Source organism: Methylobacter sp. (genome assembly GCF_036845245.1).
Lineage (GTDB): Bacteria > Pseudomonadota > Gammaproteobacteria > Methylococcales > Methylomonadaceae > Methylobacter_A.
The window spans coordinates 1-57671 of record NZ_DAIUEH010000017.1; the positions used below are offsets into that span (position 1 = coordinate 1).

General features: G+C 50.2%; 57 protein-coding genes (1 of these 57 running past the window's edge). 28 read left to right on the forward strand and 29 right to left on the reverse strand.

The window, feature by feature from the left end:
- Positions 1-32 precede the first annotated feature (32 nt).
- The 17 genes from V7051_RS09110 to V7051_RS09190 all read right to left on the reverse strand — a co-directional run bounded on the left by V7051_RS09110 (position 33) and on the right by V7051_RS09190 (position 17687).
- A complete protein-coding gene (locus V7051_RS09110) occupies positions 33-554 on the reverse strand; it encodes a hypothetical protein (protein ID WP_333874721.1) in 522 nt (173 codons plus the stop codon).
- Between the two features lie 8 nt (positions 555-562).
- Entirely contained in the window at positions 563-1243 is a 681-nt protein-coding gene (locus tag V7051_RS09115) for an ABC transporter ATP-binding protein (RefSeq protein WP_333874720.1), read from the reverse strand.
- Complete coding sequence (locus V7051_RS09120) at positions 1240-2418, reverse strand: ABC transporter permease (protein ID WP_333874719.1); 1179 nt, start codon at positions 2416-2418, stop codon at positions 1240-1242. Before V7051_RS09120 ends, V7051_RS09115 begins: the two co-directional genes overlap by 4 nt.
- 30 nt (positions 2419-2448) lie before the next feature.
- Entirely contained in the window at positions 2449-6624 is a 4176-nt protein-coding gene (locus tag V7051_RS09125) for an AMP-binding protein (RefSeq protein ID WP_333874718.1), read from the reverse strand.
- Positions 6617-7432, reverse strand: coding sequence for a 2-oxo acid dehydrogenase subunit E2 (locus tag V7051_RS09130; RefSeq protein WP_333874717.1), 816 nt, complete (start codon positions 7430-7432; stop codon positions 6617-6619). The genes V7051_RS09125 and V7051_RS09130 overlap by 8 nt, the downstream gene beginning before the upstream one ends.
- An 81-nt stretch (positions 7433-7513) precedes the next feature.
- Positions 7514-7876 carry an aminotransferase class V-fold PLP-dependent enzyme gene (locus V7051_RS09135; protein ID WP_333874716.1) on the reverse strand — a complete coding sequence of 121 codons (363 nt, stop codon included), beginning with the start codon at positions 7874-7876 and terminating at the stop codon, positions 7514-7516.
- Entirely contained in the window at positions 7803-8654 is an 852-nt protein-coding gene (gene serC, locus V7051_RS09140; protein ID WP_333874715.1) for a 3-phosphoserine/phosphohydroxythreonine transaminase, read from the reverse strand. Before serC ends, V7051_RS09135 begins: the two co-directional genes overlap by 74 nt.
- A 367-nt stretch (positions 8655-9021) precedes the next feature.
- A complete protein-coding gene (locus tag V7051_RS09145; RefSeq protein ID WP_333874714.1) occupies positions 9022-10554 on the reverse strand; it encodes an HAL/PAL/TAL family ammonia-lyase in 1533 nt (510 codons plus the stop codon).
- The gene (locus tag V7051_RS09150) at positions 10544-11491 is read right to left on the reverse strand and encodes an LpxL/LpxP family acyltransferase (RefSeq protein WP_333874713.1); all 948 of its coding nucleotides are present in this window, start codon (positions 11489-11491) and stop codon (positions 10544-10546) included. The genes V7051_RS09145 and V7051_RS09150 overlap by 11 nt, the downstream gene beginning before the upstream one ends.
- Positions 11488-12222: a glycosyltransferase family 2 protein gene (locus V7051_RS09155; RefSeq protein WP_333874712.1), complete on the reverse strand. Its 735-nt coding sequence runs from the start codon at positions 12220-12222 to the stop codon at positions 11488-11490. The genes V7051_RS09150 and V7051_RS09155 overlap by 4 nt, the downstream gene beginning before the upstream one ends.
- Positions 12219-13928 (reverse strand): AMP-binding protein, encoded by a 1710-nt coding sequence (locus tag V7051_RS09160; RefSeq protein ID WP_333874711.1) that lies wholly within the window; start codon positions 13926-13928, stop codon positions 12219-12221. Before V7051_RS09160 ends, V7051_RS09155 begins: the two co-directional genes overlap by 4 nt.
- Positions 13918-14469, reverse strand: coding sequence for a hypothetical protein (locus V7051_RS09165; RefSeq protein ID WP_333874710.1), 552 nt, complete (start codon positions 14467-14469; stop codon positions 13918-13920). The genes V7051_RS09160 and V7051_RS09165 overlap by 11 nt, the downstream gene beginning before the upstream one ends.
- 282 nt (positions 14470-14751) lie before the next feature.
- Positions 14752-15000 (reverse strand): acyl carrier protein, encoded by a 249-nt coding sequence (locus tag V7051_RS09170; protein WP_333874723.1) that lies wholly within the window; start codon positions 14998-15000, stop codon positions 14752-14754.
- Between the two features lie 10 nt (positions 15001-15010).
- Complete coding sequence (locus V7051_RS09175; RefSeq protein ID WP_442919643.1) at positions 15011-15259, reverse strand: phosphopantetheine-binding protein; 249 nt, start codon at positions 15257-15259, stop codon at positions 15011-15013.
- A complete protein-coding gene (locus V7051_RS09180; RefSeq protein WP_333874709.1) occupies positions 15249-16043 on the reverse strand; it encodes a lysophospholipid acyltransferase family protein in 795 nt (264 codons plus the stop codon). The genes V7051_RS09175 and V7051_RS09180 overlap by 11 nt, the downstream gene beginning before the upstream one ends.
- Positions 16028-16759 (reverse strand): beta-ketoacyl synthase chain length factor, encoded by a 732-nt coding sequence (locus V7051_RS09185; protein WP_333874708.1) that lies wholly within the window; start codon positions 16757-16759, stop codon positions 16028-16030. The genes V7051_RS09180 and V7051_RS09185 overlap by 16 nt, the downstream gene beginning before the upstream one ends.
- A gap of 109 nt (positions 16760-16868) precedes the next feature.
- Positions 16869-17687 carry a TOBE domain-containing protein gene (locus V7051_RS09190; protein WP_333874707.1) on the reverse strand — a complete coding sequence of 273 codons (819 nt, stop codon included), beginning with the start codon at positions 17685-17687 and terminating at the stop codon, positions 16869-16871.
- Between the two features lie 259 nt (positions 17688-17946).
- Between V7051_RS09190 and V7051_RS09195 the strand changes: the two genes are divergently transcribed.
- From V7051_RS09195 to V7051_RS09255, 13 genes are all read left to right on the forward strand, one after another.
- A complete protein-coding gene (locus tag V7051_RS09195; RefSeq protein WP_333874706.1) occupies positions 17947-19944 on the forward strand; it encodes a TonB-dependent receptor plug domain-containing protein in 1998 nt (665 codons plus the stop codon).
- Between the two features lie 15 nt (positions 19945-19959).
- Entirely contained in the window at positions 19960-21399 is a 1440-nt protein-coding gene (locus tag V7051_RS09200; protein WP_333874705.1) for an ABC transporter substrate-binding protein, read from the forward strand.
- Positions 21396-22739, forward strand: a complete 1344-nt coding sequence (locus V7051_RS09205; protein ID WP_333874704.1) for a di-heme oxidoreductase family protein — start codon at positions 21396-21398, stop codon at positions 22737-22739. Before V7051_RS09200 ends, V7051_RS09205 begins: the two co-directional genes overlap by 4 nt.
- Before the next feature lie 802 nt (positions 22740-23541).
- On the forward strand, positions 23542-25029 hold the full coding sequence (locus V7051_RS09210; protein ID WP_334181136.1) for an alginate export family protein: 1488 nt from the start codon (positions 23542-23544) through the stop codon (positions 25027-25029).
- A 124-nt stretch (positions 25030-25153) separates the two neighbouring features.
- Complete coding sequence (gene modA / locus V7051_RS09215) at positions 25154-25918, forward strand: molybdate ABC transporter substrate-binding protein (RefSeq protein WP_333874702.1); 765 nt, start codon at positions 25154-25156, stop codon at positions 25916-25918.
- A gap of 9 nt (positions 25919-25927) precedes the next feature.
- Positions 25928-26614 carry a molybdate ABC transporter permease subunit gene (gene modB / locus V7051_RS09220; protein ID WP_333874701.1) on the forward strand — a complete coding sequence of 229 codons (687 nt, stop codon included), beginning with the start codon at positions 25928-25930 and terminating at the stop codon, positions 26612-26614.
- A gap of 5 nt (positions 26615-26619) precedes the next feature.
- Positions 26620-27747, forward strand: coding sequence for a molybdenum ABC transporter ATP-binding protein (modC, locus tag V7051_RS09225; protein ID WP_333874700.1), 1128 nt, complete (start codon positions 26620-26622; stop codon positions 27745-27747).
- Between the two features lie 20 nt (positions 27748-27767).
- Positions 27768-28196, forward strand: coding sequence for a TOBE domain-containing protein (locus tag V7051_RS09230; protein WP_333874699.1), 429 nt, complete (start codon positions 27768-27770; stop codon positions 28194-28196).
- Between the two features lie 260 nt (positions 28197-28456).
- Positions 28457-29620, forward strand: a complete 1164-nt coding sequence (locus tag V7051_RS09235) for a molybdenum ABC transporter ATP-binding protein (RefSeq protein WP_333874698.1) — start codon at positions 28457-28459, stop codon at positions 29618-29620.
- A 521-nt stretch (positions 29621-30141) separates the two neighbouring features.
- Positions 30142-31107: a LysR family transcriptional regulator gene (locus tag V7051_RS09240; RefSeq protein ID WP_333874697.1), complete on the forward strand. Its 966-nt coding sequence runs from the start codon at positions 30142-30144 to the stop codon at positions 31105-31107.
- Between the two features lie 244 nt (positions 31108-31351).
- The gene (gene msrA / locus V7051_RS09245) at positions 31352-32377 is read left to right on the forward strand and encodes a peptide-methionine (S)-S-oxide reductase MsrA (RefSeq protein ID WP_333874696.1); all 1026 of its coding nucleotides are present in this window, start codon (positions 31352-31354) and stop codon (positions 32375-32377) included.
- Between the two features lie 184 nt (positions 32378-32561).
- The gene (locus V7051_RS09250; protein ID WP_333874695.1) at positions 32562-33764 is read left to right on the forward strand and encodes an NAD-dependent formate dehydrogenase; all 1203 of its coding nucleotides are present in this window, start codon (positions 32562-32564) and stop codon (positions 33762-33764) included.
- Between the two features lie 86 nt (positions 33765-33850).
- The gene (locus tag V7051_RS09255) at positions 33851-34360 is read left to right on the forward strand and encodes an HPP family protein (RefSeq protein ID WP_333874694.1); all 510 of its coding nucleotides are present in this window, start codon (positions 33851-33853) and stop codon (positions 34358-34360) included.
- Here the strand turns inward: V7051_RS09255 and V7051_RS09260 are convergent.
- Together V7051_RS09260 and V7051_RS09265 are read right to left on the reverse strand one after the other, a co-directional pair.
- Positions 34350-34871 (reverse strand): class I SAM-dependent methyltransferase, encoded by a 522-nt coding sequence (locus tag V7051_RS09260; protein WP_333874693.1) that lies wholly within the window; start codon positions 34869-34871, stop codon positions 34350-34352. The genes V7051_RS09255 and V7051_RS09260 overlap by 11 nt on opposite strands.
- Before the next feature lie 289 nt (positions 34872-35160).
- The gene (locus V7051_RS09265; RefSeq protein ID WP_333874692.1) at positions 35161-35622 is read right to left on the reverse strand and encodes a hypothetical protein; all 462 of its coding nucleotides are present in this window, start codon (positions 35620-35622) and stop codon (positions 35161-35163) included.
- A 157-nt stretch (positions 35623-35779) separates the two neighbouring features.
- Here V7051_RS09265 and V7051_RS09270 point away from each other — a divergent pair, with 157 nt between their 5' ends.
- The 3 genes from V7051_RS09270 (at position 35780) to V7051_RS09280 (ending at position 38802) form a co-directional block, all read left to right on the forward strand.
- On the forward strand, positions 35780-36586 hold the full coding sequence (locus tag V7051_RS09270; RefSeq protein WP_333874691.1) for a helix-turn-helix domain-containing protein: 807 nt from the start codon (positions 35780-35782) through the stop codon (positions 36584-36586).
- A 230-nt stretch (positions 36587-36816) separates the two neighbouring features.
- The gene (locus tag V7051_RS09275) at positions 36817-37707 is read left to right on the forward strand and encodes a carbohydrate kinase family protein (protein ID WP_333874690.1); all 891 of its coding nucleotides are present in this window, start codon (positions 36817-36819) and stop codon (positions 37705-37707) included.
- A 54-nt stretch (positions 37708-37761) separates the two neighbouring features.
- Entirely contained in the window at positions 37762-38802 is a 1041-nt protein-coding gene (locus tag V7051_RS09280) for a phytanoyl-CoA dioxygenase family protein (RefSeq protein WP_333874689.1), read from the forward strand.
- 9 nt (positions 38803-38811) lie between these two features.
- On the opposite strand, the gene V7051_RS09285 is transcribed toward V7051_RS09280, so the two are convergent.
- From V7051_RS09285 to V7051_RS09295, 3 genes are all read right to left on the reverse strand, one after another.
- Entirely contained in the window at positions 38812-39705 is an 894-nt protein-coding gene (locus tag V7051_RS09285; protein WP_333874688.1) for a CPBP family intramembrane glutamic endopeptidase, read from the reverse strand.
- A 187-nt stretch (positions 39706-39892) separates the two neighbouring features.
- A complete protein-coding gene (locus tag V7051_RS09290; RefSeq protein ID WP_333874687.1) occupies positions 39893-41011 on the reverse strand; it encodes a hypothetical protein in 1119 nt (372 codons plus the stop codon).
- The gene (locus V7051_RS09295; RefSeq protein WP_333874686.1) at positions 41008-41517 is read right to left on the reverse strand and encodes a DUF4365 domain-containing protein; all 510 of its coding nucleotides are present in this window, start codon (positions 41515-41517) and stop codon (positions 41008-41010) included. Before V7051_RS09295 ends, V7051_RS09290 begins: the two co-directional genes overlap by 4 nt.
- 443 nt (positions 41518-41960) lie before the next feature.
- Between V7051_RS09295 and V7051_RS09300 the strand changes: the two genes are divergently transcribed.
- Positions 41961-42176, forward strand: a complete 216-nt coding sequence (locus V7051_RS09300; protein ID WP_333874685.1) for an addiction module protein — start codon at positions 41961-41963, stop codon at positions 42174-42176.
- A 4-nt stretch (positions 42177-42180) separates the two neighbouring features.
- Positions 42181-42477 carry a type II toxin-antitoxin system RelE/ParE family toxin gene (locus tag V7051_RS24645; protein ID WP_442919642.1) on the forward strand — a complete coding sequence of 99 codons (297 nt, stop codon included), beginning with the start codon at positions 42181-42183 and terminating at the stop codon, positions 42475-42477.
- Positions 42478-42577: 100 nt separating this feature from the next.
- Here V7051_RS24645 and V7051_RS09305 read toward each other — a convergent pair whose 3' ends face one another.
- Genes V7051_RS09305 through V7051_RS09315 form a run of 3 tightly spaced genes read right to left on the reverse strand, consistent with a single transcriptional unit; the run spans position 42578 to position 45106 of the window.
- Positions 42578-43798 carry a (Fe-S)-binding protein gene (locus V7051_RS09305; protein ID WP_333874684.1) on the reverse strand — a complete coding sequence of 407 codons (1221 nt, stop codon included), beginning with the start codon at positions 43796-43798 and terminating at the stop codon, positions 42578-42580.
- Positions 43799-43829: 31 nt separating this feature from the next.
- Positions 43830-44267 (reverse strand): hypothetical protein, encoded by a 438-nt coding sequence (locus tag V7051_RS09310; RefSeq protein ID WP_333874683.1) that lies wholly within the window; start codon positions 44265-44267, stop codon positions 43830-43832.
- A complete protein-coding gene (locus V7051_RS09315; RefSeq protein ID WP_333874682.1) occupies positions 44267-45106 on the reverse strand; it encodes an SIR2 family protein in 840 nt (279 codons plus the stop codon). Before V7051_RS09315 ends, V7051_RS09310 begins: the two co-directional genes overlap by 1 nt.
- 868 nt (positions 45107-45974) lie before the next feature.
- Between V7051_RS09315 and nifH the strand changes: the two genes are divergently transcribed.
- The 10 genes from nifH to V7051_RS09365 all read left to right on the forward strand — a co-directional run bounded on the left by nifH (position 45975) and on the right by V7051_RS09365 (position 53886).
- Positions 45975-46859 (forward strand): nitrogenase iron protein, encoded by an 885-nt coding sequence (gene nifH / locus V7051_RS09320; protein ID WP_333874681.1) that lies wholly within the window; start codon positions 45975-45977, stop codon positions 46857-46859.
- Between the two features lie 102 nt (positions 46860-46961).
- A complete protein-coding gene (gene nifD / locus V7051_RS09325) occupies positions 46962-48443 on the forward strand; it encodes a nitrogenase molybdenum-iron protein alpha chain (protein WP_333874680.1) in 1482 nt (493 codons plus the stop codon).
- Between the two features lie 85 nt (positions 48444-48528).
- On the forward strand, positions 48529-50100 hold the full coding sequence (nifK, locus tag V7051_RS09330) for a nitrogenase molybdenum-iron protein subunit beta (RefSeq protein WP_333874679.1): 1572 nt from the start codon (positions 48529-48531) through the stop codon (positions 50098-50100).
- 343 nt (positions 50101-50443) lie between these two features.
- On the forward strand, positions 50444-50659 hold the full coding sequence (nifT, locus tag V7051_RS09335; RefSeq protein ID WP_333874678.1) for a putative nitrogen fixation protein NifT: 216 nt from the start codon (positions 50444-50446) through the stop codon (positions 50657-50659).
- 10 nt (positions 50660-50669) lie between these two features.
- A complete protein-coding gene (locus tag V7051_RS09340; protein WP_333874677.1) occupies positions 50670-50870 on the forward strand; it encodes a 4Fe-4S binding protein in 201 nt (66 codons plus the stop codon).
- Between the two features lie 4 nt (positions 50871-50874).
- Positions 50875-51585 carry a nitrogen fixation protein NifX gene (gene nifX, locus V7051_RS09345; protein WP_333874676.1) on the forward strand — a complete coding sequence of 237 codons (711 nt, stop codon included), beginning with the start codon at positions 50875-50877 and terminating at the stop codon, positions 51583-51585.
- Positions 51582-51848 carry a DUF6129 family protein gene (locus V7051_RS09350; RefSeq protein WP_333874675.1) on the forward strand — a complete coding sequence of 89 codons (267 nt, stop codon included), beginning with the start codon at positions 51582-51584 and terminating at the stop codon, positions 51846-51848. The genes nifX and V7051_RS09350 overlap by 4 nt, the downstream gene beginning before the upstream one ends.
- A gap of 15 nt (positions 51849-51863) precedes the next feature.
- Positions 51864-52631 (forward strand): 4Fe4S-binding leucine-rich repeat protein, encoded by a 768-nt coding sequence (locus tag V7051_RS09355; protein WP_333874674.1) that lies wholly within the window; start codon positions 51864-51866, stop codon positions 52629-52631.
- Between the two features lie 9 nt (positions 52632-52640).
- A complete protein-coding gene (locus tag V7051_RS09360) occupies positions 52641-53603 on the forward strand; it encodes a hypothetical protein (RefSeq protein WP_333874673.1) in 963 nt (320 codons plus the stop codon).
- A gap of 64 nt (positions 53604-53667) precedes the next feature.
- Positions 53668-53886 (forward strand): Nif11-like leader peptide family natural product precursor, encoded by a 219-nt coding sequence (locus V7051_RS09365; protein WP_333874672.1) that lies wholly within the window; start codon positions 53668-53670, stop codon positions 53884-53886.
- Between the two features lie 141 nt (positions 53887-54027).
- Here the strand turns inward: V7051_RS09365 and V7051_RS09370 are convergent, their stop codons facing one another.
- The 4 genes from V7051_RS09370 to V7051_RS09385 all read right to left on the reverse strand — a co-directional run.
- Complete coding sequence (locus tag V7051_RS09370) at positions 54028-54660, reverse strand: uracil-DNA glycosylase family protein (RefSeq protein ID WP_333874671.1); 633 nt, start codon at positions 54658-54660, stop codon at positions 54028-54030.
- 14 nt (positions 54661-54674) lie between these two features.
- The gene (locus V7051_RS09375) at positions 54675-55439 is read right to left on the reverse strand and encodes an exodeoxyribonuclease III (protein ID WP_333874670.1); all 765 of its coding nucleotides are present in this window, start codon (positions 55437-55439) and stop codon (positions 54675-54677) included.
- A gap of 285 nt (positions 55440-55724) precedes the next feature.
- Positions 55725-56951, reverse strand: a complete 1227-nt coding sequence (locus V7051_RS09380; protein WP_333874669.1) for an EAL domain-containing response regulator — start codon at positions 56949-56951, stop codon at positions 55725-55727.
- 37 nt (positions 56952-56988) lie between these two features.
- On the reverse strand, positions 56989-57671 hold the final stretch of the coding sequence (locus V7051_RS09385; protein ID WP_333874668.1) for a response regulator. It continues 3241 nt past the right edge of the window; only the last 683 of its 3924 coding nucleotides appear in the window; the start codon falls outside the window, past its right edge — the gene reads right to left on this strand; its stop codon occupies positions 56989-56991.

The following is a 57671-nucleotide window of genomic DNA, read 5'->3' on the forward strand; positions in this document are numbered from 1 at the left end:
AGGTCGAATTCGGCTTGGATATTCATGCCTAATTACAGATTTAATCCACTACCCAATTCGGCTTCCGTCGCTTTGACATCGGCCTCGCTGCGCAACGCCTCGCTGACCGCCAAGTCCTTGTTGGCGATAGAAACAATGTTCTTTTCCACCAGCTTATTCATGCGCTGTTCCTGGAATTTGGCATAGTCGCTGGTAGCTTTTTTAGCGCTTCTGATCGATTCCTGGGCGTGGATACGGGCCGGATTAACCCCGGCCAGCAGTTGTTTAAGCTCGGCCCGCGCCAGATCAACAGCAGTCTGTTCCGCCGCCAGCATGGCCTGGTCTTCGCTGTTGACTTGCCGGGCCAGTAGCGCGCCTTTTTTAACCTCCTGGCCTATCGTCACCAGCGTTTCGCCGATAATGCCCGGATGTTTAAAGTTCAGCCGCAATACTTGCCCGACCGGCTCGACATAACCGACTCCTTGTATTGTCTCTTGTGCGCCCGGCGTCTGGGCACCGGCAATGCCGGTCAACGATAAGCCGATCAGCAGGCCCGGCAAATAGGTCTTTGTCAAAATTCGTCTCATATACTTTCAATAACCCGTCCGTTATCGACGGTAAAAACGCGGTCAAAACGCGGCACCAAGCGCTGGTCGTGGCAAACCACCACCAAGGCCGCGCCTACATCGCGGGTTTGTTCGATCAATAAATCGATCACCGCCTGGCCATGCCGCCAGTCCAATGCGGCGGTCGGCTCATCGGCCAGTACAATGGCGGGCTTATGGATCAGCGCGCGGCTGATTGCAACGCGTTGGCGCTGGCCGCCGCTAAGCAGGCCCGGCTTTTTGTGGGCCATTTTGTCGATGTCCAGCTGCCTGAACAGTTCCGCGCAACGTTGCTCCGCCGCTGTCGTGGAGAGCCCGGTATTTTCGGCGGTCAATATGACGTTTTGTTGCGCGGTCAAAAACGGCAATAATTGCGCCTGTTGAAACACGAAGCCCAAAGCGTGCCGCCGTATCCGCACGCACTCATCGTTGCGGCTGAAGTCCACCGGCTTGCCCATCAGTTCCAGCGTGCCGCTGCTCGGCGTCGACAAGCAGCCGATGATGCTGAGCAACGTGGTTTTGCCGGAACCGGAAGGCCCCAGCAAAATACAGGCTTCGCCGCCATTGACTTGCAAATCGACGCCGCGCAGCACAGTCTCGGCCAACTCCCCTTCCCCATAAGTTTTGCCGATTGCGCGGCAGGCAATTTTGCTGTTCATTGTTGACTGAAGATGACCACCGGGTCCAAACGAAAAACGCTACGCAGCGATATGCCTGCCGCCAGAATGCATACCACTAAAAATATGGCGATCAAGCCTATCAATACCGGCGGATAAAACTCTATCGGCAAAGGCGAACGGGCGGTTGCCCAGACCAACGGCACAAACCCGGCGCTACCGATCACAATGCCCGCCGTGCCGACCAGCAGGCTTTGCAGCAGCACAACCTGCGATAGCAGGCGGCGTTCGAAACCGATCGCCATCAAGGCGGCATAATTGCCCAAATTCTCCTGCGTCGTTGCAAACAAAGTCTGGCTGGCGATGATCGCGCCGACCAGCACGCCTAAAACGGCTGTCAGTATCACGCCGATTCCCGCGCCGGTTCCGAGCATCCAGTAACGGGCCGTGCGTCCGGCAAATTCATCGCTGGTCAGGACGTCGACATGTTTGATCAGCTGACGCATGTTGGCTTGCACAGCTTTTACATCGGCTCCTTGTCGGCAGCGAATCAACACATAGGTGATTTCATCGTCGCGGTGGCGCTGGTCGTACAGTAACGCGTGTTTAAGCGACATGAACACATGCGGCGTACCGGCAAAGGAGCGCACGCCTTCGGAAAAACCGCCGATGATGACGCGCTGGCTTCGCATTTGCACGCTTTCGCCGCGTGCGTGGATTTGCAGTAGATTTTGATACAGTTCGTCAACAATGGCGGTTTGCGGATTGTCGATGATGCGCAAATCGCCTTCCTGCATTTGCCAAGGGCCGCCCACTTTGTCCTTGTCCAGGCCGAGCAGTTGCACCGAAATGCTCGAACCGTCGGGGCGAACCCAGGAGTTCCACGAGACCAGCATCCCTTGCGCCCAGATCACTTCCGGCGTACTGCGCGCCCGGTAAATCGTTTGCCGGGGAATCGGGGTACCGAAATCCAGGGCACGGGTATTTTCCGACATCAGCCATAAATCCACTTCAGCATGTTTTATCAGCGCGCTGGTGGTATTGGTCCAGCCAACCAATAGGCCTAATTGCGCGGAAGCCAGAAAAAACGCGGTGCTGACGCCAATGATCGTAAATATCAGCCGTGGCCGGTTATGCGTCAGCATTCTCCAGGCCAATTGCCATACGCTTTTTATCCGCGAGCTTGGCCAAGCCGATAGTTCAGATTCAGCAATCATTATGGCTTGCTGCGAATCGTTGCCGGTGTATTATTCAAGCATCCGGTCCGTTATAAGATCGCAAACGGTTTGCAGCCTGGCGCTAAATTCATCCAGCAGTTGTTCGCCGCCGGCCTGGCCTTCATCCGCATCGAGACTCAAGCTCAGGCCGATGCCGTCGCGCACCAGCCAAACGAATAATACCGTCCGGTACCAGGGCGCTACATGCGACAGTTCGGTCGTCGATTGCGCTTCGATGTCCCGCCAGTTTGCGCTTTGTTCGGTGAAAGGGATGAAATTCAGGTTGGGCCCGAGGCTTCTTTTTTGTTGCATAAAATCCCTGCCCATCAACTCGCCGGTTAAATACTGCAACGGCAGGTAATGTTCCAATGCCGCGTTAAAAGCCGCTTGCGTCTGTTTAACGGCGTCCGCGAAATCACCGGCTTGCCTCTGCCTGGGCACCAGCAAGCCATCGACCATAAAACCGGCCAGCTGTCTTTCCGCATCGGTATTGCGATTATGAAACCGGGAAATAACGTAGCCGTCGCCGTCCCGGTCGCCGATCATGCACGAAAATACCGTCAGCAGCAGTGTGCCCAATGTGGTGTGATGAATCTTGGCGGCCTCCTGCAACGCTAGCTTGAAACCGAGCGGGAGATGACGGTTGACGACACGCTGTCTTTGGCCCGCTGCCCGGTCTGGATTCAGGCAAGCGGCTTTTGTTACAGGCTGGTTGCGCCACCACTCAAGACGCTGCCCAGCCTCAGGCGTGCGTAAAAACTCGGCTTCCCTGCGGCAAATATCGCTGTATTGCAGTACCGGTGCGGGACGCTCTATTTGCCGGTTGGCGCGTAACGCTTGATAGTTTTCCAGCAGCTCATTACGCACAATATCGTTTGACCAGCCGTCGGTAATCAGGTGATGCATCAGCCAGACCAACACACAGTCGCCGCTGTGTTCGCCCTGCATCAAGCCCAGCCGCCATAAGGGCGGGTTTTGCAGGTCGAAAAGCCGTTCATTCCAGCGCCCGATTTGGGCGTAGACTCCGGCCATAAAATCGTCGCCCGTTATTTGCACGTTCTCAATTTCTATCGCTATCGACTCTGCTTCGGCAATGCTCAGTACAAAGCCGTCTTTGCCGGGATGAAACGCGGTGCGCAGGTTTTCATGGCGGGCAACTACCTGGAAAATGGCCTGTTCCAACCCAGGACGGTCAACATCGCCTTCAAGCCGGGCGATTAAGTACAAATGGAATGGCTGGGCCGACTCCAAACCGTAAGCCATGAATTGTTGTTGCGCGGCAGCGGCCGGCACTTTAGCTTCGAGTTCTTTAGGGCTAAAAGCCGTTTGTTGCTGATTTGGCGCTGCCGCATCAAAACTGGCGAAATAGCCAACCACGGCATCAATGCTGGGATAGTTATAGACAATGCTGCTTAGAACGGGATAGCCCAACTGGTTTTCCAGCGCAGAGGAGAGGCTAAAATGGCCAAGGGAATCCAAGCCGAGTTGGTTAAAGTTGGCGTCGTCGGAAATAGCCAGAGCGTCCGCTTTTAATAACTGCGCCAAGATATGACGCAACCAGGCCCTGAATTGTTCCGGTTCAAACGGCGCGCGGGGGGCGGATGCCAAGTCTGTCGTTCTGGCTAGAAACACTGCGTAGGGCGCTACCGAACGGGTTCGCACAAACAGCCGGTGGCGAATCATCGGCAGAATGTCGCTGGCTACGGGCATCAACAACGGCTGGGTAAATTGCGGGAAACGCGCTTGGGTCAGCGCAATAATTTCGCCATATTCTTGCGCTAACGCATCGAGATTTTGTTGAAAAAACAGTTTAGACCAAAGATTGCGTTGCTCATCGCTGCTGTCGAGCGCCTGAATATAGGCAGTGTCGGTTAAAACATGCTGAGCTTCTTCACGGCGGTGGCAGGCGTGCGCCTGTTTCCAGGCGGGCTGTACTTCATCGCCCAATTCATTTAAGACTTCGTCTATCCACAGCGTGTATTCTTCAAAAAACAAAATGCTTAGCCATACCATGTAGTGGTACTCGGTAAGGCTTTGGTAGTGACTTGGATTTAACATCTGCGCCAGGAAATCTCGGCTTGCCAAACACCAGTCAATGTTTAACATCCGCTCCGCTTCAACGGGATTCACCTCGGCCAAACGCTCGCCGTAACGGCGGAACAATTCAATATGTTTGGCTTCCTCGGTCACCAATTGTTCCAGGCTGTGGGTTTCGGCTCCGGCTTCACGAATAATGGCGCCCCATTCCAGCACCACTTCCTCAAGGGCGATAAAGTGCCGACAAATTAACAGCGCCACTGCCCATTCATAGTAGGCGAAAGCTTCCGGCTCGGTTTTCAGCAGGGTCAGATTGACGCCTGTGTCAATCAGGAAAGAGTCGGGGAAATAGCGTCCGCTGTGATGAATTCTGTGCCAGTCTATGTCCCGTTCCAAATCAAAGCGGTAGTGCGTGTTGCGCCGCTCCAGTTTGGCGAAACTGTTATGCAAAGAGGGGTATACGGCGTGTTGGGCTGCAACACTGCCGCCTGTTTGGGCAAGCGCAGTAAACTCGCCTTGTTGCCACATCGCGGCACAGGTCGAACGGCGAATTTTGCCGCTGCTGGTTTTGGGGATTTCGCCTGAGCGCACCAGCACGACGGCATAAGGTTCAAGCTCGTGGTTTTCCACTATCGCCGTTTTAATGCGCTGGGCCAGGGCTTGCAAGTCTTGCGCATCGAGTTTGTTACTACGTATCCCCACGATGACGGCAAAACTTTCGATGCCGTCGGTTTGCACGGGAAAAGCCGCAATACTACCCGGCACAATCAAATCATCCACGGCTTCGACCGTCAATTCAATATCCTGCGGGTAGCTGTTTTGACCGCGAATAATGATTAAGTCTTTAACCCGGCCGCAAATATAAAGCTCGCCTGAATGCCAAAATCCTAAATCGCCGCTGCGCAAAAAACCGCTTTCGCCGTTCAGCGCGGCATTGAAAGGATTGTCCGTTTGCTCGTGCTGAAAATAGCCGGAAGCTACGCCCGGCCCTTTAATCCATAGCTCGCCGACTTGTCCGCCGGGCAGTTCCTGAGCAGAAGCCGGATCGACAATGCGCACTTGGGTGCTGTCAAAGGTTCGGCCGCAACTAACCAAGGCTTGCGCGTCTGTGCCGCCGCCCGGCTCGACGCGATGTTCAGCCAGTGCTGTGCGGTTGACCGCCAGAGTGGCCAGCCCTTTCCTTCCGGTAACAAACAAAGTCGTCTCCGCCATGCCGTAGCAAGGTAAAAAAGCTTTCTTATTGAAACCGGCAGGGAAGAAGGCGTCGGCAAACTGTTCCAACACGGCCGGGCGGATAGGCTCCGCGCCGCAATAAGCGACTTCCCAGCGGCTAAGATCGAGCTTGCTGCGCTCTTCTTCAGTGCTGCGCTGGACTGCCAGCGCGTAGGCAAAATTGGCCCCGCCGCTGCTGCTGGCCTGGAAATGGCTGATGGCCTGTAACCAGCGCGAAGGCTGGCGCAGAAAACTTTGCGGCGACATCAGCACCGACGTGACGCTGGAAAAAAGCGGGCACAACAAGCCGCCTACTAATCCCATATCATGATAGTGCGGCATCCAATTGACACTCAGCGCATCGAGCCCGTGACCAAAGCCTGCTTTGGCGATTGCCTCACAGTTGGCGATAAGGTTGGCGTGGCTGATCTTCACGCCGCGCGGCAGGCGGGTAGAGCCGGAGGTGTATTGCAAAAAAGCACTGTCCTCTGCGTTGACATTAGGATCGCGCCAGCTTTCAGCCAGCGTCAAAGCAATCAAATCGCTATTGATCCAGTGCAGCTGCGGCAATTCAGCGGCTTGTCGCATACCTTCGGTGTCGGTGAGGACAAAGCGCGCCTCGGCGTTATCGGCTATACGCTTAAGACGGGCGATAAACATTTGTTGCTCGCCCGCTTTCGCCGTTTGCACCTGTACAGGGGTGGCGCCTGCGAATAACACGCCGAAAAAGGCCTCAATAAAGCTGAGCCCCGACGGATAGGGCAGCAACACGCGCTCGCCGCGAGCGCCTTGTTCGGCCAGCATCGCGGCAATGGCTTTGGCGCGTTGAAGCAGTGCTGCGTAGCTGATACGTTCAATCGCTCCGTCCACTGTCCCCTGTACCAGAAATTGATAGGCGGTACGTTCCCCCAAATGGTCCGCCTGGTGGCGCAGCACATCAATAAAGGTTTTATTCATGGCTTTCTCCTGCCAGATAACGCTGCATTTGTTCGACAAAATCTGCGTCCAGGCCTTCCGCCGATTCAAACAGTTTTGCCAGAGTCAGGGTGAAGCGCGACACCGGATGACCGTCGATGATCGCGTGATCGGAACCGCCGCTGATATGCAATATTTTGCGAACGACAGGCTGGCTTTGTGCATTCAGGCGAGTTCGCTCAGTGACTGACCCCAACAGCAAACTGAGCGTGTAAGGGCTTGGCACCATCGCATAAAAAGGTGAATTAAATCCTTGGCTTTGGGTGGTCGTCACTATCAGGTTGCCCATGTATTTGTTGAATAAAAACGGATTATGCTGCATTTGCCAATATAAAAAACGCTTTGCCAATCGACCCAGCCGCCCTGGGATCGGCGGGCGTTCCAGCAACGGCGTCCGCATAGCAGTACGCAGTTCCCATTGAATCTGCGCCATGCTTTTATGCTGTGCGCCACGAAAAGTGTACAGCACCAGATGACGGCTGCCGTCCGGCAGTCTCTTCAGCATCGTGGTGGTGACGTCGGCATTCCGGAACGTTATCAGGCGATTGCGATAACGGTAAGTCAAGGTATCGGGGTGCAGTGCGGCGGCTTGCGCCAAACAATAGATGGCAACTCCATGCAGGGAAATGCCGATGCCCAGCTCGCGTTGGTAACGGCTGATTAGATCAAGCGTATCGGTAACGTCAAACTCGTTAAAGGCATACGAGGTATCCCGGCGGGCCATGCTCAAAAAATTAGTGATAGCATCGCGATTCCAGGCTTGTTCGATGTGTTCATTGGCTAAGGACATGCAGGTTTTCCAAGTGTAGAGAGTTCTATCGGCATTCAGGTTGAAACAGAACCGGATTCTGAATTAGCGGGTTTGTATAGACTATTGTTGGGAATGCTGGAATTGTTGCTGAAATTCGATCATGAAATTTTTCAGAAACAAAGCGCCTTCAACCGGCATCGAGTTATAGAGGGAAGCCCGGATACCCCCCAGTGAACGGTGGCCTTCCAAACCGATAATGCCCAACTGCTTAGCCGCTTCGATAAATCGTTTCTCTAAATCCGGCGTAGCCAGATTAAAAACCACATTTATCAGGGATCGGCTGTCGACCTGGGCATGACCCCGGTAAAAGCCTTGAGACTGATCGATAGCGCTATAAAGCAGGGCCGCTTTACGTTGGCTTTGCTGAGCCATATTCGCCAAGCCGCCTATATCGTTCAGCAACCAGCGGGTAACCAATAGCACGACATAAATCGCAAAAAATCGGCGGGGTATTGTAGATAGACTTCATTTCGACATGGGGACGATAGTCGAGGACAGTGGGGATGTTATCAGGAATGCATCCCAATAAATCGTCCCTGATAATAACGACTGTGACGCCCGCCGCGCCGATATTTTTTTGGGCATGGGCATAGACCAGGCCGTACTTGCCAATGTCGACAGGTTTGGCGAGAAAATCTGAAGACATATCACATACTAGCGGTATATCGCCGGTTTCCAATGGTTGTTTAAACTGTAAGCCTTCGACAGTTTCGTTGGAACAATAATGCAGATAGGCCGCATCCTGGTCGATTTTATATTCATCCGCTTCGGGAACCCTGACAAATTTTTGCGCTTTGCCATTCCAGATGATGTTGACTTTGTTGCCTTCTATTTCAGCTTCCTTAATGGCTTTGGCGCTCCAATAGCCGGAAACGATATAGTCGACAGGCTGGTTTTTATTCGCCCACAGATTCATCGGAATCATTGAAAATTGCAGGCTTGCTCCGCCCTGCAAGAAAAGCACATGATAGTTATCAGGGATACTCAACAAGGTTCTGAGGTTTTTTTCCGTCTCATCCAGAATATCCCGGCAAAGTTGGGAACGATGATTGATTACCAACGCGGATATACCTGTTCCCGGTACTTCCAAAACGGCTTGCTGGGCTTCTGAAATGACTTTCGGCGGTAAAAGTCCAACACCGCCGGAAAAATTATACAAAGGCAGAGTTGTAGCGATTGAATTTGAGGCTGGTCGAATCATTATTTTTTTAAAGGAGAGGAGGAGTTATTCCGGATGAAGTTGAGCTTTATTTCAATTCCGGAACAGGACATGGTGAAAATATTTATCAATTGAAAGCAACCCGGCAAGCCTCGCATAATCTCCAGCACAGGCTCATCAATATGAGTCCATTTTATCGAGTTCCGATCGATACAGTCCAGCTCTTAGCGGAACATCTGTGATCTTGTTTCTATCCGGTGCACCCTTACCAGGGCAATTGCGCTATGTTAATGCAATGCAGTGAAACGCCCTCTCCCGGAGTGAGAGGGGGACAAAAGCCCCCTTCTCCACATAGCGCGATTGCCCTGGCACCCTTACCGGTTTACATTGCTGTGGGCGCTTGGACATGTTAGCCGGACACATCCCAATATTGTTTGTGTATTAACTCCAAACACAGCCGCAACTCCTGCTCCAGAGCCCGGTCGGCAGTCAAGAACAAACTATGCTCCCGCAATTGCCCAACAGTCTTTTGCAAAGCAGGACTTAACGCCGAGACATTACCCCGCAACTCAACGCCCTGAACTACTGCAAGCAACACAGCCACAGCAACCTGTTCGGTCAACTCCAAAATACGGATGCAATCGCGGGCGGCGATGGTGCCCATGCTGACTTTGTCCTGGTTATGGCATTCGGTCGATCGGGAAAATACGCTCGCAGGCATCGTCAATTTAAGCGCTTCGGCTGTCCAGGAGGACACGGCTATTTGCAAGGCCTTGAAGCCATGACTCAACAAGGCTTGCTCGCCAGTCGCGCCGGACAGGTTCGCAGGCAAGCCGTTATTGAATTTCGGGTCCATCAATTGCGCCATTTGCCGATCCATTAAATCGGCCAGATTGGCTACGGCGGTTTTAAGCGCGTCCATCGCAAAAGCGATATGACCGCCGTAAAAATGGCCGCCATGCAAGACGTGTTCACCTTCTGCGTCAATAATCGGGTTGTCGTTGGCGCTGTTTAATTCGGTTTCGATAAACTGCCGAAGCCAGGGCAACGAGTCTTCCAGCACCCCGATGATATGCGGCGCGCAACGCAGCGAGTAACGGTCCTGCAAGCGAGTATCGTGGCGCGGCGCACTGTGCCTCAACTGCAAATCCGCACGTATACGCTCGGCGACGCGGTTTTGGCCTGGGTGCGGTTTGACCGAAAACAGTTTTTCGTCAAAGTGGTAGGCATTGCCGTTTAAAGCAACCGAAGCCAGACTGGTGATGCGCGTGGCGAGCCGGGATAAATACTCGGCCCGTTGATAGGCTAGGCAGGCGATGCCGGTCATCGCGGCCGTACCGTTCATAATCGCGAGGCCCTCTTTGGGTTTTAAGGTCAGCGGTTCGATATTCAGTTTGGTAAAAACTGTTTGCGTAGTTTGACGTTCACCTTGATAAAGCACGTCCCGTTCACCGGCCAGAACGGCTGCGACATAAGATAACGGCGTTAAATCGCCGCTGGCGCCGACCGAGCCTTCCTGCGGGATCATCGGCAGAATATCCTGCTTTAATAATTTAGCCAGTTGTTGCAATAGCTTGTAGCGGACGCCCGAGTAACCGCGGGCCAAACTGGTTAAACGCACCGCCAATATGGCCCGCGTTTGCTCCGCATCAAAATGATTGCCCAGCCCGCAGCCGTGGAAGGTATACAGATGCTTGGGCAGTTGCTCGACCAGATTCAATGGAATAGACACCGTACAGGACTCGCCGTAACCGGTAGTTACGCCGTAGACAAAGCCTTCTTCCTTTAACAAGGTGTCGATAAAGCGTGCGCCTTTGTTGATCCGCTCAATAAATTTCGGCTGCCTGCTTAACTGAGCCTGCGCCTGTTGCTTGGCTATTTGGCAAATAGCTTCAATGGTCAAGGGTCGGCCATCAAAAACTACGGTATTGTTACTGTTCATCGCTTTCTTTACCAACCAAGTGCCAAAAATCAAAAAAATTAAACCATTGTAACGGTTCCATTAAGCAATAATGCTCCAGTCGCTGGGCATAACGTTGAATCGTTTGCTGCAAGGCCTGCTCTCGGGTTTTTCTGGGAAACGTCAACTTATCGCTGAAATGCTCAAAATAGATCACCTGCTTACCCTGTTGTTTCAAGCAAAACAGCGTGTAAACCGGACATTTAAGCAGTGAAGCCAGGATAAACGGGCCTTGCGGAAACAACGCATCATCGCCCAGAAACCCGGTCCGGCTGACGCGCGGATTCCGGCTGACCGGCGTTCGGTCTGCGGTAATAATGACTAACTCACCGTTATCGATTTTATCGCTCAGCAACATTGCACTGGCGGCGTTAATTTCGGTCACCTGGATCAGATTTAAGCCGCTGTTTCTGTTGGTTTGTTTCAACAAGCGATTGAATTTTTCGGCGTGTTTGGTGTGTACCAGCACATTGATGCGTGGCGCATCATCCAGATCGGCAATGACGCGGCAGACTTCAAGATTGCCCAAATGCGAACCTAACAGGATTGCGCCCCGCCCTGTCTTGATTTGAGCCAGCAATTCGTTGCGTCCTTGATAGCTTACGTCTGCGCGCGACAGCGCGCCGGACCAGGCCGCCAATTTATCGATAATAGCGTTGGCAAAACTGATAAAGTGCCGATGGCTGTCCAGAAGATTTCCGCTTAAACCTGATTCAGGCAAAAGCTTCGCAACGCGCTTTAAATAAGCTTGGCTGGCCTCCCTGCCCGGCTTGTTCACCAGCCAGTAATAACTGACGACCGGATATAAAAACCACTGCAACACGGTGCGCCCGAACAGCAGGTAAACGCGCAGCAAAAATCGCATGCCCCAAATCAGGCTCCATTCGCCCATACCCGACCAATGCAAAGGTTTGCTCATTGCCGATGTCTGTTTAGCAATTGCGGTATGCGCAGCAGCATGCCGAAAAACAGCTTGGCATGGGTTTTCGAGATCCTGAGGTTATCCCGCCATAACTTGAAATGCGACACGCCGTCATAAGGGTAATTCACCCGGGTCGGTATGTTGACGACATCCACGCCCTGCCAATACAGGCGCACCAGGATGTCGATGTCAAAATCCATGCCTTCGGCTATCTGCGTGCGTTGGGCTAATTGTGCAACTTCGTTCAATGGATACAAACGAAAACCGCACATGCTGTCTTCAACCGCGAGCGACAGGGTATTGATCCATACCCACACGTTGGCGATAGTGCGGCCGTATACCCGGCTCTTAGGCGCGGACTCATCGAACAAGGGGCGGCCTAAAATCAGCGCTTCAGGATGTTGTCCGCCCGCTTCAAGAAACGCCGGAATGTCGTCCACATCGTGCTGTCCGTCGGCATCAATCTGGATCGCATGGCTAAATCCCACGGCCTGTGCCGCCTTAAAACCGTCCAGCACGGCGGCGCCTTTACCGCCGTTTTCCGAGCGGTTGATTAAGGTCAGCCAATCCGGTTCCCGTTCGGCGCAGTCGGCCAGAATTTGGGAACAATGTGCCGAACTGCCGTCATTAACCAGAAAAGTCGGAATCGCAAAGTGCTTTAATTTGGCAAGCACATAAGGGATTGCGGCTTCGTGGTTGTAAACGGGGATTATGATGCAGGTTTTCATCGCTTGTCCTCGTAAACCATGCGTCCAGAGCTATGCGTACCGAGCTCCGAGCTGAAATTAAAATACAATTTTCCCGATGCCGCCTTCCAGTCTAAAACAAGCGTTAATTGATCGCCGGGCTTTATAACTTGGGTAAACTTAATAACTTCCAACTGCGAGAACGGTTTATTAATAACAAAAAAAAGTTTGCCGAAATGCTCGACCCAGGCCAATTGCACTACGCCCGGCAAAATCGGGTAAATCGCGAAATGATCGGGAAAATAAAGCAAATCTTCAGGCACTCTAAGACCCAGCCGGATACTGTCGGAAGCCATTTCAACATTGAATACTTGAGGCAATTTTCGATTATCAAAATCCAGCAGGCTTTTTAACAAAGACTGTTCTATTTTTCCTTGGCTGGTTAACGGCATCGTGTTGACAAACAACCATTTTCTGGGTAACACCACGGATTCGAACCATTGCTCAAGCGTTTTGCGCAGTTGCCTGATTAGCCGGTTTCTGCCTTGTGCTCTCAATTGTTCCAAGCCTTGTCGGCTTAACACTGCAACCACCGCGACGACATCCCGGCTTTTAGCGATCACCAGCGCATGGGCTTCATCTATCCACGCTTCGCTGATCAGACGTTGCTCCAGTTCGACCAGGGACAGGCGCTTTTCTTCGATTTTGACGATGCGATCCGAGCGTCCGTGTAATATAAAGTAGCCATCGTCCAATAAGGTGATTTGATCGTCCAGTTGAAATCCGCACCCTTTTTCTAAGGGGGCGGATTCCAAATAAGGCGAATGCAGCAACCATTTTTCATCAAGGCACGTTAAGCCCATACCAAAAAATAACGTCCATACTTTTTCCTGCTGCCTCCAGGCAATACCGCCAGTCTCGGAGCTGCCATAGACTTCGATCACCGCCTGTTTTCCGGCGCTAAATATCTGCTGTGCTGCATTCTCCGGTAATGCGCCGCCCGAACTGAAAACCGCCTCTAACCCGGCTATGCCTGCCCAGGGTGAAGATTGATCCAAGCGCTTTAAATGTGCAGGACTGGCAATCCAGTAAGCCGGTTTGTGTTGAATGGCTCTAACCAATACTTCAGGACTGATATAAGCCTGACTGTGAAAGCACCGTCCTGCCGACAACGGCCATAACACGCGAAACAGCAAGCCATAGATATGTTGATGACTGACTGTCGCCAACGCCGCCGCATCGCCCAGCTGTTCGCCCCACTGCTTTTCCAGCGTGGCGATTTCAAGCTGAAACTGGTTTAAGCTTTTGGCTATCGGCTTGGCCTGCCCTGTGGAACCCGAGGTAAAAATGACCAGCTGCTTAGCTAACGGATTTAACGGCGATAAAGTTCGCTTGGAAGCGGCCGATGCTTCTAAGCAGTAATCAAAACTCCGGCCGTTTTGCCAATCGCCGAGCAACCGGCAGTCTTGCGCTAATTGCTCGGCTGTACCGGGGCGGTTATTGCCCGGTATCCAGATTTGTTTACCGGCGTGGAGCAACGCAAACAACAGCACGGCAAAAGGATAGGCGTCTTCAGTGTACAACGCATAATGCTGAAACGGTTGCGCTTCCAGTTTATCGACCCAGTATTTAACAGTGTTTGCAAACTGCTCGGCCGCATAATACTGCCCGTCATGATAGGCAATTGGCGCATCATTCGGCCTTTGGGCAATTAAACAGTGGGACAACGGCAACAGCTTATCTGACATGTTTCTGGGTTCTGATTCTGACCAGATATTCGGCGGCAAATAAAATCCCCATCAACACATAGGCGATCAGGCCGTTGTATAAACTCCAGACTTCCAGGCTGCACCAAAAAGCGGTTATCCATGCCAGAGTGCCGTTAATGATAAAAAAGCCGCACCAGATTTGCGTCACATGGCGGGTATAAATAACGCCTTCCGGCGGTAAATCGGGGTGTTGTAGACGGGCCAGACGCTCAATCAGGCTGGGCGGCGAAAACAGGCTCCAGCCGAAAATAAGCAGCATCAAGCCATTGACCAGAATCGGGTAAAACAGCAAAGTGCCTAATTGATTGCTCCACATCGCGAATAGGCAATAGCCGATGCCTCCAACCAATAACGGGGTACTCCAGTGTTTAACGGAATAACTGGCCGCCAACCTGACCAGCAACAATACGATCAATAGAGCGGCGATTTTCCAAGGTTCGAGATACTCTCTGCCGAAAAAAACCGCCAACGGATACAGAAATGTCAATAAGCCCATGATAGCGCTTACCAGCAAACGCATATTTATCTCGTTTCCACGCAACGCGTCGCTGCCGTTAAATTAATCGCAATGACATCGTAGGAGCGGGCCATGCCCGCGATGTTTGGCCACAGTTGCAGAATTGTAGATCCTTCATCGCGGGCATGGCCCGCTCCTACAGAGTGTTTGTAATACCGGTATCGATGCATGTATTACAGCTCGCTACGTAACGAGCCTTGACTGCATTCCCACGTCAGTCCTGAGCTGTATCGAAGAGCGCTGTGTGGGAATGAGGAGAAACGGCATAAACTAAACAAACACATATCAATCGTTAAGCATGTTATAAACCGCGTCGACCACATCGCCAATGGTCCGGGCCGTTTTGAAATCTTCGGCCTTGATCGCTTTGCCGGTCATTTCCTTAAGTTTGACGATCATGTCTACCGCATCGATGCTGTCGAAATCCAGGTCTTCGTACAGCCGTGCGTCCAGCGTGATGGCCTGTTCGTCCATCTCGAACATCTCGACCATGATCTCTTTGATAGCCGTTAAAATTTCTTCGCGTTCTTGTATCATAATCATCTCAACTTTGTGCCGCTTGAATGTATTCAGCCAGCGCTGAAACCGAGGCGAAAATCTTCACCACGTCTTCTTTTTCGGCATCAATCTTTATGTTGTATTTTTTGCGGATAGCCAAACCCAATTCCAAGGCGTCAATGGAATCCAGTCCCAAACCGTCATTAAATAACGGCGTATGACTGTCTATATCCTCCACGCTGATGTCTTCCAGGTCCAGCGTATCAATAATAAGTTGTTTTAATTCATTTTCCATTGTGCTTATAAAGCTCTCTTTGTTGGGTAAAATAATCTTGTTGATATTGAGTAAAGCGGCGCACGGCTATCGATTTTGGACTGATGTTAATAAATTTATCCAGTGCAATATCGTTGCCGACATGCATGGACAGATGAAAACGGCGTTCGGGAATTTGGTACCAGTGCTCGGCTTTGGTTAAAGTGCTCGGAGTGCAGGTCAGCGTTACCGGGGTCACGATCGCATTGGCCTGCAACGCAATCGCCGCCGCACCGCGTTGAAAATGATACGGCTTGCCCGGTATTGAGCGCGTACCCTCAGGAAAAATAATCATCGATCCGCCTGAGCGTAACCAGGCGACACACTCGGCTATCATTTGCTCGGGATCGCCGTTGCTGATGTATCCGGCATTGAGTATCGGGCCGCGCATGAACGGGTTATGCCACAACTTGGCTTTGACGATACAACTGGCTTGTTTGATCCGGCTGATCAAAAACACAATATCGACCAGCGTTGGGTGATTGGCGATAATCAATTGGCCGGGGCGGTTAAGCTTGTCTAAACCGGTTATTTCATAAGTCATCACGCCAAGCCTGTGCATCAAACCGATGAACAGATAAAAACTGTAACATACCGTTTTTTGGCCTCGGCTGACCTTTTGCCGATGATTTCCGGGCAACAAAGACAATACCGGAAATACCAACAGCCACAGCACTAACCCGCCGATGCCGAAAGTAAAAAAACTGAATCCTGTTGCCAGAAGACGCCAGCCATAGCTTAATTTTGCCGTTATCTTTTGTGCCATTCCCAGCTGTGTCTATGATTGCCCAGCACCAACGCTTTATCGTCGGCAACCAGGAATTTTAAAAAAGAGAATATCTGTAAAGCATGCTCTCCATCGTTGCGATGTGCGGATGATCTGCAAAACTGCAACGGCAAGCCGCTCCCGGCTAAAGAAATTTTTAATGCCAACGCGCAAATGGCCGGGGCATTGAGCGCAAACGGCAGCGATGGATAAAAATCCGATAGCGGTTCATCGTACAAAACGATCAGTACCTCATCGGCATGGCCTTCCTGCAACAGTCCCAATGCTTCAATAAACGCCGGGGCAATACCGTCCTGGCCTGGCGCAATCACGGTTATTTCCTGATGATAGCCATAGGCCATCGAAAACAAACCCGATATCGCATTATGAACGGACAAGCTGAAAGCTGTCGGCGAAACGTCCTCACCTCTCTGCATGCTTTGAAGCATCTCCAATGACTTATTCACTTCGCCATGGGCGGAGCTGAAAACAATGGGCAATACCTTATCGCTATCAATACAACCTTCCGCAGCATTAAAAACCGCTCTGGCTAATGGACTCAATCTGCGTTGGAGTAACTTGGGCACCGCAACCGATATGGCCGCTTTTTCCTGTTGGGCAAAGGGCTGATGGTCATCCCAATTTTGCCAGTCTTCGCGACAACTGATGCCCGGCGCCCAGGCGTTCCAGTTTCGGACTACAAATTCAGCCGCCATTATATCAATCCGGTTGAGGCTTTACACTTGATCGACAATAAAAAATCCAGAACCTTTAGATCCATAGCAAACTTGAGCATGTCGATTGTTGATGATGGACTAACAGCGATCAAAGCGGCGGCATGACGCCGAGAACCGTGGCGTTGCTTTTAAACATCGCCGATACCGGCATGCCGGTCATAATCGCCAGATTTTGTGCGCTTTGCTGCGTAATCATCGCAACCAGCGTTTCGCCGCCGGGTAACAAAACAATCACCTCCGCGTTCACCTCGTCTTGCAGCACACGAATCACGCTTCCGGATAAGCGGTTACGCGCTGAAAAACAATTGGAGTCGGCATCCGTTAACAGTGTAATGTCGGCGCTGTTGATCAACAGTACCGCATCGGCACCGATTTGTAGGCCAAGCTCATTCAACGATGCCAGCGTGACGCTGGTAATAACCTGGTCTCCGCCTTTTAACCTCACAACAATCTCGGCACTCACCGCACCGGCGTGAATGGCAACAATGCTGCCAAAAAGCTGGTTGCGGGCGCTGGTTTTAACCACCAGGCGCTGTAACAGCAAAACCGTATTGGTATCGTCGGCGAGACTCCGGTTGAGTTGCTCAAGAAACTGCCGATGCTGCTGTTCCAAATCGGTAAACAGCGCCAACAAAGAGCGTCCGGCCTCGGTTAAACAAGTACCACCGCCTTTGCTGCCGCCGGTAGCGGTGCTGACCAATGTTTTCGGCGAACCGTTGTTGGCCCTTTCGATAATTTGCCAGGCGCCTTTATAACTCAAGCCCACCTGCTTGGCAGCCTGATTGATGGAACCGCTTTGATCTATCGCCCTTAGCAAACCGATCATGCGGCTGTCCAGGCCGGCTAAGCGTAATTCGCCATCGACCCATGCTGTTGAAATAGTCTTGCGTTTAGAGCTGTCAGTCATAAGTGGTTACGTGCGTTGTAAAAATTGAGTTGAACGTTATTTCCATATCAGAAATAAGCTATTTCCTTTTTCTTTATTTACTTGAGTATATAACGAACTAAAATAAACTCGTTCTCATCCTAATGAAAGCGACCAAATCCAAACTTTATATAACCCATAAACATCAATGTGAGAACAATGCTCATGATTATAGGCCATTCATGTCTATTGATCATGCAAAACCAATCCCACATTTGCTAACCGACCGGCAGGTGAAATCATGCGTACCCCCGTTTTATTATTAACGATGACTACTTTGTCCCAAGTAACACTGGCAGCGGACGAAGATGTTTTTCAATTAGGCGTTATTGAAGTCAATGCCAAAGCCGATCGAGAAAAACTTTCCGACAAGGAAACCATCACCTCCGAGGATATAAGCCGCAATAACCGCAACGACGTTGCTTCGGCCTTAAACCTGCTGCCCGGTGTCTCTGTACAGAATTTAGGCGCGCGCAACGAACGGCTGATTTATGTCCGCGGTTTCAATTCCCGGCAAGTGCCTTTGTTTATGGACGGCATCCCGGTGTATGTGCCTTACGACGGCAATGTCGATTTAAACCGCTTTACCACCTTCGATATCGGCCAGATCGACGTCAGCAAAGGCAATGCGTCGGTGCTATACGGCCCGAATACCTTGGGCGGCAGCGTCAATCTGGTCAGCCGGCGTCCGTCCCGAAAACTGGAAGCCAATCTTACCACCGGCATGGGCATGGATTCGCAATTCGACGCAAATTATTACCAAACCGCGTTAAATTTCGGATCGAACCAAGGCTTATGGTATGTCCAGGGCAGCGCATCATACCTGGACCGGCAATTCTGGCGTTTGCCGGACGATTTTAAAGCGACCGCGAGCGAAAACGGCGGCATACGCGAAAATTCCGGCAACACCGACTATAAAGGCAACATCAAGCTTGGCTTGACGCCCAATGACACCGACGAATACGCAATCACTTACAGCAACCAGAGCGGACGCAAGGATACGCCGCCTTATGCCGGATCCGATCCAACCGTCGCGCCTCGTTATTGGCGCTGGCCCAGCTGGGATAAGGAAAGCGTTTATTTTCTGTCCAAAACCCAATTCGGCAACGATCACACCGTCAAACTGCGCGCTTACCACGATACCTTCCAGAACAGCCTGCAATCATTCGACAACGCGAACTATAACACCATCTCAAGACCGTATGCGTTCGACAGCCGTTATGACGATTATACTTTTGGCGGCGGCATCGAATACGGCAATACCTGGTTTAACAAAAATGAGATCAAACTGGCCTTCAGCTATAAGCAGGACGTACACCGAGAAGTCGGCAACACCGGCCAGCCGCAGCAACGTTTTGCCGACGAATTGTTCTCCTATGCGCTTGAGAATACTTACACACCTACCGACGCCCTCAAATTTGTCGTCGGGACCAGCTATGAGCAGCAAAAACAGATTCAAGCGCAAAATTTGCTTAACAACAGACTGGTCTCGTTCCCGCTCAGCGGCACCAAAGACGCCTATAACATTCAGGGCAGTACGTTTTATCAATTGCTCGACGACTTGCAGCTTCATGCCAGCATCGCTCGTAAAACCCGCTTTCCAACCATCAAGGACCGCTTCTCCTACCGCTTGGGCAGCGCTTTGCCGAATCCCGGCCTGCAACCGGAAAACGCACTGAATTACGAGTTGGGGCTGAGCGGCAAAGCTTTCAATCTCATCGATTACGGAAGCAACCTGTTTTTCAGCCAAATCGATAACACCATCGATAGCGTCACGCTACCTAATAACAGTTGCAGCACGCCGCCCTGCTTTCAATTACAGAATATAGGCAAGCAGGAAAATCTCGGGGTCGAAGTATTTGCGACCGCGCCAATCAACGAGCAATGGCGCGCTCATTTCAATTACACCTGGCTGGACCGCAACAACATTACTAACCCGCAATTCTTTCCGCTCGATACGCCCAAGCATAAAGTGTTCACTTACCTGGAATATCAACCGATTCAATATCTGCGCCTGCTCGCCGGCGCCGAATACAACGACAAGCGCTACAGCAACACCACCGGCACCCGGGTAGCGAAAGATTTTGTCATCGGCAACCTCAAAGCCACCTTCATTGTGCACAAAAACTTGAATGCGGAATTCGGCGTCAATAACGTGGCCGATCAATTGTATGCATACGAAGAAGGCTTTTTTGAGCAGGGCCGGAATTACTTCGCCAATATCAATCTTAGCTACTGAGCCAGGAGAGAGGTTATGACTCATTTATTACACGCATTGGTATGGCTTATAGTAGGCCGGAATAAGCCGGTTCGAGCGATAGCGAGAACCGGCGTTTCCGGCACTCCGAATGCCGGAAACGCTCCCCCCTTGCTATCGCCGGGCGGGCTTATTCCGGCCTACATCCTATTACACGCATTGGCATGGCTGATAGTCGGCTTATGCGCCAATCCGGCGCTCGCAAAAGAAAAACTGACGGTACTGACGGCTTATCCTGAAGACGTCGTATCCCGCTACGAAACGGCCTTCGAACAAACTTACCCGGACATTGATCTGGCCGTGATATGGAAAATGCCGCATGATGCGCTGCCGTATTTAAAACAGCCTAAGCAAGGCGGCGTAGATGTGTATTGGTCGGCCAGCCAACGCAATTTCATGGTGCTTAAGCAGCAACACGCCTGGCAAAAACTCGGCATCGACCGTAGCGGATTGGCCGATAGTCTCGGCGCACTGCCGCTTGTCGATACGGACGGCTATTTTTGCGTGACCGAAATGGCCGGTTACGGTTTTGCGGTCAACGCGGATTACTTGAAAAAACACGGCTTGGCAACACCGAAAACCTGGCAGGACTTGGCCGACACGCATTATCAAGGTCATTTGGCCTTGCCGGTTCCGTCCCGCGTCGGTTTTGCACCGATGATGATAGACAGCGTATTACAGCAATACGGCTGGGAACCGGGGTGGGCGTTATTGTCCGACATCGTTGCCAACGCACGCTTGGTCGAATCCGGTTCCACCTTTATTACCGACATCATCGGTTCCGGCGAACGCGGCATCGCCCCGACCATCGACTTTTTCACCGCCTCGGCCGCTGCCAATGGCGCTCCGTTACATTTTATCTACCCGGAACCTGTCGCCTATTCGCCTGCGCATATCGCGATCGCCGCCGCCAGCCAGCATACTGATGCGGCAAGGCGTTTCGTCAGTTTCGTATTATCGGATCGGGGCCAAAAGCTATTGTTCCATCCGGACATTCGTAAACTGCCGGTACGGGCTTCCGTTTATGCGGATAAACCCGACCACTATTTCGATCCGTTCAGCGAAACAAAAGCGCATCCGGTGGTTTACGATCCCAGCCGCGCCTCACCTCGTCTGGCTTTGAATAACGCCTTATTCGACCGGCTGTTTAGCGATCATCTTCAGCGCCTACAAAATCTTTGGCTGCAATTACGTAAACATCAACAGTCCGCTAAAGCCGATCAGGCGGAACGGTTGGTCAAGATCCGGCAGTTATTAACCGGCGTACCGGTCAATGCGGCCAAGGCTGAAACGCCAACGTTGCAACAGACCTTCAGCGAACGCTCTACCGATAAAAAAGCCGAGGCCGAAGCGCAAGCATTGGAACAGGCATGGAGCAAAGAAATCGACAGCCGCTATGCCGAAGCCGAAAACCTGTTAAAACAGCTGGGGCCATGATGCAGCGTTTACTGGGCATCATGCTGGGCTTGTGCGCTTTGGCAAGCGCACAAGCCGGAAGCAGCTTCGAAGTAACGGACAACAGCCGGGAAGCCTACTCCCGAATCAATCCGAATAGCACTCCCGAACAGTTAAGCGAAGCGTTTCGCGGACGTAGCCTGTTCCGGCAGAGCTGGGTGATTGCTCCGGCCAAGGACATTGAGACAACAGGCTTGGGGCCGCTTTACAACCAGCTGTCCTGCCTGTCCTGTCATGCCAAAAACGGGCGCGGACAACCGCCGGAAACGCCGCAACAGGCCATGCGCTCGATGCTGGTGCGCTTAAGCCTGCCCGGCCAAGACCCGCACGGCGGCCCATTGCCGCATCCGGTTTACGGCACTCAGCTGAATGAACAGGGTGTGCCCGGCGTACCCGGCGAAGGACTGGTCAGCGTCGATTACCGCGAACATAGCATTACGCTGGCCGATGGCGAAACTATTGCGCTGAGGACGCCTTTATATCGATTCGCCGACCTGCAATACGGACCGCTGCCCGCCGATATTCATTTTTCTCCGCGCGTCGGGCCGCCTGTGTTCGGCCTAGGTTTGCTGGAAGCCGTCCCGGAACAAACCATCCTGCAATTGGCCGAGAAGGGTAAACGGCAAGGCGTCCACGGCCATCCCAATGTTATTTGGGACGACGAACGGCAATGCGCCGTGATCGGCCGCTTCGGGCTCAAAGCCAATGTCGCGACGCTCAAACAACAAATTGCCGGGGCATTTATCGGCGATATGGGGATTACCTCGCCATTACATCCCGAGGAAAATTGCACCGCCGCTCAAACCGCTTGCAAACAGACACTGTCAGCTCGGCAACCCGAATTGGACTATGCCCAACTCAAAGCCGTGCTACTTTACCTGCGTCTGCTGCAAGTTCCGGCCCGGCGCAATTTAGGCGATCCAATCGTACAAAAAGGCGAGCAACTATTCAGAGCTATCGGTTGCACGGCCTGCCACACGCCGCTTCTGACAACCGGGGAATTTCTGGAATTGCCGATATTATCCGGGCAAACTATACACCCTTACACCGATTTGCTGGTGCATGACATGGGTGAAGACTTGGCGGATGGCCGTCCCGACTTTCAAGCCAACGGACGGGAATGGCGCACGCCGCCGTTGTGGGGAATAGGCTTAATCCAGCGCATCAACGAGCACAGCTATTTCTTGCACGACGGCCGCGCGCGCAACTTAACCGAAGCCGTGCTATGGCACGGCGGCGAAGCTTTATCGAGCAGACAAGGTTTCGCCCATCTGCCTACCGAGGAACGGCTGGCGGTTATTCGTTTTTTGGAGTCGCTTTAATCAGTGGTGGTCAGGCGGTTTTGCCCACCGTTTGCATGGCCGAGATTGTTCCGCGTGGGTATGAAAAGCGTGTGCCATCCTGGTAAGCTTTATTTCTGGGGTAGGATGCGCTGAACAAAATGAAGCGCATCCTTCGCGATATGGATCGGGTGGAATTTTTTCGTTCACCCGCCCTTTCGGCTGCGCTCAGCACGAACGGCCTACGACTCAAGACAGTGACTTCTGGAAGTTATTTTTAACCTAATCCTTATTCCCGCTATCAATGGAATGACTCTACATTCCATTTTTTCTTCAAATGCCCAACAAACGGCTTGGGTGCCGCTTTATAGATAAAATTGTTGTCCGCATTCCAACAAACACTCTTCAATTCAACGGTGCAAAGATAATGTTGAGTGAACGCATTGTCGGTAACCCTACAAATCCCGATAAAATGTATGGATTACTACGTTATTTACACTTTGACATAACGAATTCAGTCAATATAATTCAACACTGTGAAAGGATTATTAAAGGCTGGCACATCGATTGCTTAGAACTAAATGCGCTATATACTAATGTATATAATGAGTTAAACTAGAGCGGTATCTTATTTTAGTTTTTTCCGAATAGGATCCGCATGCATCGACATATCAATGCCGATGCAAATATCATAAATTACAATCATAGGCCATTGATGATGCGAAAAAAATCTCGTACCAGCATTACTGTTAATCATACCCTCGGTTTACTTGTCGGAAGCGGCTTTTGCATAAGCGGCAGCCTTCAAGCCGCCGAGCCGCCTCCTAGCTACTCACGCGCGCCAATGGCAGCATACAACTTTATGATGCAAGACCCGTTATTAGGCAATAGTTACGAAAAACCGATTTGGAATTTGCACGATACGCTCGGTTTGCCTGAATGGCTATCGGTGGGCGTTGAGCAAAGAACCCGCTACGAATCTGTGTCGGATACATTCAAGGCTTCACAACCCGCTCCGGCCCCTAAGGCCGGCGGAGGCGACCAGCAGATTGCGCTTCAATCCGACCTTTGGATACAGGCCAAACTGGGTAAATTCCGTTTTGCAGCGGAATTTATGGATGCCAGAACGACTCTCTCAGATGACGGCACCAATAACACGCCCAATCCTCCCAATAACGCTTCGGTCGATACCTTGGATTTCGCTCAAGGCTATGTATCTTGGACTGATCAAAATTTGTTTTTCAGCGGAAAAGGGGTTGAGGTCAAAGCGGGGCGCCAAACCATGGATTTGGGTAGCCGAAGACTGATAGCAAGACCTATCTTCCGGAATACCGTGAACAATTTTACCGGCGTTCGGGTCAGAGTCATCGATTACGACCACTGGCAATTCAATGCATTCGCAACGATGCCGGTGCTCCGGTTCCCCAACTATAATTCAGTTACGCCCAATGCAGATTTGCTTAACCATCATCAGTGGGATGAAGAAGATACCCGGACTTGGTTTTCCGGCGGTATTTTAGAAGGCAGCAGACTTTACAAAGAAGTTAATGCCGAAGTGTATCTTTATCATCTCGACGAAGGGGACAGCCGGCTTAATCCCACTCGAAACCGCCGTTATTTCACGCCCGGCATCCGTATTTACCAAAAACCCAGTAAAGGTACCTATGACTTTACCGCGGAAGGCATAGGCCAATTCGGTACCGTCAAGTATGCAGCGACCGGCGCTTTTGCGAACACTGAAAAACAACATGAAGCCTGGTCTTCCCATATCGAAGCGGGTTATAGCTTTGACTTGCCTTGGTCGCCAAGGTTTTATTTGGAACACGACTACGCGAGCGGCAATAAAAATTGGAAAGACACATCGGCCAGTGGTGAAGACTCACGGTTCGATCCGCTTTACGGCGCTTCGGACTTCGATTTTGGGCCTGCCGGTATCTATGGGGCGTTTCAACGCACCAACATCAATTCGCCCGGCTATAAACTGGATTTTGCACCCCGTAATGACATGTCATTCAGGTTCCAACAGCGCTTAATATGGCTGGCTGAGGGCCAAGACTGCTGGGGCGGACCGGCTTGTACAGCGGGCACCACTCCAGGTCTTGCCGGAGGTAACGGCAGTTATGTCGGAGATCAAATAGGCTTTACCGGGCGTTACAACTTTAACAGCAGCCTCAATTTTGACGCGGGCTGGTATCACTTATTTAAAGGGGACTTTGCCAAATCGGCAAAACAAACCAATGCAACCGGCGCGGCCCAGACCGGGGCGACTTTCGCAACGACACCTGGAGCTGATACTGACTACTTCTTTGTCACAAGCCAGTTGAGATTTTAAACCGTCGACTTTTAAATAGTCCATGTGGTATTTAAGGCGTTGGCGAGCAGAAGTCGCTCCAAATTGCCTTAAATACCGCAAAATCTTCCATCGTGAGTAATTTTTCCAGATTCCGGAGATACACATGTTAAAAAACACCGCTTTCCGTTCCATTTTATTATTAGGCTTGCTGCTGACTACGTCCATCGGCTCAGCCGCAACAACCTTGGTCGCCGTCGCAGCCAATTTCACCAAGCCGATGACCGAAATCGCCGAGGCTTTTGAAAAATCCACCGGTCACAAGGCCAATTTGTCGTTCGGTTCCTCCGGCAAATTTGTTTCGCAATTTGAAAACGGCGGACCGTTTGAAGTATTTTTATCCGCCGACGACAAAGGTCCGATAAAACTCGAACAATCGGGATTGGCCGTACCTAACACCCGTTTCACTTATGCGCTTGGAAAACTCGTGTTATGGTCGGCCACGCCGGGTTTAGTGGATGACCAAGGGCAAGTCCTGAGTAAAGGCGGTTTCAAGCATATCGCGTTGGCCGATCCGAAACTGGCGCCTTACGGTGCGGCAGCGGTTGAAGTCATGAAAAACCGGGGACTGTTCGACAAACTGCAACCCTTGTTCGTACAAGGGGAAAACATCGCGCAAACCCATCAATTCGTCAGCACCGGCAATGCCGAGCTGGGTTTTGTAGCATTCTCGCAAGTCATCGATAACGGCAAAATTGCCGGCGGCTCGGGCTGGCTAATCCCAAGCGATCTTTATAAGCCGATCCGCCAGGATGCGATACTGATGAAAACCGGGGCGGGAAATCCGGCTGCACCGGCATTGATGCAGTTTTTAAAATCGCCTGAAGCGCTCGCGATTATCCGTAAATACGGTTACGACCTGGCTAACTAAGTTATAAATATGTTAAACGCTGCCGATATTGCCACCTTGTGGCTGACGTTCAAAGTTGCAGGCATCGCCACCTTGCTGATGCTGTTATTCGGAACGCCGCTAGCCTGGTGGCTGGCACGTACGACATCGCGCTGGAAAACTATCTGTAATGCGCTGGTATCCTTACCGTTGGTGCTGCCGCCGACGGTATTGGGCTTTTATTTATTGATCATGCTGGGACCGAACGGCCCCATCGGCCATTTAACCACCGAACTGGGCCTGGGCACCTTGCCGTTTACGTTTCCAGGCTTGGTGGTCGCGTCGGTGCTCTATTCATTGCCATTTGTCGTGCAGCCCTTGCAATCCTCATTCACCTCCATCGGCGAACAGCCTTTGGAGGCAGCCGCAACCTTACGAGCAGGACCTTTGGATACTTTTTTCAGCGTGATCGTGCCGCTGGCGAAACCCGGTTTCCTGACCGCTTCGATTTTGGGCTTTACCCATACCGTTGGCGAATTCGGCGTGGTGCTGATGGTCGGCGGCAATATTCCGGACAAAACCCGCGTCGTGTCGGTGCAAATCTACAATCATGTCGAAGCGCTGGAATATACCGAAGCCCACTGGCTGGCCGGTATTCTGATGCTGTTTTCGTTCAGCGTGCTGCTGGTGCTGTATACCGTACTGAAAACGCAACCCGTCGCCCACCCGCTTAAGTGATGAACATGACCACAATGCAGGCCCGCTTCCAGCTCGATTACGGCGACTTTAAGCTGGACGTCGACTTAAAGCTGCCCGGCACCGGCATTACGGTCTTGTTCGGCCATTCCGGCTCCGGCAAAACCACCCTGTTGCGCTGCGTTGCCGGACTGCAACAGGCACAGCATGGCTTTCTGGAAATCAACGGCCATATTTGGCAGGACAGCGAGCATGACCTGTTCCTGCCCACTTATAAACGGCCGCTGGGCTATGTGTTTCAGGAAGCCAACCTGTTTCCGCATTTGACCGTGCAAGATAACCTGCACTACGGCTTGAAACGGATCAAACACAATTCGGGCACGGTCAAACTGGACCAGACCGTTGAGCTGCTGGGCATCGGCCATCTGCTGGAGCGCATGCCCGGACACTTGTCCGGCGGCGAACGGCAACGGGTCGCTATCGCCAGGGCCTTGGCTTTAAATCCTGAAATCCTGCTGATGGACGAACCGCTGGCGTCGCTGGATTTCAAACGCAAACAGGAAATCCTGCCGTTTTTAAGCCGCCTGCACCAGGAATTGGACATTCCGGTGCTGTACGTCACCCATTCGCAACAGGAGGTCGCGCAACTGGCCGACACGCTGGTGATTCTGGAAGACGGCCGGACACTGGCTTCGGGCCCGCTGGCGGAAACGCAAAGCCGTCTCGACGTACCGCTGGCGCAAGACCGGGAGGCCTCCACCGTTTGGCAGGCGACCGTCGCCGAACATGAAGCCGATTATCACCTGACCCATGTCGCTTTTGCCGGAGGCTCCCTCAGCCTGCCGGCGATTAATGCAAAGATCGGCACACCGTTACGGGTACAGATTTACGCCCGCGATGTCAGTATCGCCCTTGAAGCGCCGTCAGCCACCAGCATTCTCAATGTGCTGCCCGCGACCGTCACCGGTATCTCCAATGGCCGCGACGGACAGACTGTGGTACAAGTACGACTGCCAAGGATGGCCGAAGTGTCACAATCGGTAGGGAACCTACACGACCAGGTCGGCAAGCAGACGCTGCTGGCGCATATCACCCGCAAATCGGCGATCATGCTGAATTTGCAGATCGGCATGGCGGTTTACGTGCAGATCAAGGGCACATCATTATTAAATTAATCAATTCTTGGAGATTTACTATGAAAGCAAGTGCACGAAATCAATTTACCGGTACCGTTAATGAGGTACTTATCGGTGCAGTGAATGCCGAAGTTCATATCGGCTTAAAAGGCGGAGAAACCATTGTTGCCTCGATTACCAAGGAATCCGTCGAAACGCTGGGAATCAAGACCGGTATCGAAATCATTGCTTTGATCAAAGCCCCGCAAATCATCATCGTCACCGATTTTGGCGGCTACCGGCTTTCAGCGCGCAACCAGCTGCAAGGCACGGTAACCCAGGTTAAACCCGGCGCAGTCAACGCTGAAGTCGATATCGAGTTAAAAGGCGGCGAGCAGGTTGCCGCCACGGTAACCAATGACAGCGTCGAAGCCTTGGGCTTGAGTAAAGGCAATCCAGCCACGGCCGTATTTAAAGCCGGTGCGGTGATTCTGGCTGTCAAGGGTTGATATGCGTGTAACCCGGCTGCAATCCGTATTTCGTTTGCAGCCGGGTTACCTTTAATTTTTCGTTCCCACATGCTGCGCCGCTGCCATTGAGTAGGAGCGGGCCGCGCCCGCGATATTTGGGCGACGATTGCATAATTCGCGGGCATGGCCCGCTCCTACAATATGGCAGTACGGCGTGAGAACGAGATAATCCATCGACAAGCTCAGGGCAAGCTGTGAAGCCCGGCAACTTGTCCAATTTCTAATTAACAGAGGTAACCATGCTGCTGGAAATGAATGTAAAACTGCACCGCGGACATTTCGACCTGACTACGCGACTGTCTATCAGCGACTCCAGCGTCGGCCTGTTCGGCAAATCCGGCTCCGGTAAAAGCACGGTGCTCGGCTTGATTGCCGGCACCATTCAGCCGCAAAGCGGACATATCGTGCTGGACGGCAAAATCATGTTCGACAGCCGCAAAGGCATCATGATGCCGCGTGAACAGCGTCCTGTAGGCGCGGTATTGCAGATCGACTGCGCCGATTCAACCGAAACCGTTCGCGACAACCTGACCTCCGCCTATAATCGCACGCTGAAACACCGCCGCATTTTCAAGCTGGATTTTTTAATCGAGCTGTTAGAACTGGGGCCTATCCTCAATCATATCATCGAACTGCTCTCCGCCGGTGAACGCCAACGGGTCGCGCTGGCCCGCTCGCTGCTGAAATCGCCGCGCCTGTTGTTATTGGATGAAACCTTCGCCGCGATCGGCAACGGCTATCGAATACAGCTGCTGCCGATCCTGAACCGTTTGCAAAATGAGCTCGACTTGCCGGTACTGTATGCCAGTCAGTCCTTGGGTGAAATCCTGGAACTGACCGACCGTCTGATCGTGCTGGAGCAAGGTAAAGTACTGCACAACGGCTCGCTGCTCGAAGCCACCAAACAGCAAGGCATGCTGCGCTATCTGGGCATTCGCCAAATCGACAATATTTTGCCGGTGACGATCAGCAGGCACGACTACACTGCCGGTTGCAGTCTGGCCCACAGCTTCGGCCTGCCGCTAACCTTACCGCTACGGCCGCATTTAGCTATCGGCAGCCGGGCGCAAGTATCGATACACGCCAATGACGTAGCTTTATCCCGCCGTTATATCGACGGCATATCGATACAAAATCAAATCAAGGGCCAGATCTGCGCGCTGATTCCCAGCGGAGAAAGCATCATTGTACAAGTCGATTGCGGCAGCACCCTGTTGGCAGAGATTACACCGGGAGCATGCCGGGACATGGCCTTGCAGGAGGGTGAATTTATTTATTGCCTGATCAAAACCCATTCCATTACTTACCTGACCGAACTCGACGCCCTGCCCTACCAGCGAGTAATCAACCACGGCGACGGCCATTATTTCCTGGACGCAGCCGGCCAGGACGATCTACGCTAACAAACCAGGAAAAGCCGCAAGCTGTTATAGAGCGCACTCTGCAAGATAAGCGGCAGTTCAATGACTCCAGATAAAAATCATCGGCGCTTTTTCTCCAATGATTCACACCGGTACAGCTGCAAAGTATTGTGTAAACCGCCATATATCTACATCACAACAGTGGGCGGACTCGCTCGCTAAATAACGTCAGCGCCTCACGGTTGACTGCCGGATTATAGGCTGCGGGCTTGAGAGTCAAGGTATGCGGCCCCAGCGCAGACTCCGACCAAGCAGCCCTGATGCCAAATTTAATTTATATTTATAAATAGCCTGTTAGATTTATTCAGCACGGATTTTGTCGTATTTACTATATCGATATGTAGTAAAGTATATAATGAGGCAATGCAGACACAGTTTGCCGGTACAAACTGCCGCTTAATTGTGTTGATTCATTTGCAAGCTAATCTCCGCGGTAATCGCCCAAACGCCGCCTTATTTTTTGACAGGCTTTTTTAATCGAGCCTTATATAACTGAATCCGCCATGTTTATCCGTCAAATCCATTACCTGCTGGCATTGTCGAAAACAGAACATTTCGGCCGTGCGGCTGAAATATGCCACGTTTCCCAACCGGCCTTGTCCACCGCCATCCAACATCTTGAGGAAGAACTGGGTGTTACCATCGTCCGCCGCGGCCAGCGTTTTCAGGGCTTTACTGCAGAAGGCGAACGCCTGTTGCAATGGGCCAGGATTCTGGCGCAAAACTGGGAATGCATGAGGCAGGAAGCGGCGCAATGCAACAAGCAACTCACCGGTACGCTTCGCATCGGCGCCATTCCCACTACGCTGGCCGTGGCGCCTTTATTAACCGAACCTTACCAGCGCGATTATCCGGGCGTTGGCGTCAAACTGGTTTCGTTGTGCGCCGACGACTTGGTTCGTCAACTCGACAACTTCGAGCTTGATTTAGGCCTGACTTATCTTGAAGATCCCGGACTGAAAGGTTTCCGTACTCTACCGCTGTACCGCGAACGTCATGTGCTATTGGCTCGCAGTCCAGACCCAAGGCTTTTTAAAGACAATTTAGGCTGGGCCGATATTGCGGAACTGCCGTTGTGCCTGTTAACGCCGAACATGCAAAACCGCCGCCTGATCGATGCTGCATTTCGCGAAGCGGGCATAACTCCCAACATCATGCTGGAAACCGACTCGGTATTCGCGCTATACGCCTATGTTCGTAGCGCAGGCCTATACAGCGTGGTGCCGCACAGCCTGTTAAGCCTGTTTGAAATGCGCCAGGAAGTCACCGCCATACCATTGAATCCGGAACTATCGCGGGAAATCGGCCTGATAGCCCGCCGCCAGGAGTTGCCGCCGCCATTACAGGATGCCGCCTGGAACATTGCTCAAGGCCTCGATCTGCAACACCGATTTGACTCATTGATAGCCCAGAACGGTTGCGAGTTATCGCAATTTTTTGGGTCACCCCCCGTTCATCTGGGAAAATGATTTTTATGTGCAACATTACCGAGGGTTGGTGTAGAGTTATCTCTATTAGATTTGGCAAAACCAAGCCGATTTATCATCTAAGGATTTGGTTAAAAATAACTTCCCGAAATCGCTGCTTTCGGTCGTCGAGCCGTTCGTGCTGCCCCTTCGGCAGACTCTGGGCGAACGGAAAAATTTCACCTAATCCATGTCGGGAAGTTATTACTGACCATATCCTAAATAAGTTTAAAAAAGGAACATAACAATGATTAGACGGCATCGCGCATTTTGGTCTTTAAGCATGATGGCCATTTTAGTGATTGCCACAGGAATATTATTGAACCCGCCACTGCTTAGGGTCAAAAATGCCAATCCTTGGTTGAATAAGTCGACTGTCGGCCCTGATACGCCTTATATCGTCTTGGGAATGGGCTGTTTTTGGGGGGCGGAAAAACGTATGCAAGCCTTGCCATGCGTTTTGGATGTTGAAGCCGGTTACGCCGGCGGCGATATCCTCCATCCAAGCTACCAAACGCTCCATGACATCGAAGAAGCTATACACGGAGGCAAAGCCATAAAAAACCATGCCGAAGTGGTTAAAGTCTATTACGATCCTGAGCAAACGTCTCTTGAACAAGTCTTGATTCAGTTTTGGGAAAGCCATAATCCCACTCAAGGTAATCGCCAAGGCAATGACATTGGCAGCAATTATCGTAGTGCAATCTTTTATCGTAGCGATGAAGAACGCCAGCTGGCGGAAAAAACACGCGACATCTATCAAACCAACTTAAAAACGGCCGGCATCGCCCAGCCGATTACCACTGAAATCGCTCCGCTACAAAACTATACTCCTGCCGAAGCCTATCATCAGGATTACCTGGATAAGAACCCGCTGGGCTATTGCGGTTTGGGCGGTACCGGCGTTACTTATCTCGATCCAAGTATGCCAATTGCAAGCGCAAAGCCCCATACAACTCAATCCGCAGACTCCGGGCAAGATTGGCAACAAATCAAACTTAATACCGAAGAACAATTGATTGCTTTTGAATCCGTTGAATGCGGCTATTGCAGGCAATTCGACAAAGAGGTGTTATCGTCCTGGAAAAATCCTATGCCAATTGTTTCCACCAATTTAACAACACCGCCTGAGGGCTGGACCCTTAATCAGGAATTATTTGCCACCCCAACCATTGTGTTGTTCAGAAACCGGCATGAAGTAGCCCGCTATACCGGCTATCAAAGCGCTCAACACTTCTGGACATGGTTGGCTGATCAAACGCCCATCAAGTAGATAGCGTAAAGACTCTCAGCAGAAATTCACCTCCCTTGATAGCTGCAAGCTATTAAATCATACCTCAAAACGATTAGACGCAGATCGTTCCTCAAGCAGACAATACTGTCACCCGGCCGGGATAAATCAGGGCCGTCCGCATCGCGGCCGCACCCTCCCCCAAATATTATTAAGGCAAAACAAAATGGCAAAAATTATTCTGGTTCTTTACGATGATCCTATCGACGGTTATCCAACATCCTATGCCCGTGACGACCTGCCTCAGCCGGAGCGTTACCCTGACGGGCAAACACTGCCTACCCCTAAAGCCATCGACTTCAAACCGGGCGCGTTGCTCGGCAGCGTTTCAGGCGAGTTGGGCCTGCGTAAATACCTGGAATCGAACGGTCATCAACTGATCGTGACTTCCAGCAAGGACGGCGCCGACAGTGTTCTGGACCGCGAGCTGCACGATGCCGAGATCGTCATTTCCCAGCCGTTCTGGCCGGCCTATATGACCGCCGAACGCATCGCCAAAGCGAAAAACCTGAAGATGATCGTGACCGCCGGTATCGGCTCCGACCACACCGACCTTCAGGCCGCGATGGAACGCAACATTACCGTTGCCGAAGTGACTTACTGCAACAGTAACAGCGTTGCCGAACATGTGGTCATGATGACGCTCGCACTGGTGCGCAACTACATTCCGTCCTACAACTGGGTGATCAAAGGCGGCTGGAATATTGCCGACTGCGTGGCGCGTTCCTACGACCTGGAAGCAATGAACGTCGGCACCGTCGCGGCCGGCCGTATAGGTTTGCGCGTATTGCGCCTGCTCAAACCGTTCGACGTGAAACTGCACTATCTGGATCGCCATCGTCTGCCGGAAGCGGTTGAACAGGAACTTAACCTGACCTATCACTCCAGCCTGGAAAGCCTGACCAAGGTGTGCGACGTGGTGACCTTAAACTGTCCGCTGCATCCTGAAACCGAGCACATGATCAACGAGCAGACGTTGAAGAACTTCAAACGCGGCGCCTACCTGATCAACACCGCGCGCGGCAAGCTGTGCGACCGCGATGCGATTGTCAATGCGCTGGAAAGCGGCCAACTGGCAGGTTATGCCGGTGATGTCTGGTTCCCGCAACCGGCGCCAAACGACCATCCATGGCGCACGATGCCGAATCACGGCATGACGCCGCATATTTCCGGCACCAGCCTGTCGGCGCAGACACGGTACGCTGCCGGTACTCGCGAAATCCTGGAGTGCTACTTTGAAAACCGGCCTATTCGGGACGAATACCTGATTGTCCAGGGCGGCCAGTTGGCCGGCGTCGGTGCGCACTCTTACAGTAAGGGCAATGCCACCGGCGGATCGGAAGAAGCGGCCAAGTTCAAGAAGGATTGATAATAATCGTTTGAACTGAAAACGGGGATGCGCCGGTTAATACCCTGCGTATTCCTTTACCGATTTTGGTTGGAAGGGCTTAATTGATGACGCTTAAAAATAAAACAAGAAATGGCGCTAAAGCTCTTCCGCCAATCCCTTCCCTATCGCACATCGTTTTGGCCGGATTGGGCTCCAGCTTGGCCATTGCCGCTATTGCCGCCCTGAGCCAACTTTCCGGCCAGCCGTGGATATTGGGTTCTTTCGGCGCTTCCTGTGTTTTATTGTTCGGATTTTCTGATGCGGTATTTTCACAACCGCGTAATCTGATCGTCGGCCACCTCCTTTGCTCTTTAATCGGCTTGGGTTTTCTCAAATTCCTCGGCCCCGATTGGTGGAGCATGGCTTTAGCTGTCGGCACCGCGTTGGCTGCGATGCTGGTCACACGAACCGTCCACCCGCCGGCCGGTTCCAATCCGGTGATTATTTTCTTAACCCGGCCGGATTGGCCGTTTTTATTATTTCCAACTTTGGCAGGCGTAATAGTTTTGTTGTTTCTGGCGCATCTTATCTACAAAATAACTCGCGCCATTCATCAACCGACAGCTAATTCTTAGTAGCGCAAATACGCTGCATAACCGCAGGCCTTGGCGTTTGCTGCTCACCTTGCTCAAATGCAACGATATTCAGCAACGGTGAATAAACATCGAATAGTTCATTCGGCAGCAACAAGAAATCGGGATTGCTTGGTTTGCCATAACGTTCGTTGCCCGTCATAAAGGTTTCATAAATCAACACTCCGCCCGGATTAAGCAATGAAGCAAGTGTGCTGAGCATCGGCCGGTACAGATAACGGCTGACTATGATTCCGTCATACTTTTGCTCTGACTGAGGCCAGTCGCCTGCTTCAAGGTCGGCAATAGACACGTTGATATTGTCCATCCCGACCATACCGGATACTACCTCGGCATCGCGATCAATCGCATCGACTTGGTAGCCTTGCTCAGCAAGCCGGATCGCATGACGTCCATTACCGCAGGCAAGGTCGAGTACCCACCCTCCTTTACGTATCAAAGGAGCGTATTTAACGATCCAGAGCGATGGTTTTTCCAGCAAATGGTGACTCATCGTGAGCGAACCTTGGCTATACCTTGCCGTGGAGTTATTGAATAAATGGACTTGAACTCAAGCTGCCGGTTTTTATTATTTTACCGAGTCTTGATAAAAGCCACATGCCTCTGCATTTGTCATTCTACAGTGATTGTCTCGATAATAGAGTGCGTAGCAACGCTAAGACGAATTTAAAACGGGCTTGGTTGATCTGAAATCTTCAGACGTAGAGCGTGCCCCGTGCGCGCCTTAGTTCCACGGCACGCTCTGCGGCTTTATTATCCGTTCAGACAGGGTGCAAGTAGCCTCAATCCTGCACCGCTCTCGCTTGTAAAACCGCCCTGACCACCAGCGCAACGGCGGTCAAAAAACCGACTGTTGTCAATGTGAAGCTCAACCCAGCCTGAAACGGAAAATGCGCTTCGACAGGAATCGCAACAGAAGGCTTTGGCGTCAGGCCCCTGACCAGGAATGACAACGGATTAAAAAACGCACCGAAACAACAGGCGGCAACGACCCAGACCGGCGGATCGATCGCATATTGCCGAAACAGCAGGAAAAAGATAAACAGGAATTGGGACATCATTAAATAATCGATATGGGCCCTGATAATGTCGGCCCGTTCGACGAGGTGTCCAGCCAAGGTGCCATCGGGGAAAAACAGCGTAAAGCCGAGCACCCAGGCGATGGTAAGCGCTATCGCCAGACACAGTCCGGCAAACGCCAAAAGAAACAGGTGGGTCTTCGTTATCGGTTTTTGGTTTGTCATGATTATCCTCATCGTTATATCCGGGTTTTCGCCCTTCTTGTTAAACGCCACTATCGGCGCACCGCTCGAACCATTGTTCAGTTGTTAATATCCGGCGATTTGGCTAGACTGCGTAAAAACGCCTGAGGCTGGATCGAGACAATAAGGAGTATAAATAATGACAGACCGTCTTCGCTTGTATGAACGTGCTGCGACAGAAATCGTAAAGTTCGACGCGCTTTGGGACATCAGCGAAGGCCGGACCTTTTTCACTGGGCCGCTGTACTACAACGCCAGCCATCAGCACGGCGCGCCGGTTTTTCTTGCCGGCATTTACGGCAACTTCCGCCTGCGCCTGCACGGCGGCGATTGGCTGTCCTGCCGCACGGCGGTTATTCCGGCCGGTGTCCTGCATGAGCTGGATATAGGCGGCGATCCGCTGACTGTATTTTATATCGAACCGAACATTGCCGGAGCCGATGCGTTGAAACCTCTGATCCGCAATACGCGTGAGACAAACGGCGCTTTGGTCGGCACCGCCGGGGAGATTTCGTTCATGCGCGAGCTTTACGAAGATCGCTACAATCCTCATTGGACTGCTGAGCCCCTGGACGACCTGATGAGTTTTTCCAAACGGCGCGCAAAAGCCGGGCGGATCGACCCCCGCATATCCCGGATAGTGGATTTTTTATTCGAACACGGCGACGACCTGACCTCGGTCGTAACACTGGCCGAAACGGCCGGGCTGTCCGCCTCGCGCTTCCAGCATTTGTTCACGCAACAAATCGGCGTTCCATTCCGCCGTTATCGCGGCTGGAACCGGATACGAAAAGCCATACGCGAGATCATCAAAGGCAGTAACTTCACTACCGCGGCGCATGCTACCGGTTTCTCGGACTCGGCCCATTTCAGCCATGAATTCCGCAAAACCTTCGGCGCGCCGCCTACGGTAGGCTTGCAAAAACTGGCGCGCTTGCAACGCTGAACAGCAACAAGACGCGGAACGTATTTTTGATTTGCCTGATCAGATAGCTTTTAATAGCTAAGGATCCGGCTATACATAATTTCCTTGAATCCCCATTTGTAGGGGCGATTTTAATCGCCTTGGGCGAATGAATTCGCCCCTACAGGGTATTTCAAGTCGGGAAGTTATTTCCAACCAAATCCTAAGCCGTAAATCAACCACCTAAATGCCCCTTAAATAATTTGTTAATCATGACTGTTAATATTGATGTGCTGTGCGTAGGCCATGCCTCTTACGATTTAATTTTTGCGGTAAGCCATCATCCGGGCGCCGATGAAAAAACCGTTGCCGACGACCTGCTCAGTTGCGGCGGCGGACCGGCCGCCAATGCCGCCGTTTGCGCGGCACGGCTGGGTTTGACATCGGCCTTTGCAGGCTACCTGGGATACGATCTATACGGCGACAGGCATCTACAGGAACTCAACGATTCCGGCGTTAACACAGCACTGGTCGTTCGCGGCGCCTCCCCTACCCCATTATCGGCCATCTTGGTAAGCCCCGACGGGAAGCGCTGCTTGATCAATTACAAGGGCGGCACCCAGGCATTACCGGCCGACGCGCTGGACTTTAGCGATGTTCGGGCAAAAGTCATTTTGTTCGATGGGCATGAGCCGTTTATCTCGTTGCCGCTTGCCGAAAAAGCCCGGCAAAACAAAATTCCGACAGTATTGGATGCCGGTTCCGTGCATGAAGGCACCTTGGCTCTGATGAATAAAGTCGATTACCTGGTTTGTTCGGAAAAATTTGCCAACCAATACGCGGAGGACGAGCATAAAGCCTTAAGCCGACTGGCTGAACTTGCGCCTGTTGTGGTCATCACCTTAGGCGAACGAGGACTGATTTGGCAACGCGGCAATGAACAAGGCGCAGCACCGGCCTACCCTGTTACCGCTATTGACACCACCGGTGCCGGCGATGCTTTTCACGGCGCTTTTGCCGCCGGGCTTGCCCTCGGCCTGGACTGGCAAACCCTGCTTCGCTATGCGAGCGCCGCAGGTTCTTTGTGCTGCACGCACATGGGCGCGCGTCCGGGCTTACCCGGCCGGGAAGAACATGCCTCGTTATTTAACCAAACCCTATAGTTTTCACACCCGCATCATACGAGCTACTCGCTAAAGCAACAGACAGAAAAACATATGATTACAAAACCCGAACTCAGCATTTCTTCGATGAAAACCGGCGAGCTGGGCCTGCTCCACTTACCGCGATATTGGTCCAAACGGCTGCTGGAAATCGAGGGCCGGCTTGATCAGGAAAAGGTGAGGAATGAATATGGACTAGACTTTACGCTGATGCAAGGCTTGGGCTTGGGTATCGTCGAACCGGCGGAATACCTGTTCCATAAGCGCCCGAGTTATGCCGAATTCGAACAATGGATTGCGCAACAGCTCGGCGGCGGCCCTGATCGCGCCCTAGTGCAGCGCCTCAATAAAATGGTTAGATGTTATCTTGAACAAGCGCACCAGAGCTATCCGATTGAGGGAAAAGACATTCAAGAACCGGTGCTGTCGGCAGATGACTTGGCGTGTTGGCGGAAAAACGGCTACGTGGTGCTGCGCAACGCGGTTTCCGTGAAGGATTGCCGGGAAGCCGAAACGGCGATATGGGACTTTCTCGGTATGGACCCGCAAAACCCCGAGTCTTGGTACGATGACGAGCATACGTTTTGGGTGTCGCTATTCCAACATCCGGCCCTGAATAAAAACCGTGCGTCGCCGCGTATTCGCAAAGCGTTCGAGCAACTCTGGGGAAGCGACGATTTGTGGGTCACTGTAGACAGGTCCAGCCTGAACCGGCCTGAGCGCGACGGCATCGATATCTCCGGCCCCAGCCGCCTGCATTGGGATGTCAGCCTTGCGTTGCCGATTCCGTTCGGCATCCAGGGCCTGTTATATTTAAGCGATACCAGCGCCGAACAGGGCGCCTTCCGCTGCGTGCCGGGATTTCATCATCGCATCGATCAATGGCTGGAAAAACTTCCACCTGAACAAAATCCGCGCGAACAGGATTTGGAAAGCCTGGGACCGGTCCCGGTCACCGGTTCCGCCGGGGATTTCGTGCTCTGGCACCATGCCTTGCCGCACGGCAGCGGCCGCAATTTGGCAAATTATCCGCGCGTGGTGCAATACATTAAGTTGTTTCCCCACGATTACGGTATCCATCCTGTCTGGAAATAAACGGCTCGTCTATCGCATTGACGTAGCCAGTGCCGGGTAAGTAAACAATAGCAAATGCAGCGAATTTAAGCTGAAGTGCGTCAGAATCGAAGCTTCTATACGCCCGGTATGACGATAAACCCAGCCATAGCCGACACCAGCAACCGTTGCCAGCAGAATGTAGTTATTGCCGCCCATGTAATGAGCCAAACCGAACAAAACCGCCGTAATCGCTATCGCAAGCGCATCACCGTAGCGGACTTTTGACAATCCCTGCATCAGGTATTTTTGAATAAAGCCGCGAAAAAACGCTTCCTCGACAATACAGGTAAAAAACAAATTGCCCCACGCCCAAACAAAAAAGACCGGCGTCCATTTCGGTTGCCATTGCACGTAGCCGAGCAATAATGACAGGCACATCACTGCAAACAAGGTTAGCGGTGTAACAAACGTCATTCTTTTTAGCGTCGACTGCCATTCCGAAACACCGGCCAAACGCTGATGGCCGAAGCCCAAGATGAATAGACCGACTAAAACGTTGTCGAAATTCAGGTATTTATCGTATGGGATCGCATCGTCGCTGAAATGTAAATTAGAAATAATTTTCGGGTTGCTAAACCCAGGCAACTGATGCGTTAACAGGCCGACGGATAACAAGAAAACGATGGCGAATAGCGCGCTATTGATGGCTAACCCAAAATTTTTCTGAGTTAAAGCCCAAGTGCTAACTCCAAGTAAAACAATCCACAATAAAGCCATCGGCTGCAAGATGTTAAAAAACAGCCCGGCAATAATGGCGATCACAAGCAGAACAGCCCACGGCGCATAGCGCGGAAAATAAGGTGTTCTAGGCAACCATAAACCGAGCAGCGCCAATGTTAAAAGGCCGTAGGTGATGAGTGTTGCGGAGTTTAGCTGGATCATTATGGCCTTGTTATTTGGTTGTTGCAGAATAAGTCGGTCTATAACTGAAGCTCATCTGTTGCCGCCTGTGATTTATGAGCTTCCTGTCTTACCCCATGCTAATGAACTTACGTAATACGGAGTTTCATGGAGCTCCGATGCCCAGTATCTCGTTGCATTTCATATATACAATTCGCCGAGCGAATATTTAGTCTGTAACAATCTCCAATTCAGTGATCGCATCAACCGACCAAACGTTTCCTTTTCTTTGAAGCTGACCTATTGCATTTAGGAGCTTTCCTTTCGTGTGCGCTTCTATTGCCAAAAGATAATACTCTGGACTCAAATTCATTTTAACTTCGATATTACCATATTGATTATGGCGCACTTTTAACGCGACACTCCTTTTTGAATGCCCCTCAACAGGGTTGCTCGCACAGTGGAGATTGATAACTGACCCACTTACACTATCTGGGCGTGGATGAACAATTTTCAGCTGTTCGGAGACATGCTTCAACATATTGATTTGCGGTTCGCTGATTATCTGCTCATTAAATGATCGGACGTCCTCAGCTGGCAGAATCGATGAAGCCCATTCAATACCGACATTAAAAGTAACTTTGCCATCAATTCCGATGTCAGTAATGGCATCGCACATCCGTGCATTAAATGCATATTTGTAAGCTTGGATCAAAATTTCTGGGTCATTTCCTTGGACAGCTTTATCAAGTAACGTCAAGCCTCTAGCAAGCCTTTCGATAATTAGTCGTGCCTTCGGAGGATTAAATAAGTCATCAGTTTGCAGCGGTTTTACAATAGCTGATGAAACCTCGAAACCGAAACTTCCAGCGAATGTATGACAAAACTCAAAGTCGCCCATGATTTCAGATGAACCTGATAGCGGCTTTTCATAATGCTGCCGAGCATCAACCTCAGAACATGCTGAAAAGAGAATTAGCTCATTGATGGCTTTCACATGTCTCGGAGCTTCTTCGACAGGGATAGACGCTCTATTACTAGGAATTTGTAAACGAATAAGTAAAGAGTCTGTGTTCGTTTCGATAATGGCTGAGCATATTTCTCTCGTGGTGCGACCTTCTATCTGACTCAATGATAAAACCGTTTGGGAAATACGTTCGCGCACATCTGAGAAGTGATCTTGTGATGGCAACACCAGCTCTACAGATTCTTGATTCTCTTCTAAGCGAAAAATAACCCATCGCTCTTTACGAATTGTTAAACGCCATCCTTTTCGTTCGAGATAGGAGCGAACGTCAAATAAACTGATACGTTCTAAAAGACGATTCATGTCCGCCATTCGGTTCATGACAATGCTCCGCCATAGTTACTTTTACTCAATTCCTGAATTGATAAAGGCGTGAGTAGTTGGGTGCGTGGAATCTTTATGCGCTTTGAACTACTATTTCCAGTTTCCTTCCCGTCAATGAAATGATAGTAGCAGCATTTTTTAATAACCAATTCATCTTCGCACACGTGCAGCCAACTATTTTCTTCTTTTGGCAAACAACAAAGAACAAGGACGCAAGGCGTTGAGGCATTGTCCCTTCTAAAAACTAATCGATTATATGCATCGGCTTCCAAATCAAATATAACGTGATCATCCTTGGTTTCCCAATTAATGCTTGCTTTCAACTGAAATTCCAGCACTACCCCTAAGTCAATTCTTTTTGAGTTAAAGGTTTCGATACGTCGAACTTCCAAGTCCACACCATAGTCTTTGGCAATGGTATTAGGAGCAAATCCAGAGCTTGCGATAACAGCGCTCACATAAGACATGCTTATCAGTTCTTCTATTGTTTGGGTCGGCAACATTTGCACAATTCGCTATATATTTAACTTGTGTTTGTACATACCTAACAGGTACTGTGGATTACGCCTAGAAACCACAGAGCAGATTGAAACGAAGAAGCCCTTAAATCGCAGATGATGCACTTCCAGTAGTAACAAACCTAAGCGGATTGGGCGGTATACTATCATTATTCATAATTCTTGTGGTTAACTAAGGTCTAACAATCCACTCTGCCAACAGAACATTATCGAATAACCAGAAATAAGACATCTTACATAATTGAGAACTACCGTACTTTTCAGGTTCAAACTCGATTAATTTACCATTGAATGATTTATATCAACGACATAAACACTACATAGGTTGAACAGCCGTCGTGCACCCCATTTGTCGAAAAAATCATGGGTTATGTGCTTTGGACTGCCATGTTAAAATTAAAAAGCGAAAATTATTGGATAAATCAGTTATGAACATTAATCAAGTTTTAGAAAACGCAAAACAATTGAATGTTAACGAGAGGGCCTTAGTCGCCCATTGTCTAATTTCTTCTCTTGAAACAAAACAAGACGAAGGGGTTGATCAAGCCTGGGCGGAATTAGCTGAAAGCAGGTTTCAAGAACTTGTTTCCGGCAAGGTTGAGTCCGTATCTTGGGACGAAATAAAAAAAGAAGTTAAAGGATAAGAATTTGTTACGGTTCCATCCCGAAGTTTCTTCTGAAATCAAGGCTTCGTATGTCTGGTACCAAAATCAGGCTGGAGGTTTAGGAGATGACTTCTTGAATGAACTCGAATCGGCTTATCAAGTGATTATTGAATTTCCTCAAACATGGCCATTTTTCGATAGAGGCTTTCGAAGATTCTTACTATCCAAGTTTCCCTTTTCTGTGATTTATCGGGAAACTGGCCAATCAATTTATGTCGTTGCAGTGATGCATAACAGTAGAAAACCGGACTATTGGTCAAGCCGTATAGTAAATGTTTAAGCGGATTCGCACCTGATAGAGCACAGAAGCTAGGTGATTGTTTGTGATGGGTTTCACTACGTGCTTTACAAGTCGCGCTACTCTACCCGTCCTAGATAAATTACATAACCGGCAACTGCCGAGCCAGCAGCAATAACGGATGCTCCACCCTGCCCCCGTCGGCGTTCAGATAAACAGCACAACCGAAATTTCCGCTAACCACCAAATCCGCCGAAGCATCAGCGATGACTTGCTGTTTTAAATCCCGTAATTGCGCGGCATTGTTGGGATGCGTCAGCATATAGCTGCCGCCTGAGCCGCAACAGATATTGTTGTCGGCCAATGCGGCAACAGTTAACCCGGGAATTTTTTGCAGCAATGCATAAACGGCTTGCTGGTTTTTGAGGATGTTGCGCTGGCTGCATGGCTCGTGGACTGCGACTGTCAGCCCGGATGCCGCCAGTTGTAAATCGTCCAGCCAGTGTTCCAGCAAAAATTCGCTGATATCGTTTAAGCGTTGCCGAAACAGTTGCCCTGCTTCATCGTCATTTTGATATTCGCTTAGCATCGCACCGCAGCCGGTAGCGGTGTGCAAGACAGCATCGACTTCCAGCGCGTTGAATACCGCGATGTTGTTGTCGATCAATCCGGCCGCGGATTGGCCGTTATGTTGATGTATCGCGCCGCAGCAGCCTTGTTGCGGCGGCACCAGCACTTCGTAACCGATTGCATTCAGCAGCTTGATTGCCGCCAGCAAAGTCTCGCGGTCGAAATATTCGGCAATGCAGCCGGTGAATAATGCAACTTGGCCGCGTTTGGTGCCGCCGGCCGGATAAGAGGCAGCCAAAGGCTGCAATGCCGGTTTAGCCAGTAAAGCTTCGGCATCGGCCAAATGCAGTTTTTCCAACAATCCGGTGCTTCGCAACGGTTTTTGCAGGCCCGATTTCAGGTAAATAGCCGGTAGCGGCATTAGCCGCTTCAGCCAATCTTTATTTTCAATCAGCTTGAACGCCAGTTTCGCTAACCGGTTCGGCTGAACCTTTAACTCGGCCTGAGCCTGATCGAACAACGGCCCGTAAGCCATCCGGCTTGGGCAGACGGTTTCGCAGGCCCGGCATTGCACGCAGTTATCCAGATGCATCCGTTCCTCGGCGCTGATCGGCTGGTTTTCAACCAAGATCTTGCTGATGGTGCGAATGCGGCGGCGTGGGGTTTCTTCATCAATCTGGAACAAGCGAAAGGTCGGACAGCTGCTAACGCAGATGCCGCAGCGCATGCATTCCCCGGCATCCGGGATATAAGGCCCGGACCCGACTAGTTCGCCGGGCTCATCGTAGCTCATGCCCATATCCATGAAATCAAACATCTTGGACCTACATCACTTTGGCATAAGCGCGGCGCAACATTTCCATTTCCGCGGGTGGCCTGCCGCGCAGTTCCGGCAAGGTTCTCATCCGGCAATCCCGGCTTTGCATCAGTTTGTGCGGTGGATCAAGTAACATGAAGCGCGCCATGTGGACGGTGATGATGCCGCCGGGCGCGTCGATTTGTTCGCTAAATTCCGGCTCGACGCGCAACAGGTCGTTGTCCAATTGGAAAAGCTGATTGATGTTGTTGAGCAGCATTGCCGGATGAGTACTGACTTTTTCGCTGATGAATTCTTCAGGTTCCAGTGCACTGGACAAAGCCGGCAGCGGCTCCGGAAAGCAGATGCTGCCGTTGCTGTGCTGGGCGAACAGAATCAACGCGCTGATATCGCCTTTGTAGTAAAGCAATAGACGATGGTTGTTGAATATATTGGACTGGGTCATTAGACAAGTACGGTAGCCAATAGCTCTTCGACATCCACATCAATGATTTCCAAACCTATTTTTTTACAATAGCGTATTTCTTTATCGGTTGGGTTTTTGTTTAAAACCCAACCTTTTTTCTCTGCCGCGCCATAAACGATGTCGCTCATTACCATGCGCTCAGAATCCCTGTTCAGCGGCACGCCTATAAACAGGTATTGTTTGCCCTTGCGGTACTCTTTAAGGAAGTCGGGAATAGCAAAACCTCCCATTAACTCGGTGATGTAATCGACATAATCGGCATCTGAAGCGATGTAGTTGGCTTCCGGCCTGGGCGTACCCAAAGGTTTGAATAAAACAGGCAGTCTGCGGTCAACTTGCTCTTGCGGGATTTCAAAATAATCAGTGCCGTCGTAGTGATATATTTTGAAGCGGAACTGGCTGGCGGTGATTCTTGCGACACCGACAATCAGCGTATGCTCTTCATCGGAATAGGTGTCTTGCAATTGGGTATCCCTATTTATGTCAACAACATAAGCAGGCCGCCACTCCGCCAACCAATCGTGTACAGCTGCACGCGTATACTCGGTTTCGCCATAAAGCTTGGTCAAAAACTGCCCCAAAAAGTTCCGGCCTCTTTTTAGTTCCTGATTCATCGCCGCTCTGGGAAACTCATACATCAACTTAGGTGCCATCGGGTTGCCGTTATTCATAGCTAAAATCAGGCTATGGCTATCGGCAGGCATCGGTGCTCCGGTTAATTTATTGGTTGCATCAAAAACCGCTCCCGGCCCCAGATAAGGTACAACTTTGTTTTCGTACAATCCATCAAGTATTTCAGAAAAATCAGTAGAAGACATTGCAAACTCCATTATTAAGTATGTGTATATTTTTTACTTAAGCAATATTCAATCCAGTTTCTTACGGTTTGTTGATAAACGATATAACTAGCTGATTAAAATAAAGTTAGCTAACTTGATTTACCGGTAAATGCTGATGACGTTTTGTCCTGTTTATGACAATCCTTCTGTCGCTTGACTTATATACAAACACAAAACCTTCACTACATTGACCTCTCTATATTTAGATAGTGCAACTTTAAAGTGGGCACGATTAAGTCCAAAACCTGAATTAGACTCCACCCAATGACATCGCACCTTACTTCGGCATATTAGACAGTGTAGTAAACACGACGCCGAGCGTCGCAAACTGCATTCCCACGCCGGAGCGTCACTGCCATTAAGTTAAGAAAAAAGCTCCCTCTCGGCAATTGCTCCTGTATTGCTCTACTTACCTACATCCCTGTAGGCATCCTGCTGGAGAGGGTTAAGGTGAGGAGAATAAAAAAGGCAAAAGCTTTATTTGATCCCCTCATCCTAACCTTCTCCCTGAGGGAGAAGGGACAGTCCATCCTTAACCTAATGGCAGTGCGTCGGAGCGTGGGAACGATAAAACGTTGTGTTCTTCGTATCTTCCTAGTGAAGCCATCCAGCGCACTTGCACAGTACATACAACTATCCTCTGAAACAAAGATAGTATTAAAAAACCGCACTGTTACTAAGCTTACAGAACATAACAAAATGTTTGAAATACAACGTTCTTCACTCTTTGATTGAATAGCAATAATCATTGTAATTCAATAAGATAAGTACGATTAAAGCACTTGGCACACCCCTTGCTTTAGTCTTAATGTCATTAACAACAACGTCCTAAAAAGAGGAGAAGACCATGGCTAGATTACGTCAATGTGCAATATACGGTAAAGGTGGAATCGGTAAGTCTACTACAACTCAAAACCTGGTTTCTGCATTAGCAGAATTAGGCAACAAAGTGATGATTGTCGGCTGCGATCCCAAAGCTGACTCTACTCGTTTAATCCTTCATGCGAAAGCCCAAACTACTATTATGAGTTTGGCTGCCGAAGCAGGTAGTGTTGAAGATTTAGAATTAGAAGATGTATTGAAAGCGGGTTACCGCGGTATCAAATGTGTTGAATCAGGCGGTCCAGAGCCCGGTGTTGGTTGTGCGGGTCGCGGTGTTATTACAGCGATTAACTTCTTAGAAGAAGAAGGTGCTTATGACGATGAACTTGACTTCGTTTTTTATGATGTACTTGGGGATGTTGTGTGTGGTGGTTTTGCCATGCCAATCCGTGAAAACAAGGCGCAAGAAATTTACATCGTTTGCTCGGGCGAAATGATGGCGATGTATGCGGCTAACAACATTGCTAAAGGTATTGTGAAATACGCTAACTCAGGCAGTGTACGTTTGGCTGGTTTAATTTGTAACTCACGTGAAACTGCACGTGAAGATGAATTGATCTCGGCTTTGGCTGCAAAAATCGGCACGACAATGATTCACTTTGTACCACGTGACAACGTTGTACAACGCGCTGAAATTCGTCGTATGACTGTTATCGAATACGAACCAACAGCAAAACAAGCTGATGAATACCGTCAGTTGGCTACCAAAATTCGTGATAACACAAACTTCGTTATCCCTACTCCAATCACTATGGATGAGTTGGAAGAATTGATGATGGAATTCGGCATTATCGATCAAGAAGATGAATCTATTATCGGCGTAACTGCAGCAGCAGAAGCAACCGCTTAATAAATGAACAACCGTAGAGGTGCAAGTTATTGCATCTCTACGGATTTTAGTCCTAAAACCTGTCTGTTGGGAGATTACCCACGGCATAAGTAGGAGACACTCATGGCAGCTCTAACAAAAGAAGAGACCGAAGCGCTTATTCAAGAAGTGCTGGAAGTCTATCCCGAACAAGCAAGGAAAGATCGTGCTAAGCATTTAGCGGTCAACGATCAATCCGTGGAAAAATCGAACAAATGTATTACTTCAAACCGTAAATCCCAACCTGGCGTAATGACCATTCGTGGTTGTGCTTACGCAGGCTCCAAGGGTGTGGTTTGGGGCCCGATTAAAGATATGATTCATATCTCGCATGGCCCGGTCGGTTGCGGACAATATTCGCGCGCCGGTCGCCGTAACTATTATGTCGGCACCACCGGTATTAATACGTTCGGTACAATGAACTTTACTTCCGATTTCACTGAAAAAGACATCGTTTTCGGCGGCGATAAAAAGCTTGCCAAAATCATGAACGAAATCGAAGAATTGTTTCCATTAAACAAAGGTATCAGTATTCAATCTGAGTGCCCGATCGGTTTGATTGGGGATGATATTGAAGCGGTCGCCAAAAAAGCCAACAAAGAAATCGGCAAGCCTGTTGTGCCGGTTCGTTGCGAAGGCTTTCGCGGTGTTTCCCAATCACTGGGCCATCACATTGCTAACGATGCGATTCGCGATTGGGTATTGGAAAACCGTGACGGCGATGAAAGCTTTGCCACTACGCCTTATGATGTCGCTGTTATCGGTGACTACAACATCGGCGGCGATGCATGGGCTTCGCGTACTTTACTGGAAGAAATGGGCTTGCGTGTAGTGGCTCAATGGTCCGGTGACGGTACGATTGCTGAAATGGAAAAAACGCCTAAGGTAAAACTGAATTTGATCCATTGCTATCGTTCAATGAACTACATTGCACGGCACATGGAAGAAAAATACAAAATCCCCTGGATTGAGTACAACTTCTTCGGTCCTACCAAAATTGCCGAATCATTACGCAAAATTGCTGCGTTATTTGACGAAACGATTCAAGCAGGCGCTGAAAAAGTTATCGCTAAATATCAGGCTGAATACGATGCGGTTATCGCCAAATACAAACCACGTCTGCAAGGCAAACGCGTGATGCTCTATGTCGGAGGCTTACGCCCACGTCATGTTATCGGTGCGTATGAAGATTTGGGCATGGAAGTGGTCGGTACCGGTTACGAATTCGGTCATAACGATGACTACGATCGTACTATCAAAGAAATGGGTAACGCTACGCTGATCTATGATGACGTAACAGGTTATGAGTTTGAAGAATTCGTTAAACGAGTTCAACCTGACTTGATCGGTTCCGGTATCAAAGAAAAGTACATTTTCCAAAAAATGGGTATCCCTTTCCGCCAAATGCACTCCTGGGATTATTCCGGCCCTTATCATGGCTATGACGGCTTTGCCATCTTTGCCCGCGATATGGACATGACACTGAATAACCCTTGCTGGAAGCAAGTGAAAGTGCCCTGGAAAACAGCTGAAAGTTCAAACATAGCGATCGCTGCAAGCGCTTAATTTTGTGTAGGAGCGGGCTTCCCCCCTTTCCCGCTCCTACTCCTTCAACCGTCGTCCACAGATTAGTGGCGCGTAGGAGATTATCATGAGTCAAGAAGTCGAAAACATACAACCGAGTTATCCTTTATTCCGTAACGATGAATATAAGGAAAGTCTGGCAAATAAACGTGAAGCTTACGAAGAGCGTCACCCTCAGGAAACAATTGATGAAGTCTTTCAGTGGACTACTACTAAAGAATATCAAGAACTCAACTTTAACCGTGAAGCATTAACAGTAAACCCTGCTAAAGCTTGTCAGCCTTTAGGCGCTGTATTGTGCGCATTAGGCTTTGAAAAAACCATGCCTTATGTTCATGGTTCGCAAGGTTGTGTCGCTTATTTCCGTACCTATTTCAACCGTCATTTTAAAGAGCCTGTTGCCTGCGTTTCTGACTCCATGACTGAAGATGCGGCGGTTTTCGGCGGACAAAAAAATATGATGGCCGGCTTGGAAAATGCCAAGGCTTTGTACAAACCTGACATCATTGCAGTCTCAACAACGTGTATGGCTGAAGTTATCGGTGACGACTTAAATGCGTTCATCAATAACGCTAAAAAAGCCGGACATGTCGAACAGGATTATCCAACACCTTTCGCTCATACTCCAAGCTTTGTCGGTAGTCATACCACCGGCTGGGATAACATGTTCGAAGGCATGATCAAGTATTTTACCTTGAACCATATGGACGATAAGAAAGTCGGTTCAAATGGCAAGATCAACCTGGTTCCGGGCTTTGAAACTTATCTGGGTAACTTCCGCGTCATGCACCGCATGATGAAGGAAATGGGCGTTGATTACTCATTAATGAGCGATCCTTCCGAAGTATTGGATACACCTGCTGACGGTACTTTCCGTATGTATGCCGGCGGTACTACCCAAGCTGAACTTAAAGACGCGCCTAATGCGATTGATACCTTATTGTTGCAACCTTGGCAGTTGGAAAAAACTAAAAAGTTCGTACAAAACATTTGGCATCAACCAGCTACAGCCATCAATATTCCGATGGGTCTGGAATGGACCGATGAATTCCTGATGAAAATCTCCGAACTGACCGGCAAACCGATTCCTGCTTCTCTGGAACTTGAGCGCGGTCGCCTAGTCGACATGATGACTGACTCGCATACCTGGATGCACGGCAAAAAGTTCTCCTTGTACGGCGATGCGGATTTCGTGATGGGCATGACCAAATTCCTGCTGGAAATGGGTGCTGAACCGACCGATGTATTGTGCAACCATGCCAACAAACGTTGGAAAAAAGCCATGGATAAAATGTGCCAGGATTCGCCTTATGGACAAAAAACAGAAGTTCATATCGGCAAAGATTTATGGCATTTCCGTTCATTGGTATTTACCAACAAACCGGATTTCATGATCGGCAATTCTTACGGCAAATTCATTCAACGTGATACTTTCTATAAAGGCGAAGAGTTTGAAGTTCCATTAATCCGCATTGGCTTCCCTATCTTTGATAGACACCACCTGCACAGAATGACAACTCTGGGTTATGAAGGCGCTATTTATATGCTGACAACCCTGGTTAATGCCGTACTGGAACAGTTGGATAAAGAAACCAAAGGTATGGGTACAACTGACTATAACTACGATTTGATTCGTTAAGTCAGAAAATTTCACCACGAAAGCACACGAAGGGCGCGAAGGCATTAGTTTGATTCTTCGTGAACTTCGTGTTTCACCAAAGCGGGATGGGGTTTGTAACCACGTCCCAACGTTTTTTGCGATGTTTGAGCAAAATAACCACGCTTAAACCAACACGAAACGTTTCGAACGGGGCAACATGCCCCGTCCGGCCGTGGGTGCATAAAGCACATGAAGATTTTTACTTTTTGTTCTTCGTGAACTTCGTGTCTTCGTGGTGAATCAATCAATGTACTTAAATAAATAGGTATAAAGGCGACCGCAATCGCCTAACACCATTAAATGCGTGTAAACGGAGAACTCAATGCCTAGTGTCATGTTGAAAAAAAATGCAGAGGGCAAATTAGTCTTCTACGTACCCAAAAAAGATTTGGAAGAAGTGGCGGAATCTGTTGAATTCGATAGCCCCGATAAATGGGGCGGCGAAGTTCTGCTCAGCGACGGTTCACGGTATTATTTTGAGCCCATTGATGAACAACCGGATTTTCCCGTTACCTTGCGCGCAAAACGTTTAGATTAGGAGAGTAATCATGGCCTTATATATTGTTGAAGCGGATTGCATTTCATGCGGCGACTGCGAACCAGTATGCCCTACCATGTCAATCACAGAAGGTTCTATTGTCTTTAAAATCGACAAAAAAACCTGCACCGAATGCGAAGGTGACTTTGACGTGCCCCAATGCGTTAAAGTATGCCCTATCGATAACTGCATTTTGCCTTTAGAGGCATAAGCAGATGAACAGCCAGGCTACACTCTCACGAGAACTGGCTTTACGTATCGGGCTGGCAGCTCGTGCTTTGCCCGATACTGACGCCAAACGCTTGCTTTCAGTATTAACTGATTGCATCGGCCTTCCCATCACCGAAGAAAAAATTGTCGGCATTAGCCTGAACAGCCTTAAGACTGCGAAAGCAGGTGAATTTTTAGATATTGACGAACCTTTATTGATCCATGCTTTAAGCATTCTGAAATCCGGCCTGGATACTCAGTCAGCCGTGCAAAGACAAGAAGCTTATAAGGATGGCGACATGCCCGGTTCCGTCCGTATCGCCTGTGCCAGTAATGACGGCATTAACGTTGACGGCCATTTCGGTTCTTGCAGCCAATTTATGATTTACCAGGTTTCAGCCGACCAAGCCCGGCTAATTGAAACTCGCAACCCTGAAATACCTCATGGCCTTGAAGTGGATGATAAAAACGTCTTCAGGGCCGAACTGATTCAGGATTGCCAGGTACTTTATATCGCTTCGGTAGGCGGCCCTGCAGCAGCAAAAATTGTTAAACTGGGCATTCATCCGATGAAGCTACCCGGCGTTGAAACCATTGCCGACATCATCGACCAGCTACAAACCGTTATTGCCGGAACACCGCCGCCCTGGCTGGCTAAAGTCATGGGTATTGATGCAAGCGATCGGTTTAGATTTGAAAGGGAAGCAACGGGATGATTACTACAAACCAAGTCACTGCAATAGCCGCAGAAATCGAAGCGTCGGGTGTCGATGAATCTACGGTTTCAGCGCTAAGACAGCAATACCAATCCATCCATTTTACTTACTGTATGGATGACGATCTGCCAAATAGTAAGCCGGTCATCGAGCATAAAGACTTTAATCTTTATTTAATTGATAGCCGGGAACATTGCCTATGCCTGACCAATGACTATGATGTTGCAACAGGCATCGTTGTTGCCGAGATTATTCCTGAATAACCGGGGACTTACAGCATGTCCGATCGTGAAAGCCCTGTCAGCGTTCCTTTTGCCGATTGCAGCTTATGTCCTTTTCGCGGCAAAACCCTGCTAATGGGGCGTTGTATGCCCGGCGATACCTGCGTATTCGTGGAAAGCGGCCGACAGATCGACCGCTTTTTTCGCGTTAACCCCGGTTATGCCGAGCACTATCTACACGACAAGTTTTGGGAAAGACGTGCTATTGCCGTCCGTTATGCGCCGCAGAAAGCACTCGCTGACCTGATTCATGATGAAGATGAAGTGGTTAGGCGGGCTGTCGCGTATCGGATACCCGTGTCTCAACTATCCCTGTTAATAGATGACCCAGATAGAGAAGTACGCATGACGGTAGCGGATCGCCTTGCTCCTGAAGATCTGGAAAAGATGGCTGACGATAAAGACTATATCGTCAGGCTGACGATAGCCAAAAGACTGCCGGAAGGACGCCTGTTTCGTTTTATTCGCGATGACGATCTGCAAGTACGGAAAACCGTTGCAGAACGTTTGCCCGAAGTCAGCCTGGGTTTGATGGTTCATGATAATGCACCTGAAGTCAGGCGCATTATTGCCGAGCGGATGAACCCTGATGATGTGGTTATCATGTTGAATGATTCCGACTGGGTAGTGCGTTATACCGCGGCCCAGCGCGTTGCTCCCGAAGCATTGACCAGTCTGCTTGATGATCCGGAGCCTGATGTCCGGGCGGCGGCGCAAGAAAGATTAACCAGCATTGCCCATGCAACACATGGGAATGAGAAATAGGAAAAGTGTATGGCTGATCAACCTTTTAAACTTGATGGGCAGCAGCTTGCGAAAATTTGTAAGCATACCCTGCCCGGCCAGGATGATGAATTATTACTTTCCCAGCTTCAATCATTAAACCCTGGCTATCCGATTCGATTAGCCAGGACAGGTGCAGAATGGTATCGCTTGGGCGGTATTGTCGATATGGACGGCAACCGTATCGCCAACGACTTGATTGAATGGACCGAAAGAACCTATATCGAATGCGGCAAAAACCTGCAAACCCTGATTGATCACGCACGTGAACAAAAGCTGATTGCCACGCGACAAACCGGCAATACGCTGTATTTTGTTATTCAAACCGGCAGTAAAGCAGAACAATTCGTACAGATCGACATTGATAAAACGCATGAGATGTCGGATCGGCTACTTGTTAATGATCATAATCCGCCGGAAGACTTAGAAGAATTTATTGATCCACTGGACCCGGAATGCACAGAAACATTCTGTATTGGAACGTCACGTTATTCTTATCGACGTAAAACTGACGTGTCGATTTTCATGGATGAAATCAATAAATACCATATCACAGAACATCCGGTACAACGTTTTATGGATGACTGGAACCGGAGTAGCGCCCAGCAAAAAGCCGCGCTTTCCGATGACTGGATTGTCCGGCCTTTCAGGCATACCGGACGCTTTGGCGAACAAATAATCAACGTTGAAGTTATTAATACTCAACAAAAAAACGTGCCGCAACTGGAGGATATTAGCGGCAAAAAAGGCACTTCGCTGCATAACCTGTTAACCCGTTTCGATCGCCAGGCGGGTTATCCGTTTGCCTGGTTCTTTTATATGGTTAAAGGCAAACTGGTCTCTCCGCAAAGCGGCATAGCTGTTTTTAAGGATATTAGCGGAGATTTTTCTTATTTACCCGAACGCGATGTCGCGGTACTTAAAGACTGGATTAACACGCCTTACAACGTGTAACCAGCACTGGCTTTTTCATCAACTGCGTTGTAATGCAGTAATTTTCACAATAGGAGTAAACACAATGTCAATTGCACAAATAAAAGCATTCTCTGAACAGGCTAAAACAGATCTTGAATTAAAAGAAAAACTGTTGGCCGTTCAAAAAATCAGAGAGCTGATCGCATTGGGCAAAGAATATAATTTCGAACTGGATGAAGTGGAACTTTATCCCCCCAATGAACCGCAATTTGTCGAAGAACAACTTTCTGAAAGAATGGCTAAGGCTCTGTTGAGAGTTTAAGTCCAGTAAGTTAACCATGAGATAAGAGTCCCAATAATCGGCATGCCGAATTGTTGGGACTCTTACATTATGTCCCCTCGCCCTTCAAATCTCATCCTTCCGATGTCTACATCGACGTAAGTAGTAGACCTCTACATCTATCTATAAAACACCCAACATACGAGAATGGCAGATTTGTTGCCAGGACGAATGCTGTTGCAGGATCGTCAATGCCGACTCCAACAACGCCAGGCCCGACTCAGTCCGATGCCAGGTCGATGCACCTGACGGATGGGGCAGCGGGATTGCTTCGGTGCGATGACCATGAAAGGTAACGGGGTGCAGTTTTCCGATCACATCATTCAGTTTATTGACCGGCATTAATTGACTGATCGCCAGTTTACCGACCGGCAGGATTAGCGCCGGCTTGAGCAATTCGATTTCCGCTTGCAGCCAGCCGGCGCAATTACCGATTTCAGCCGGGCTCGGCACACGGTCGCCGCCCTTGGGATTTTTGCCCGGAAAACAGCGGCACACCGCGGCCATATAAACACGCTGCCGAAAAGTCTCTTCATCAAGCCCAATGCGCTCGAACCATTTGAACATCGTTTTACCTGCGGTCCAGGCAAACGGTTTACCGAAACCTCCTTCCTTATCGCCGGGCGCTTGGCCGATCAGCAAAATAGGCGATAGTACTGGGCTTCCACTCACAACCGGGCCAATCATTTCGGGGCATTTGCTGCAACTTGCTAACGCAGCGCGGTGGGCGCGCATCAGTTGTTCAGATATAGGCATCAGCTTAAGCGTCTTTAAAGATCAATTTCGATGCCGACCGGACAATGGTCCGACCCCATAATCTCAGGCAGAATAAAAGCCTGCTTGACTTTATCGACCAGCGGTTGACTGGTCAACACGTAATCGATACGCCACCCAATGTTTTTTACCCTGGCTCCTGCGCGAAAACTCCACCAACTGTAGGCGACAGTATCCGGATAGAAATGCCGGAAAGTATCGACCAGACCGGCGTCGAGAAAACGGCTGAAACCGTCTATTTCAACTTGCGTATAGCCGGACGATTTATTGTAATTCGGCTTCGGACGGGCGATATCGATTTCCCTGTGCGCAACATTAAAATCGCCGCAGGCAATCAGCGGTTTCTTGCTTTGCAGTTGCTGACAATAAGCCAGAAACTCAAGATCCCACGTTTGCCGGTAATCCAGCCGGGCCAATGCCTCGCCGGAATTCGGCACATACACATCAAGCAAATAGAAATTTTCGAATTCGGCGACAATCACGCGGCCTTCCAAATCGTGCTCGGCAATACCAATATCACAGATAATTTGCAGCGGCTCTTTCTTGGACAAAATCGTAACGCCGGAATAGCCCTTGCGTTCGGCGCAATTGGAATAAATATGGTAGTTGTCGATGCCTTCCAGCGCCTTGTCAATTTGATCGACCTGCGCTTTGGTTTCCTGTAGCAGAATAAAATCGGCATCAAGCTGCAAGAGCGTTTCGGCAAAGCCTTTGCTTTGTACTGCGCGAATGCCGTTGACATTCCAGGAAATTATTTTCATGCGATTATTCCTTCTGATAGGTTGGAGTTGAGGCTTTCAATAAGAATGTCCTGAGCCTCGGGTAAACGGGATTCACATTAAAGGCTCGTTGCTAAACCGGTTCAGTCAAATACCCGCTAAAATACACTATCTGGGCGGTAAGAATCAAAGTTCCTGTGCATGCGTCAGGATTGACCGATATAACAATATCTTCATGTTCATCTTCAAGTTGCTGCCACCACATTGGCACCTTCAGTGTTATCGGTTGCAATGCGTATGATGGCCATTTCTGTATGGCTCTTAAGCTCAGCTAACGCAAGAGGCTTTCATGAAGTTTTCAATATTGGCTTCCCAGGCGCTGATCCAGCCGGGAATTTCCTCGGCAGGCATGGGTCTCGCGATGAAATAACCTTGGGCCAAATCACAGCTCGTGTTGCGCAGGAAATTCCAGTCTGCCTGATTTTCCACACCTTCGGCCACCGTTTTCATGCCCATTTGCTGTGCCAGACTCAGGCTGGCACAGCAAATGGCGCGTAGCGTATCGTTGTCGGCCGCACCATGCACAAACCCTTGATCCACTTTAAGTTCGTCGAACGGAATATCCCGTAACTGGGATAGCGAAGAATGGCCGGTGCCAAAATCGTCAATCGACAGGCGAAAGCGCTTCAAACACAGACGGGTCAGAATTTCCAACGGCGCGGATAAGCTCTTCATCAGCTGGCTTTCCGTCACTTCCAGCACGATGCTTTCCGGGGCAATGCCCGTAGCCGAAGCCATCGCTATCACATAATCCGCAAACTCCAAGGTTGCGAGATTATCCATCGAAATATTAAGCGCCACATGCAAGTGCAAACCGCTATCCTGCCAGATTTTGGCCTGAGCAAACGCTTCACTGACGACAGTCCGCGTCAGCTCATCAATTAATCCATACTTTTCCGCCACGCTAATAAACTGGTCGGGAAACACGATGCCGTCTTGTGGATGACGCCAGCGCACCAGCGATTCGACCCCCACCATCTTGCCGCTCGCCAGCTCCACTTTGGGCTGGTAGTAATTGATCAGCTCGCCATTGATAATAGCCGCACGCACCTCGTCGGCATTGTATGTTTTCTTCTCCGCTCGAGGCTCACTCTGACAGGGCGGCCCCCATTTCTTCAGCAGAGCGAATAAATCCTCCGGCTTAACGGGTTTACGCAAATAGCCGAGAATCGAGATTTTGTGCTCCAATACCAGTTTCTCGACAATCTGCAACATGCGTTCATCCTCACCGCTGATCAGGATAAGGCTGCCGGTATAGAGCCGTTCTACCAAGTGCCGCACAAACTCCACCCCGTCCATCTCCGGCATGTTGAGGTCCAGTAAAATGATATCCGGCGAATTATCCGGCCGATCAATCCACTCCAGTGCGTCGAATCCGCTGTCGCAGGTCGTCACTTGGCTAAATCCAAGATTAGCCAGCATGCGGCCAAGCAGCTTGAGCATGAAGGTCTCATCATCGAGCGCCAAAATCTTGATTATAGATTTTTCAATCATGGTTTTCCTCTTGCTTTTATTTCGTCCCGGATATTATTTACGGGCTTAATGTATCCAAATAGTCGTCCACGACGGCTATTTCTATCTCAAAATGGGGTAGAAGTTCGTCCAATACCTCGACCTGATTCGTTCTGCCCGCCTGTTCTATTTCTGCACACAACTCGCCGAGCGCCAACGCACCCACCGAACTGGCCGAAGACTTAAGTTTATGCGCAAGCGCGCTCACCTCTGCCGCTTGCCCGGCTGCATAGGCTATCTTCAACTCCGTTGAAATCTGTGTTGCGCTGATACGGAAATCATGCAGAAACTCATCAATCACCGCCGGGTCGTCGCCAACCATCTCCTTGAGCACATTCACATCCACCGGCTTAACCGCCATGGTTTGCATGGGCGAGATAGCGCATGAATACGAACCTGACTCGGCAGCGGCCGGCAGCCATTTTTCCAACATAGCCTTCAACTGAGCCAGTTGCACCGGCTTACTCAGATAATCGTCCATACCGACGACGCGACAGTACTCAGACTCACCTTTGAGCGCATTGGCGGTGAAAGCCACAATCGGAATACGCCGAAAATCCTTTTCTTCTGCACGAATGGCCGTTGTCAGTTCATAGCCATCCATTTCCGGCATGTGCAGGTCGGTCAGCAACAACGCATATTCACCGCTCTGCCAGCGTTCCAGCGCCTGACGACCATTATCAGTCACGTCCGCAGCAAAAC

Bases quoted from the DNA above. Each gene is read 5' to 3' on its own strand.
- V7051_RS09115 (WP_333874720.1), bottom strand. From the start codon at position 1,243: ATGAACAGCAAAATTGCCTGCCGCGCAATCGGCAAAACTTATGGGGAA.
- V7051_RS09120 (WP_333874719.1), bottom strand. From the start codon at position 2,418: ATGATTGCTGAATCTGAACTATCGGCTTGGCCAAGCTCGCGGATAAAA.
- V7051_RS09125 (WP_333874718.1), bottom strand. From the start codon at position 6,624: ATGAATAAAACCTTTATTGATGTGCTGCGCCACCAGGCGGACCATTTG.
- V7051_RS09130 (WP_333874717.1), bottom strand. From the start codon at position 7,432: ATGTCCTTAGCCAATGAACACATCGAACAAGCCTGGAATCGCGATGCT.
- serC (WP_333874715.1), bottom strand. From the start codon at position 8,654: ATGATTCGACCAGCCTCAAATTCAATCGCTACAACTCTGCCTTTGTAT.
- V7051_RS09145 (WP_333874714.1), bottom strand. From the start codon at position 10,554: ATGAACAGTAACAATACCGTAGTTTTTGATGGCCGACCCTTGACCATT.
- V7051_RS09150 (WP_333874713.1), bottom strand. From the start codon at position 11,491: ATGAGCAAACCTTTGCATTGGTCGGGTATGGGCGAATGGAGCCTGATT.
- V7051_RS09155 (WP_333874712.1), bottom strand. From the start codon at position 12,222: ATGAAAACCTGCATCATAATCCCCGTTTACAACCACGAAGCCGCAATC.
- V7051_RS09160 (WP_333874711.1), bottom strand. From the start codon at position 13,928: ATGTCAGATAAGCTGTTGCCGTTGTCCCACTGTTTAATTGCCCAAAGG.
- V7051_RS09165 (WP_333874710.1), bottom strand. From the start codon at position 14,469: ATGCGTTTGCTGGTAAGCGCTATCATGGGCTTATTGACATTTCTGTAT.
- V7051_RS09175 (WP_442919643.1), bottom strand. From the start codon at position 15,259: ATGGAAAATGAATTAAAACAACTTATTATTGATACGCTGGACCTGGAA.
- V7051_RS09180 (WP_333874709.1), bottom strand. From the start codon at position 16,043: ATGGCACAAAAGATAACGGCAAAATTAAGCTATGGCTGGCGTCTTCTG.
- V7051_RS09185 (WP_333874708.1), bottom strand. From the start codon at position 16,759: ATGGCGGCTGAATTTGTAGTCCGAAACTGGAACGCCTGGGCGCCGGGC.
- V7051_RS09190 (WP_333874707.1), bottom strand. From the start codon at position 17,687: ATGACTGACAGCTCTAAACGCAAGACTATTTCAACAGCATGGGTCGAT.
- V7051_RS09195 (WP_333874706.1), top strand. From the start codon at position 17,947: ATGCGTACCCCCGTTTTATTATTAACGATGACTACTTTGTCCCAAGTA.
- V7051_RS09200 (WP_333874705.1), top strand. From the start codon at position 19,960: ATGACTCATTTATTACACGCATTGGTATGGCTTATAGTAGGCCGGAAT.
- V7051_RS09205 (WP_333874704.1), top strand. From the start codon at position 21,396: ATGATGCAGCGTTTACTGGGCATCATGCTGGGCTTGTGCGCTTTGGCA.
- V7051_RS09210 (WP_334181136.1), top strand. From the start codon at position 23,542: ATGGCAGCATACAACTTTATGATGCAAGACCCGTTATTAGGCAATAGT.
- modA (WP_333874702.1), top strand. From the start codon at position 25,154: ATGTTAAAAAACACCGCTTTCCGTTCCATTTTATTATTAGGCTTGCTG.
- modB (WP_333874701.1), top strand. From the start codon at position 25,928: ATGTTAAACGCTGCCGATATTGCCACCTTGTGGCTGACGTTCAAAGTT.
- modC (WP_333874700.1), top strand. From the start codon at position 26,620: ATGACCACAATGCAGGCCCGCTTCCAGCTCGATTACGGCGACTTTAAG.
- V7051_RS09230 (WP_333874699.1), top strand. From the start codon at position 27,768: ATGAAAGCAAGTGCACGAAATCAATTTACCGGTACCGTTAATGAGGTA.
- V7051_RS09235 (WP_333874698.1), top strand. From the start codon at position 28,457: ATGCTGCTGGAAATGAATGTAAAACTGCACCGCGGACATTTCGACCTG.
- V7051_RS09240 (WP_333874697.1), top strand. From the start codon at position 30,142: ATGTTTATCCGTCAAATCCATTACCTGCTGGCATTGTCGAAAACAGAA.
- msrA (WP_333874696.1), top strand. From the start codon at position 31,352: ATGATTAGACGGCATCGCGCATTTTGGTCTTTAAGCATGATGGCCATT.
- V7051_RS09250 (WP_333874695.1), top strand. From the start codon at position 32,562: ATGGCAAAAATTATTCTGGTTCTTTACGATGATCCTATCGACGGTTAT.
- V7051_RS09255 (WP_333874694.1), top strand. From the start codon at position 33,851: ATGACGCTTAAAAATAAAACAAGAAATGGCGCTAAAGCTCTTCCGCCA.
- V7051_RS09260 (WP_333874693.1), bottom strand. From the start codon at position 34,871: ATGAGTCACCATTTGCTGGAAAAACCATCGCTCTGGATCGTTAAATAC.
- V7051_RS09265 (WP_333874692.1), bottom strand. From the start codon at position 35,622: ATGACAAACCAAAAACCGATAACGAAGACCCACCTGTTTCTTTTGGCG.
- V7051_RS09270 (WP_333874691.1), top strand. From the start codon at position 35,780: ATGACAGACCGTCTTCGCTTGTATGAACGTGCTGCGACAGAAATCGTA.
- V7051_RS09275 (WP_333874690.1), top strand. From the start codon at position 36,817: ATGACTGTTAATATTGATGTGCTGTGCGTAGGCCATGCCTCTTACGAT.
- V7051_RS09280 (WP_333874689.1), top strand. From the start codon at position 37,762: ATGATTACAAAACCCGAACTCAGCATTTCTTCGATGAAAACCGGCGAG.
- V7051_RS09285 (WP_333874688.1), bottom strand. From the start codon at position 39,705: ATGATCCAGCTAAACTCCGCAACACTCATCACCTACGGCCTTTTAACA.
- V7051_RS09290 (WP_333874687.1), bottom strand. From the start codon at position 41,011: ATGAACCGAATGGCGGACATGAATCGTCTTTTAGAACGTATCAGTTTA.
- V7051_RS09295 (WP_333874686.1), bottom strand. From the start codon at position 41,517: ATGTTGCCGACCCAAACAATAGAAGAACTGATAAGCATGTCTTATGTG.
- V7051_RS09300 (WP_333874685.1), top strand. From the start codon at position 41,961: ATGAACATTAATCAAGTTTTAGAAAACGCAAAACAATTGAATGTTAAC.
- V7051_RS09305 (WP_333874684.1), bottom strand. From the start codon at position 43,798: ATGAGCTACGATGAGCCCGGCGAACTAGTCGGGTCCGGGCCTTATATC.
- V7051_RS09310 (WP_333874683.1), bottom strand. From the start codon at position 44,267: ATGACCCAGTCCAATATATTCAACAACCATCGTCTATTGCTTTACTAC.
- V7051_RS09315 (WP_333874682.1), bottom strand. From the start codon at position 45,106: ATGTCTTCTACTGATTTTTCTGAAATACTTGATGGATTGTACGAAAAC.
- nifH (WP_333874681.1), top strand. From the start codon at position 45,975: ATGGCTAGATTACGTCAATGTGCAATATACGGTAAAGGTGGAATCGGT.
- nifD (WP_333874680.1), top strand. From the start codon at position 46,962: ATGGCAGCTCTAACAAAAGAAGAGACCGAAGCGCTTATTCAAGAAGTG.
- nifK (WP_333874679.1), top strand. From the start codon at position 48,529: ATGAGTCAAGAAGTCGAAAACATACAACCGAGTTATCCTTTATTCCGT.
- nifT (WP_333874678.1), top strand. From the start codon at position 50,444: ATGCCTAGTGTCATGTTGAAAAAAAATGCAGAGGGCAAATTAGTCTTC.
- V7051_RS09340 (WP_333874677.1), top strand. From the start codon at position 50,670: ATGGCCTTATATATTGTTGAAGCGGATTGCATTTCATGCGGCGACTGC.
- nifX (WP_333874676.1), top strand. From the start codon at position 50,875: ATGAACAGCCAGGCTACACTCTCACGAGAACTGGCTTTACGTATCGGG.
- V7051_RS09350 (WP_333874675.1), top strand. From the start codon at position 51,582: ATGATTACTACAAACCAAGTCACTGCAATAGCCGCAGAAATCGAAGCG.
- V7051_RS09355 (WP_333874674.1), top strand. From the start codon at position 51,864: ATGTCCGATCGTGAAAGCCCTGTCAGCGTTCCTTTTGCCGATTGCAGC.
- V7051_RS09360 (WP_333874673.1), top strand. From the start codon at position 52,641: ATGGCTGATCAACCTTTTAAACTTGATGGGCAGCAGCTTGCGAAAATT.
- V7051_RS09365 (WP_333874672.1), top strand. From the start codon at position 53,668: ATGTCAATTGCACAAATAAAAGCATTCTCTGAACAGGCTAAAACAGAT.
- V7051_RS09370 (WP_333874671.1), bottom strand. From the start codon at position 54,660: ATGCCTATATCTGAACAACTGATGCGCGCCCACCGCGCTGCGTTAGCA.
- V7051_RS09375 (WP_333874670.1), bottom strand. From the start codon at position 55,439: ATGAAAATAATTTCCTGGAATGTCAACGGCATTCGCGCAGTACAAAGC.
- V7051_RS09380 (WP_333874669.1), bottom strand. From the start codon at position 56,951: ATGATTGAAAAATCTATAATCAAGATTTTGGCGCTCGATGATGAGACC.